This is a genomic window from Pedobacter sp., from assembly GCF_039594775.1.
Lineage (GTDB): Bacteria > Bacteroidota > Bacteroidia > Sphingobacteriales > Sphingobacteriaceae > Pedobacter.
Genome location: NZ_JBCNMT010000006.1, coordinates 173,015 through 230,685, shown reverse-complemented (window position 1 = coordinate 230,685; position 57,671 = coordinate 173,015). Strand labels below are relative to the sequence as shown.

Genomic DNA, 57,671 nt, shown 5'->3' with positions numbered 1-57,671 from the left:
GCGTTCCCAGCTCCTTTAAATCAATAAGTTTTAAGTTAAATCGTCACCATTATGTCATGAAAGATAAAAAATCTCCTTAAATTTAATTAGCTGCACGGAGTTTGTAGTTGTTTATGCAACTATTGTTATGATAACTAATTTGATTTCATTAGAAGATAAGTACAATTTGCTAGGAGGCAGGTTGTTCATGTATGCAAGCAGGGTGCTTACACAAAAGTTTAAGCTTAATAGCATATCGCTCACTAAAGAGCAATGGACCGTTCTAATGCAGCTATGGATGAAAGATGGCATTTCGCAACAAGTAATTGCCAATGCCACTGGAAAAGACAAACCTAGCATGACCAGATTGCTAGACAATCTCGAAAGGGATGGCTACATTGAAAGACGAGCCGACGCCAAAGACAGAAGGCTCAACTTGATATTCCTGACCAAAAAAGGGTTGGAAGTTGAAAAACAAGTAATGCCGGTAGCCGAGGAGGTTTTAACAGAACTTACCCGAGGGCTAACGGTACAGGAAATAGAAACAGTAAAAAATGTGTTCAACAAAATCTACAATAATATAGGCGTGTTATAATATGAGAAGAATTTTTTTAGGAATAGCGGTTTGCTTCATAGTGGGGCTGCCGCATTTACATGCCCAGCAATTTTATGTTTCCGAAACACTTAAACGTGCTATTGATGCCGCACTTATGGAAGACAAGGGGCTGGCAAATCACGATTTGGAAATACAAAAGTTGACGCTCCAACGTAAGGAAGTGCTTAATAAGTACATTCCTACCATAGACGCTATGGCCATGTATGGTTATTTTAACAATACCTTGGGTATTGACCTTCCAACATTGAATTTGCCCATTACAGGAATTTCTTTGTTTGATGGTCAGCAGAACTTTAAAAATAGGGGCAATCTTTTCTTTGGTGGGCTAACTGCAAAATCGGTGCTTTTTAGCGGCGGACAAATTATTAACGGTGCCAAAGCTATTGAAGCTAAAAAGCAGGGTACTGAATATTTGGCCTCTCCGAAAAAGGATTCGGTGATTAGGGATGTTGTTTATTCCTTTGATCAAATCCGTTTGTTGACCGAGGCGCAAAAATTGGTGGATGAAAGTGAAGTCCGTTTAAATAAAGAAAGAGAGCGGGTAGAGAAAGCTATTGCCAATGGTTTAGCCATTCCCTATGATCGAGATAAAATCAAATTAGCAGTTTTGGAATTGGCTTCAAAAAAAATAGAGCTGGAAGGTAAACGTAAAGTATTGTATCAAAAGCTGCATGTGTTGACCCACTATAGCAATGCAAAAATTGATAGCGTGGTTTATCAATTAGAGCCTATAGTGTTATTGGAGCCGCTTAATACTGATAATAGAGCAGAGATTAAAGCTCTTGAAAATTTCAAAACGGCCTATCAATTCATGTTAAAGAAAGAGAAGGGAAGCCTTTTACCTGTGGTTGGCGCTTTCGGAAGTTATAGCTATGCCTCGGTATTTGATGCAAAAACCACCTTTAGCGGTCCGGTTACCAATAATAATTATTCTTTGGGGCTTAATAGCGCCAAACTATCTCCCAATTTTATTGCAGGAGTGGCGTTGAAATGGAATATTTTTAGTGGTTTTGAACGCAAGCATAAAATTGATGAAGCTAAAATCAATATCCAACAGATAGAAAATAAACTAGCCGATTCGAGAGAGAAAGTGCAGCTACAGCTGCAAAATAATAATGTGCAATATGAAACTTTATTAAGACAGATTGATATTGCGGCACAAAGAGAGAAAATTGCTAAAAACAATCTATTAATTGCGCAAAAGCAATATAATACCGGATTGATTAACGTAACCGAACGTTTAACGGTAGAAACGGATATCTATCAAACGTCACTACAAAAAATTAACAGTATCGTAGAGCAGAGAAAACTCGCTTTAGAGACCATCTCGGCTACAGGAAACTTACAAAATTCACTTCAAGTAAAATAAGTTATGAAGAAATATACTTTTATACTATTAGGTATGCTTGCATTGATATCATGCAGACCAAAAAATAATATGGATAGCCTTATACAAGGTAAAGTGGAGCGAGATGAACTTGCTGTAGTAGGTAAAATCGCTGGACGTATTTCAAAAATATATGTAAATGAAGGTGATTTGGTGAAAAAAGGAGATACGCTTGCGGTATTGGATATTCCAGAGGTAGAAGCTAAAAAGGCACAGGCACAAGGTGCGGTTAAATCTGCAGATGCCCAATATGCCATGAGCGTGCACGGTGCTACGGCAAACCAATTAAAGCAGTTGAATGCAAAGAAATCTGCCTTAAAAGAGCAATATGAGTTTGCCAAAAAATCGTTGAAACGTATTGAGGCAATGGTGGTTGATTCATTGGTGCCACAACAGCAATATGATGAGGTATTTGCTAAATACCAAGGTGCTTTGGCACAGTACACGGCGGTAGAAGCTGAAATTGCCGATGTGAAAAATGGTGTGCGTATGGAGCAGCAAACCATGGCCTTGGGGCAAAAAGATAGAGCACTGGGTGCTTTGCAAGAAGTAAAAACGGCTGAAAAAGAAAGGTATGTAATTGCACCACAGGATATGATGCTTGAAACCATTACCCTAAAAGTGGGAGAATTGGCCTTGCCTGGTTACACCCTATTTACCGGTTCATTAAACAATACGACCTATTTCCGTTTTACAGTTCCTGAAAGCGAGTTGAGCAAATATAAAAAAGGTGAAGAAATTGAAGTGACGGTACCTTATTTGAAGGATAAAAAAGTAAGCGGCGTGATTAGGAACATTAAACAAATTGGTGCGTATGCGAATATCGCCACGGCATATCCTGATTACAATATGCAAGATGCACTTTATGAAATCAGTGTGTCGCCAAAACAGGCTACAGAAGCTGCCGAAATATTAACCAAATCTACAGTGACCATAACCAAACGATAATGAGAGTTTTTTTTGAACTATTAAAGCGTGAGTTCGCACTGTTTTGGAACAACAGTGTGTTGCGCATCCTTTTCATTGGAGCGCCCATTATGTATGGTGTATTGCTTGGCTATGTATATAACAAAGGTAAAGTAACTGATTTGCCTATTGTGGTGGTAGACAAAGACCAGAGCAAGATGAGTAAAAAAGCATTGCAAATGATGGAGGATAACGAAGTATTGACCATATCCGCATTACTGCCCAACGAGGATAATCTCACCAGAACAGCACTTGAAAATGAGGCAGTGTGTATTGTTATTATTCCCGAAGGGTTTGAAAAAGGTGTACTGACGAAGAAATATCCAGAAATAACCACCATTGTGAATACGGCAAATGTGCTTACTGCAAATTATGCTTCTACGGCATTGCAGGTATGTTTGGGAACGCTTAAGGTGGGCGTACAATTAGAAACGCTTAGAAAGCAAGGGGTACCAGAGAATTTACTGATGAGCCAATATGAGCCTTTCAAAACCACTTTCATCAAAAAGAACAACCGTTCTACAAACTACATGTACTTTTTGTGGCCTGGTATATTGGCTACTGTTTTACAACAGGTTTTAATGCTAGGCTTGGCCCTTTCTTTCGCCTCTGAGTTTGAAAACGGGACGTTTAAATTTTTGGTAAACAAAACGTCTTCTACCTTTAAGCTTATTATGGTCAAGGTAATTCCTTACCTGGTCATGAGTTTTGGTATTTGGCTCATCTATTGGTTATTTACTTGGTGGTTTAAGATTCCATTTTATGAAAATTTGGGAACGCTTACGCTCACCGCTGGATTATTTGTACTGTCGGTTTGTTTTATTGGTATTTTGGTGAGTTTATTAATCCCTAGCCAATTAAAAGCTACGGAGGTATTGATGGTCATTGCTACGCCTAGTTTTATCCTATCAGGTTTTACTTGGCCATTGAGCCAAATGCCCGAGTGGATACAGTATATTGCTTCCATCATTCCATTAACACATTTCCTGCCGATATTCAGGGTTTTGATTATTGAAAATGGTCCAACGGATTTGATTTATCCTTATGTCCAAAATTTAATCATCATTACTGCTGTTGGTTTTGTCCTTTCATATGCTGCGTTAGCGTATAAAAAAAGAAAGCTGCTAAAGGAAACCGCTGTCGTAAAGAAAAAGGAATAATCACTCATTGGGGGATAGCAAAAAATCTGTTATCCCTCGGTGAGTTTAAGTGGTAATAGCTTAAGTTCGATTATTGCCAACTTTGTTTGCTGACCCTGAAATAAATTACCTTCGGTGAACTCACCAAGGCTTGGTTTATTGCATAGCTTTCCGCTTCGCTACCTGCCTACCGCAGGCAGGCAGGTCAGGGTGACGTCAGGTGAGTGGTTCGTCATGTTGAATTTATTTTACTACGTAGCTTTCCGCTTCGCTACAGGTCAGCATCTGCTTTACGGGTTGTTTTGAAAAATTTAATAATCGAACTGAATTTAATAGTTTTTAATCATCTCGAGCAATTTCTCGTTTAAAACTGAGGTGATTTTACCTGGCTTGCCATCGCCAATAGGTTTACCGTCAAGACTAAGCACTGGTAAAATATTCTTGGTAGAACTGCTGATAAACGCTTCGTCTGCGTTAGCCAGATCATCGAGGGTAAAATCTTGTTCTTTAACCTCTATGCCATCAAGGTGTATGCCCAATATTTTACCACGAGTAATGCCACGTAAAATTCCGCTAATTGGCGTAAAAACTTGCCGGTTTTTTATCATGAAAATATTGGCCCTTGGGCATTCTCTTACGTCGCCATGGTTGTGATATAAAAGATCGTCGGCCTGTTTCAGTTTCAATAGTGGTTGAAGGCGAATGGCTTGCAGATAATCAATCGTTTTTACCGAAGATAGTTGTCTTTGATAATTGTGGGATAATAAATTTAAACCTTTATCAAAACTGGTAGGATTATATTCAAAAGGTGTTTGTACAATCACCAGGTTTGGTTTTGCAATTTGATAGCCATCCTCAGAATAACCGCCTGTTAGGATGATTTTTAGTCCTGAATTTGCAATATTGTTTTTTTCAAGAAGTGAGGTTACTGCAGTGAAGAGGTCTGTCCTGTCAAAATCAACTTCAAGGTTCATTTCACCTGCGGAGTTAAAAAAACGGTTGAAATAATCCTCGATAAAAATGGGTTTTCCATTTACGGTTTTAAGAAAGTCGAAAATACCATAGCCTCGTTGTACAGCTAAATCGGTAACTAAAAGTTTGGCCTCATTTTCGAGAAGTAATTGACCGTTAACGTAGGTATATGTATTGCCCATTTTTGTTTAATATTTTTTATCTAGAGTCTAAAAATGACGGCAAGGACCGTATCAAAACCAAAGTTTGAAATAAAAAATAAAAGAATGAAACTAGATTAGAAAAAAGAACAAAATGAATGTCGCATTCATTTTGATTATCTAACTTGCAGCAATGGTAGTAGGTGCGATTATATTTTTTGATGGTGTGTGTAATTTATGTAATGGCGCAGTGCAGTTTGTCATTAAACGGGACCGTCGTGAGGTGTTTAAGTTTGCCTCTTTGCAAAGCGATTTCGCAAAAGAAACGTTGAATGGCTCTGCTTTAAAGTTAGCTCATGGAGATAGCTTGGTATTACTGGAAAATGGAAAATTGTACGAGCAATCAACCGCCGTACTGCGTATTGCCAAAAAGCTGCCTGGTTTATGGCCATTGCTTTACGCTTTTATCATCGTGCCCCCTTTTTTGAGAAATGCCATATATAGATGGGTCGCTCGTCATCGTTACCAATGGTTCGGTAAACAAAATCAATGTTGGGTACCAACTCCGTCGCTTAAAAGTAGATTCTTGGATTAACTAGATTTCGGGATAAGCGTTCCGTGATTTTTCGACATCCCCAGCCTTCGCAAATCGTCTTTTTTCTAATAAATTGAGTTAGATTGTTGTTTGGTTGATTTTTAGTCAAATGATGCCAGCTTTGTTTTACTGACCCTGAAAAATAAATTACCTTCGGTGAACTCGCCAAGGCTCGGTTTATTGCATAGCTTTCCGCTTCGCTACAGGTCAGCATCAGCTTTAGAGAATTAAAAAAACATGTTAAAATAGAGCGTAAATATTATAAAAAGAACAAAGGTGAGTCTTCGGTTTTATCGTAAAATAGTTTTCTTGTAGATTGCCTGTGGACTAATTAAGCGCTAATTCCATCTCTTGCGATTTGAAATTTGCTTAATTATCTTTTTCTTTATAGTGACAAACGATTACGCTTTATGAAGAAAAGTACTTCCTATGATTTAACGAGTAGCGAATTTAAAAAAGCCGCTCGAAAAGCCATTCTTGCTATTATATTTTTTATGCTGTCTTATTTGCTGCTATTTGCTCTGTCCATTGGATTGGTGGTTTTGTGTGGCGCATTAGGCATTGGTTTAATAGCGCTTAAACCTAGTGTGATTACCCTTGGTTTGGGGATTGGCTTAATTGGACTGGGGGTAATTGTTTTCGTTTTTTTGGTAAAGTTTATCTTTAAAAAACACAAAATAGATAGGTCTCATTTGATTGAACTAACGGAAGAAGATGCCCCATTGCTTTACGAGGAAATAAGAGATATCGTAGATAAAGTGCAAACCACTTTTCCAAAAAAGATATACCTATCGCACGAGGTAAATGCCTGTGTATTCTATGATTCGACTTTTTTGAGTATGTTTTTGCCCGTGAAGAAGAATTTGCAGATAGGAATGGCTTTGGTGAATAGTACTTCTAGAACAGAATTAAAAGCAATTTTGGCGCATGAATTTGGTCATTTCTCTCAACGTTCCATGAAAGTAGGTAGCTATGTTTATACCGTGAACCAAATCATCTTTAACATGCTTTATGATAATGAAGGATATGGAAATGCCGTTCAGCGCTTTGCTAACGTGAGCGGCTATTTTGCCTTTTTTGTGGCTATAGGTGTTAAAATTATTGAAGGTATTCAGTGGGTGTTAAAGAAACTTTATCATGTGGTGAACATCCAACATTTGGAACTTTCAAGGGAAATGGAATTTCACGCGGATGCCATTGCGGTGACCGTAGTGGGTAGCCAGCCTTTTGTATCCTCATTAATGAGATTAGATTTGGCCAATAATGCTTTTGACAGGACGCTTAGCTACTACGAACAGAAAATCTCAGCCAATGTCAAACCTAAAAATATCTATCCCCAACATCGTCATATCATGAATGCTTTGGCGCAAGACTCGGGAATAGATTTTGTAAATGACATGCCACAGGTAACTAAGGAATACCTAAACCACTACAACAAATCAAAATTGGTAATTAAAAACCAATGGGCCAGTCATCCAAGTACCGAGGACAGGGTAGATGCCATCACCTCAGGTAGCTTTCCGCAAGGTGATGATAATGGCGAACCAGCATTGGTGTTGTTTGGTAAAGCAGATGAATTGCAAGCTACTGTAACGGAGCTGTTGTTTGCCAATGTGGAATATAAGGGCCAAATAACTTTTGACGAAATGGCAAGTTTTGTAGCCGAATACGAAGAAGATTTTAAGGCAGGTAGCTTCCCTAAAGCATTTAATGGATACTATAATAATTATAATCCTAGTAAGTTTGATTTAGAACAGTCGACACTTACGGAAACTATCTTAACGTTTGATGAGCTCTTCGGTACAGATAAGGTGGATATGATTTACAGTGCAGTATGTTTGGAAACGGATATCATGACCATCAAACAAATTCACGAAGGAGATACCGAAATTAAAACCTTTGAATACGATGGCGTTAAATATGTGAAAACAGATATTTATGAGTTGCTGCCCAAATTGGAAAAGGAACTATTGGATATCAAAGCTGCTTTAGTCATTAACGACGAAAGTATTTATCATTATTTTAAGCAAGAAGCTGCTAAAAATAGTTCGGGAGATTACTTTACCGGAAAATATCAAACCTTTTTGGAGTTTGATAAAATTTATGATGAGGCGTTAACGATTTACAACAGAGTGGCAGATGAAACGAGTTTTATACAAATCACTACGCCTTTTGCAGAAATTAGAGAAAACCTCCTGAAGTTTGCACGAACAGAAAGTCAGCTTAAAACACAGATGACTTTTTTATTAGCGCTGCCGTATGTAAATGTTGATCTGGCATTAAAGGAAAAAGTGGATGCTTATTTATCGAAACACGCCTTAATTTATTTTACAGGTAATAGTTATAATGACGATGAGTTAGAAATTCTTTTTGGTGCTGCAAATGCCTTTAAAGAAATACTGTATCAAAACTACTTTGAAGTAAAGAAAAATCTTTTAGAAGAAATGGCACGTTTGCACGCCATTAGAGTAGCAATTTAATGTAAATTGGGATATACATTTTGTGACTTTTCGGTACCTCCAGCGCTAGTAAAACCTCTTTTTTTTACTAAAAACGGCCTTGGCCCGTTCTTTAAAAGTTAGCCAATTGCAGGATAATGCCCTTATGTGTCTATGTGGTTATATGAAACACATAGGCACATCGTAATCGTAATGGCATTAACAAAATGTCGTACCCTATCCTTTATTTTTCTAAAAGAGCGACATAAAATAACCTTTCCACTTCATCACCTGCTTTGCTGGTTATTTTTTCGGTGAAAGAAGAAATATCCTTGATTTTAAAGTTTGCTGCTTCTGCTAAGGTGTTAATCCTGTCTTTGCTGTAAAGGTCAAACCCATAAGCGGTAAAAGGTAAGCTTTCCATAAAATCTTTATCAGCAAAACCAATGGCAAAAGTGCCTCCAGGTTTTAACACTCTGTAAATTTCTTTGATGAATTCTTTAGGTCTTTCCCAAAAATAAATGGTATTTACGGTGAGTATTTTGCTAAAGGTATTGTCTGAAAAAGGAATGTTGTTGCCATTATATAGGTGGAAAGAAGCTCTGTTGGCTTCAATAGCTACATTGTTGGCTTCCGAAGCTTGTTTTTGCATCAGTTCCGAAATTTCCAATCCGTAATAAGATGTATGCTCAGCTCGGTTCAAGATTTCAGGTAAGTGCTTACAATTGCCATGACCAAGCTCCAAGATTAAGTCACCTTTAGAGATATTCAGCGCCTCAATGGCCTTTCTGGTCATGCCAATATTGTTTTCGTGCATATTGTTGGCAACTTCTATGCCTTCGGTATTTGCAGGGCAGCTTAATTGCTTGGCCAGTTGTTTTAGAAAATCTTGGTCGTAGTTTTTCATTTTTCTCCTTTCGGTGTTGGGCGCCATAACCATAAACTAGCAATCACCAAAGGAATGGTGATGCTTAAACTTGCTAATTTAAGCTGACCTCTTTTAACTGCTATATCAGCATCTGAAGTGGTGAAAATAAAGATGGTTTCCTTAATAGCCCAAATAGCAATAATGGTAAGAAGTACAGCGATGATTTTGCGCAACATAATGAATAAATAGAATTGATGTCCTAATATCCGCTTTTTTGGTCGATTTACGAGGCTAAAAATGAAAAGAAGGGATTGAGATGATAATAAGCCACAGATGCACCGATAAAACAAAAATAGATAATTTAAAATCTGTGTATCTGTGGCAAAAAGAATTATTCCGCTATTTGAAGTACCATACGGCCTTCAATTTCTGCTTTCTTCATTTTGTCGAAAACGTCATTGATATCTTCTAGTTTTGCTGCGGTTACATTGGCTTTTACTTTACCTTCCACCGCAAATTCAATGGCTTCTTGTAAATCTTTACGAGTTCCTACAATGGAACCTCTAATGGTAATGCGATTCAGAACGGTATCAAATATCGATAAATCAAAGTTTCCAGGAGGTAATCCATTTAAAGCCATAGTTCCTTTGCGGCGTAGGGTTTCTAATCCTTGCTTAAAGGCAATAGGAGATACTGCTGTTATTAAAGCACCATGCATGCCTCCCGTCTCTTTTTTGAGGAACTCGCCTGGGTTTTGTTCTTTCGCATTTACTACTAAATCAGCACCTAAACGTTTGGCCAAATCCAATTTGTCGTTACCCACATCAATAGCCGCTACATGCATGCCCATGGCTTTGGCGTATTGAACTGCCACGTGACCTAAACCGCCAATACCTGAAATAGCTACCCATTCGCCAGGTTTAACTTCTGTTTCCTTTAAACCTTTATAAACCGTTACACCAGCACAAAGGATTGGCGCCATTTGTAAAAAGTTGGTATTTGCAGGGAGATGCCCTACGTAACGAGCATCAGCAATGACATATTCTGCGAAACCTCCATCCACACTATAGCCTCCATTTTGCTGGCTTTCGCAAAGGGTTTCCCATCCCGTAATGCAATGGTCACAGCATCCGCAGGCACTGTATAGCCAAGGCACACCTACAGCATCGCCTTCTTTTACATTGTTTACATCAGGGCCAACAGCCACTACATAGCCTACGCCTTCATGTCCGGGAATCAATGGCATTTTGGGTTTAACAGGCCAATCGCCTTCAACGGCATGTAGATCGGTGTGACAAACGCCGCTGGCAATCACTTTTACCAATATTTGGTTTCTGCCAGGCCTTTTTACCTCAACTTCTTCGATTTGCAGCGGTGCCCCGAACTCGCGAACAACGGCTGCTTTCATGGTGTTTGGAAGCATAATTTTAATGATTTAGTGAACAATTATTGATGAATAAAAATAGCTAGATTGGTATTTTTCAAAGCTGACGCAAATCAGTTTAAAATGAGATTTGAATAAGATTTGTTAAATTCATTGGCATAAAAAAACCAGCAAGCCAATAGGCTCACTGGCAAATCAAACCAAAATATAAACTAAGAATTTATTTTGCAGTGGTAATAGGTTCAAGGTTATTCAGTTCCTCTTCTGTGAACAGCCTGTAATGTATTTTAAAGGTTTTGCCAAGGGGAGTTTCCAACGAAAACCCACCAACGCCAAATCCATCCAACACATCTAGGGTAAAGTGCGAGTGCTTCCAGTATTCGAAAAGGTCCTTATCCACCCAAAACTCACATCCTTCTACTGTTCCAATGCATACATCGTGCATACGTACGTAAAAGCCACCTTTTTCGAAACACTGAGGCTGTGTGCCTTCGCAACAACCACCCGCCTGATAAAACATCAATTCGCCATGTTTGGCTTTCAGTTCTTGTATCAGTTCTTTAGCTTTCTCGGTACTGTCTAATCGCTTCACCATTTTTTCTCCTTTCTGTTTATGCATTTAATAGCTCCTTCGCTACGCTCTGGATGACAAAAAATGCTTATTTAAAAGAAGCCTAATTTATTTTTATTGTAAGAAATCAACATATTTTTGGTTTGGCGGTAGTGTCCCAACATCATCTTATGGTTCTCTCTACCCACCCCTGATTGCTTGTAGCCACCAAAAGGAGCGCCTGCTGGATACGAATGGTATTGGTTTACCCAAACACGGCCTGCCTGTATGGCTCTAGGCACTTGATAAAGTTCATGGGCGTCGCGGGTCCAAACGCCAGCACCTAAACCATATAAAGTGTCGTTAGCAATTTCTATAGCTTCTTCAACGGTTTTAAAAGTAGTTACTGCTAGCACTGGACCAAAAATCTCTTCTTGGAAAATACGCATTTTGTTGTGGCCTTTAAAAATGGTTGGCTTGATATAATAACCACCGCCTAATTCACCTGGAAGCTGGTTCACTTCGCCGCCAGTTAATACTTCGGCACCCTCTTGTTTTCCTAGCTCGATGTAGGTTTTAATTTTTTCAAATTGAATTTTGGAAGCTTGCGCCCCCATCATTACCGTTTTATCTAATGGACTACCTACTTTGATAGCGTTAGTACGTTCAATTACTTTGGCAATAAATCGCTCATAAATGTCCTCCTGTACCAATAACCTTGATGGGCAGGTGCAAATTTCACCTTGATTTAAGGCAAATAGAACGGCTCCTTCAATGGCCTTGTCTAAAAAAGCATCATCTTCATCCATCACAGAGTTGAAGAAAATATTCGGAGATTTTCCGCCTAATTCCAAAGTTACTGGGATAATGTTTTCGGTGGCATATTGCATCACCAAACGTCCGGTAGGTGTAGAGCCTGTAAAGGCGGCCTTGGATACTTTAGGGTTGGTCACTAAATGACGACCAAGCTCAGCGCCAAAACCATTCACCACATTCACTACCCCTGGAGGTAATAAATCGCCAATCAGCTCCATTAACACCATGATAGAAGTTGGAGTGCTTTCCGCAGGTTTCAATACCACGGTATTACCAGCGGCTAGGGCAGGGGCAAGTTTCCATATGCCCATTAATAAAGGGAAGTTCCAAGGGATAATTTGTGCCACCACACCAATAGGTTCGTGAACAATTAAGGAAACTGTATGCTCATCTAATTCAGTATGGGAACCTTCTTCAGCACGAATCACCGAAGCAAAATATCTGAAATGGTCCACACCTAAAGGTAAATCGGCATTTAATGTTTCCCTAATGGCCTTACCGTTATCAATGGTTTCCACCGTAGCTAAATATTCCAAATTGTCCTCCATGCGTTGGGCAATTTTGTTAAGGATAATGCTTCTTTCAGTGGATGAAGTTTTGCTCCATGTTTTAAAGGCTTCGGCAGCAGCGTTAACTGCTAACTCTAGGTCTTCAGGCGATGAATGAGCAGCTTTGGTGAATACTTTTCCATCAATAGGAGAAATGTTGTCGAAATATTTTCCGTTTACTGGAGCCACAAATTGGCCGTTGATATAATTGTCGTAGTGCGATTTAAACTCTGGTCTTTTTACAATTTGTTCCATGATTTTAAAATTTGGTTATTACAAACCTACGAGCATGGCCCCTTTGAGGATAGTAAAATAGTTTCAACCGATAGCACTATTGTTTCAGGTAATGTAATAGATTTGAAATAATGATATATTTACTTAACAAAAGATATACTCACTCGTTATTGGAATAAAGGGGGGACGAAAAATGAATCACAAACTTGATTTGGTAAAGTTAAGCAGCGAATCAAAGCTGCAAACACTGGTAGAAAACAGGACATCGTATAGCTTGGAAAGATGCGAGCTAAGTGTTTTTGAAACCTATACAGAGTCGTACAAAGTACCCTTAACTTTTAACGATTTTGTAATTACCAGTATGTTGCGTGGCAAAAAGGTAATGCACCTCAACGAAAAGAAGGAGTTTGAATACTTGCCGGGTGAAACGGTGATAGTGCCTCCATCTGAAACCATGCGTATCGACTTCCCAGAAGCCACTGATTTTAACCCGACACAGTGTATTGCTTTGGCTATTGATAACCATCAAATCAAGCAGACCATTCGATATTTAAACGAGTATTTCCCCAAGGAAAGTAATGGCGAGGAATGGAAGCTTAACTATGATGAGTACCATTTTTACAACAATGAAGAAATTGCTTACCTCATCAACAAAATTATCAAAGTTTGTTCTGACACTTCTAGGGAAAAAGATGTATTGGCCGATTTGACTCTGAAAGAACTTTTGGTAAGGATCATGCAGACCCAAAACCTTAATGTTTTACATGGTGAGGCCGCTAGCCATAATCCCTTAGCTTATGTGATTGGCTATATCAAATCTAACCTCAACGAAAAAATCAGCATTGAAAGCCTCAGCAATAAAGCTTGTATGAGCAAGGCGACCTTTTATAGGCTTTTCAAAAGAGAATTAGGTATAAGTCCTAACGATTTTATTTTGACCGAAAAGATGAAAAAGGCCAAGGAAATGCTGTTGAAACCAGGGATTAAAATCGCTGCAATTAGCTACGAACTAGGTTTTAGTGATGCCAATTATTTCATCAGGACATTTAAAAAAGTGGTAGGGATGACACCTGGAGCATTTCAGTCACAAAGCATGGTATCGAGATTGAGTTTTTAATAAAAAAGCGTAACATTTACTGCTACGCTCCACACAAATCATTTAGTTTTTACTAAAATTCTTTTTCTTTCTTCAGTTTTTCTTCGTTTCTATAGTAGTCATAAAGACTCCATATTAATAAAACTACACCTAAAGCTAACAATGGAAATTTTACCCAGTCGGCTCCATCGTTGAAGCAAATTACAGTAATGAACAAGGCTACTACGCTCAATCTTTCTTTGTTTTCTATCGTTGTCATAATGTTTTTGTTTTAAAGTTTATACCTCATTAGTATAAGGAAACAGAAAACGTTACAACATTTTATTTTTTTAAGAAAGCTCCTCGATTTTTGCTTTTAATCCGCTATCTGTTTTTTGAAAATACTCCTATTCATCCATTTTCCTAGAATGATAATTAGTACCCCAAAAGATTTGAGGGTATATGCTTATGGAGGAAATTGGAAATGCTAACGCAAAGATTTTTCCATTATGATGACATAATTAATTCACAACAGGACTAAGATACCTTTTGCTATAGGTAATTCCCATTAAATCATAGCGTTTAAACTGCGTTTTCAGCCTGTTTAAAAAGTCTGCATAATTCTTCTGTTCTTTTTGCGACCATTGGATTTCGCTTAGTGCATCCATTCTTGGAAACAACATATATTCAACTTTGGCTGGATTGCCAATGTATTCTGACCATAAATTGCCTTGGGCACCCCAAATATATTTGGCCTGTTCTGCATTAAGCTCTACTGGCACGGGCTCGTAGTTGTAAACGGTTTCAAGCGGTAAGAATTTATTAGCAGCTAAACTATCCTCTTTCATAAATTGCTTATGGTTAAGGTATAGCTTTTCTTCTGGGCTCATGACTACCTTTTGTTTTACTTTTGCTGCGGCTATACCACCTTTTTCGCCACGCCAGCTCATTACCACGGCATTTGGAGCTAGACCACCATCCAAAATTTCGTCCCAGCCAATAATGGTTTTGCCCTTGCTGTTCACAAATTTCTCAATACGGTGAATGAAATAGCTTTGTAAGGCCACTTCGTCTTTGATACCTTTCTCCTTCATGATTTTTTGGGTCTCGACAGATTGTTTCCACCACACTTTCGAAGCTTCGTCGCCACCAATATGGATATATTGTGAAGGGAATAGGTTCATCACTTCGGTGAGTACATCTTCTAAAAAGGAGAAAGTTTTATCATTAGGCTGAAAAACGTTGTTGTATTTGTTCATCATTCCCCAAGTTTCGGCCACTTTATAAGGCTTGTTAGGTTCAGTACCAAACTCAGGATAAGCAGCTAAGGCGGCCATGCTATGCGCTGGCATTTCAATTTCTGGAATAATGGTGATGTATCTATCGGCAGCATACTTGATCACGTCTTTAATCTCTTCTTGGGTATAATAACCGCCATGGCGAATGCCATCTGTTTTAATCACTGCATTGGCGGGAGTGATTTTAACGTCGTTAGGTAAAACCTGATACTTAATGTTTTCATTTCCCTCTCCAGGCCACAACCCGATAATGCTACCATTACGCCAAGCGCCAATTTCGGTCAATTTTGGATACTTCTTGATTTCTATGCGCCAGCCGTGGTCGTCAGTTAGATGCCAATGAAAATAGTTCATTTTACGCATGGCCAAGTAATCGATGTACTTTTTCACGAAGTTCACATCAAAAAAATGACGACTTACATCTAAGTGCATTCCGCGATAAGCGAAGCGTGGATAGTCGGTAACCGATACAGCCGGTAGGATTAAAGTAGCTGCTTTTGTAGTAGGCAATAATTGGATTAAGGTTTGAATGCCATAAAAAACGCCGGGATTCGAAGTGCCGGTAAGGGAAACATTTTCTGAAGAAACAGCCAACGTATAAGCATTATCAAATTTAGCTATGCTTGTGTTAACACTTAAGGAAATATAGTTGTCTGCAGGTTTAACCGAGGTAATGGTTAATTTAAATTGAAGGTATTTTTCAAGATAATCATTAAAGAAAACAGCTGCATTTCTAAGCGAATCGTTCTCGATAACAATTCTGGTTTGGGTGTTAATGCTAAAACCTTTTTGTTGAGATTCAACTTTTAGGGATACAGGTTTAGGAATAATGTTTACTTGTGCGGTTGATAGGAGCACATTAATCAGGATTAATCCGGTAAGTACAAATTTCTTCATATCCAAAAATAGTACTTTTTATGAGTTTTTTTAATGGAATTTGCAGGTATTTGCGGAAAACAACTGATTGCTTGATAAAATAAACCTGATTGAACGGAATAGCCCGGAATGTAGCGTAGCGAAATGAGGACTATGAGCGAAAGCGGGGCAGGAGCAACCAAAGAGCTAACAGTATTGATTTGCGACTATTAATGGCTAGAATATATCGCGTTAGTAACTAAAATGTACTAGGGTGTATAAGGTGGTTTAGAAAGAGATGCCTCGTCAGTGCGCTTCCCTCAGAATAATAAAACAACGTAACGGGATGATAACAAAAAAGCCTCGAAGTAATTCGAGGCTTTAATATTTATGGGTTGGTTAAAGAATTAGCCTTTAGCTTTTTTCTCTTCACCTTCCATTTGAGATTTCAATTGAGCCAATACATCAAGATCACCTAATGTTGATTTCTCTACTGAATCTTTCACTTTTTTCACTGCTGAGCTAGCTGCTTTAGCTTCTTTTTTCTTAGCTGCTTTCTCTTCGCTTACAGCTTCTGCTTTAGCTTCTTCCCAGATACGAGCGTGAGAAACTACGATACGTTTAGCATCTTTGTTGAATTCAATGATTTTGAAATCAGCAGTTTCTTCAGCTTTCAAAGTGGTACCATCTTCTTTAGCCATGTGTTTTGTTGGAACAAAACCTTCAACGCCATATGGTAATGCAATTACAGCACCTTTGTCGGTTACTTTAATTACAGTTCCTTGGTGAATTGAATCTAAAGTGAAGATTGTTTCGAAAGTATCCCAAGGATTTTCTTCCAATTGTTTGTGGCCTAAAGATAATTTGCGGTTGTCAACATCAAGTTCTAAAACTACCACATCTAAAGTATCACCAACTTTGGTAAACTCGTTAGGATGGTTGATTTTTTTGCTCCAAGAAAGATCAGAAATGTGGATTAATCCATCAATTCCTTCTTCAATCTCAACAAATACACCAAAGTTAGTCATGTTTTTAACAACAGCTTGGTGTTTGCTTCCAACTGGATATCTTTCAGCAACATTTTGCCAAGGATCTTGAGTTAATTGTTTAATACCCAAGCTCATTTTGCGCTCATCGCGGTCTAAAGTTAATACTTCAGCTTCGATTTCGTCACCAACTTTCAAGAACTCTTGTGGAGAACGCAAGTTTTGTGACCAGCTCATTTCTGAAACGTGGATCAAACCTTCAACACCAGGGATGATTTCTAAGAAAGCACCGTAATCTGCAACAGTTACGATTTTACCTTTTACTTTAGAACCTACTTGGATCGCAGTATCTAAATTCTCCCAAGGGTGAGCAGTTAATTGTTTCAAGCCTAAAGCGATACGTTTTTTCTCATCGTCAAAGTCTAAAACAACCACGTTGATTTTTTGGTCTAATGCCAATACTTCTTTCGGATGCTCTATGCGGCCCCAAGAAATATCAGTGATGTGCAATAAACCATCTACGCCACCAAGATCGATGAATACACCGAAGTCAGTGATATTTTTAACAGTACCTTCAAGTACTTGTCCTTTTTCTAATTTAGAAACGATTTCTGATTTTTGTGATTCTAGATCGTCCTCAATCAATACTTTGTGCGATACTACTACGTTTTTGAACTCATGGTTAATTTTAACCACTTTGAATTCCATAGTTTTACCTACGTAAACATCGTAATCGCGGATTGGTTTGATGTCGATTTGAGAACCAGGTAAGAAGGCCTCAACACCCATGATGTCAACGATAAGACCACCTTTAGTACGGCTCTTAACAAAACCGTTGATGATTGTGTCGTTATCAAGTGCTTCGTTGATAAGCTCCCAAGAACGTTGGGTTTTAGCTCTCTTGCGAGATAAGATTAATTGGCCGTTAGCATCTTCAGGTGCTTCTACAAACACGTCAACTTTATCGCCAATTTTCAAATCAGGTAGATCTCTGAACTCAGAAGCAGAAACTAAACCGTCAGATTTGAAACCTACGTTTAATACTACGTCTTTGTTGTTGATAGATACTACAGTACCAGAGATGATCTCACCTTGGTTGATTTGATTGAAAGTATCGGTATACATTGCTTCAAACTTTTTACGGTCTTCGTCATTGTAGTTACCAAAAACTTTGTCGTCTGCATCCCAGTCAAAATCTTGATCTGGAGTTGCCAATTGTGATTTGATCTGTTCGATCGATACCGAATCAGCTTCTGACTCGATAGTTTCTTTTTGGTTCAAACGGGCGTCTGCACCTTGCAATTCGGCTGTTTTAGCCTCTAGTTCTTTTTCTGCTACTTGTTTTTTAGCCATTAATTAATTATCTCCTTTTTCCCTGTTTAGGGACCGCAAAGGTACGGATAATTTTAAAAAACCAAAACTATTTTGAAATAAATATGGCTGATAGCTAACGGATTAAAATTTGCTTTGTGCGTTTTATATGCCATTGTTCGAACCGTTGATGTGTGTTGGCGTAAAGTTTTATTTTATGAAAAGGAATTTGCTGCAATATGGCAAATATACTCCCGCGATCCGCTGCAATCTTTTTGTTTTGGTACTATTGTCATCCTGAGCTTGTCGAAAGATCTGTTTCATGCGCTTCGACAAGCTCAGCGTGACACTACCAATAAAAGACAAGCAAAACAAAAAGTATTCCCTGCCTACCGCAGGCAGGCGCTGCTATCGGGTTTAAATAACCTAAGTCTGTACAAAGCACCAACTTTGCGACCTTTGTATAGCGCTTATTTTTGTAAACCGCCAAGATTTATTAAGTTTTCGCAAAGAACGCGAAAAATAGTGCATCAACTTTGTCAATTTTCTATAAAGCTGTCTAATAAAGATTGACAAAGTTTTACAATGGATTCTTCACTACGTTCAGAATGACAGGTGAAACAAAAAGTATTTTGGCTGGTTTATGGTTAATTTTTTAGTTTCTCCAAAACCTTCTCCAATTTTTTCTTGTCATTAGCGTAAGGCTGCAGATCAAATAATTTTACTGCCCTAAATTCAATAGGATGGCTTTCACTTTGTAGGGCAATATAGCCACCAGTTAAGGCCTTGCCATCTTGTTTTACCTTTGGATCGAAATTGGTCACATTACCACCACCAATTTTTGGATGGGTATAGGTTAACACCGTATCGCCATTAATAATATGTTTGATGATAGAATCTCCCAATACCAAAAACTCTGCAGTAACCCATTGGTCGCCATGATAGGTTTTTGAACTGCTGTTTAAACAATGTGGGGTAAATAAACTACCCTTGATTTCGATGGTAGTTCCGGGCGTACAAACATTGCCCGTTGGGCGTTCATCTTTACCGTTCCCACCTAAAAACTGTCCTTCTATGGAAATGGGAAAATTTTGGTCTTTAAGCATGGTCGCGGGATCTTGGCAATGCAGCATGGCACCGCTATTTCTAAAGGCCCATCCTTCACCGCCTTTGGCCTGTTCGCCAACAAATCTGTATTCTACTTTTAAAAGATAATTGGAAAAAGGCTTCTTGTAAAAGATATGCCCGTATTGCTGGTCAAAATTCTCATAACCATCATACTTCACTTTCATCATTCCATTCTCTACATAAAAAGTATTGCCAAAATTCTCATTATATTCATGTTTGGCAATTTTAATGTTCCAATCTTTAAGATCTTTTCCATTAAAAAGATTGATCCATCCTTTTTGGGCAAAACTATGAAACGAATTGGATAGTAAAATGGTGAAAATTATTAGGAATTGAGCGGGTTTAAACATCTTCATTGGAATTACATTTAAAATCAGAAGTTTCTAAGATAAGGTAACGATGTTAAACTTACAACAGCTAGTTTACCAGCTACCGCCAGCACCACCGCCACTGCTGCTTCCGCCGCCCCAACTGCCCGATGATGAGGAAGAAGATGATGATGATGACGAAGAGGACGAAGACGAGGAAGAACTGGTGCTGCGCACAAGTTTGCTTAATACCACGGTTCCAAGGAATATTTTATGCTTGCAAAATTGGCAAATCTGTACTCGTTCCGCTTCGCCGGCACTGCTATACGTAGCCGCTTTAAGGGTTTTTAGTTCGGGGTCTGCCATTGTTACAAAGTGACATTTTTCGCAACGGCTATAGTTAATGGCCTTTTCTCCTGGCCATTCTACAATCTTTACTTCACCAGCTTTGTCACCTAACCAAATTTGATAGCTTTTTACTTCTAAAAGTTCTTCTTTATATTGTCCATCACTCAAATAAGGTTTGCCATTTCTATTTTTATTACGGTCTACCCGATCATAGTCTTCAAAGCCCTCGGGAGCAATCATCTGTAATTTTAAGGCTTTGTTTTTGGCATATTGTTTTGAGAAGCCTATCAGTGAAAATGGAGCAAAAGGAAATAAAAAGCGCATTTTTTTGAGATAAGCTTGTATGGCTTCTAAATAACTGGCTACATCTACGTGCTGGCTTTTGATGACTTTTAGACCGGTGTTAAATCGCATGGTGAGTATCAATGAAGCAATTAAGGCCAATAGCCAAGGGATATATTTGAGCTTAAACAAAGCGAATATATTCAAGTCGAGAACTACAAAGAGGAAAATGCCGCCAAAAATAGCGAAGAAGATAATGAAGCAACCAGCTACAATGCTTTTAGCTTCAAAATCGTCCTTTTTAATAGGCCTCGTGGCTTTAGGTACTAAACGATTGGCGAATTTAAGTAGGCCAAAATAGGTTAGAATGACTAAAGCAATGGCGATTAAACTGGTGCTATTTCTATCCACAAAAGTTGGCGATTTCGGTAGGAGAGAATTCAGCTCGGCCACACCATCAGGGCTGCTCAATACTTGTTCGATCACTGTTGAGGCAGTTATAATCCCCTGTCCGTAATTTCCTTCCTTAAAATGTGGAACTAGTGCCCTTTCACCAATCTGTTTTAAACGGACATCGGGAAGCAAACCTTCAATACCAGAACCGGTAATGAAACGGTATCGCCTTCGGTCTTTGGCCACTAAAAGTAGTAAACCATTGTTAGCTCCTTTTTTACCAATGCCCCAAGTATTAAATAAGGTATAAGCAAAATTGAAGTCATCATCCTGTGCGGTAAAATTATTAATCACCACAATGGCATATTCTACTTTGCCTGTTGCTTCGATCCGCTTGGCAATTTGGTTCAGCTCATCAACTTCACTGTAAGTTAAAATCCCATCGGGATTACTTACATATTGATCCTGTCCTCGTTGTTTCGGATCTGGGATGCTCTCTACGGTATATTGCCTAGCCCAAGAGGTAAGTGTAAGAAAACTTAAAATTACTATCGTATAGATTTTCGTTTTAAGCATCTTAGTAGGGAATTAATGTGGTAAAAAAGGAGTTACTTTTTCAAGTGCAAAGTTCAGTTGTTCTTCCTCAGTAATGTCGGTGTTGTCGAGGATAATTGCATCTTCTGCACGGGTTAGTGGGCTTTCCTCCCGGGTGGTGTCTGCATAGTCGCGGTGTGCCAAGTTTTCGAAAACTTCTTCCAGTGTAATGGTTTGGTCACCTTTGGCTACCATTTCTTTGTATCTGCGTTCGGCTCTAATTTTAGGGTCGGCGGTCATAAAGAATTTTACCTGTGCATCTGGAAATACCGCGGTGCCAATATCACGTCCATCCATCACAATGTTTTTTGATTTGCCCATTCTCTGTTGCTGCTTTACCATTTCCTTTCGGACTTCCTTGATGGCTGATACAGGACTAACAGCTTCTGAAACCGGCATCAATCTGATTTCTTCCGAAACTTCTTCGCCATTGAGTGTAATATGAGATTCGTAATCCTTAGAATTGAAATTTAGCTCGATATGTTGTAGTGCATCTACAATCGCATCGTGGTTTTTCAAATCAACATTGTTGCGTAAAAAATATAAGGTAATGGCTCTGTACATGGCGCCACTATCAATATAAATAAAACCTAATTTCTTCGCTAAGGCCTTTGCCAATGTGCTCTTTCCACAAGATGAATAGCCATCAATGGCTATTACCAGATTTTTTCTCATACTTGGCAAAGATAACACTGTTGGGTTTAGTTAATGAAATTAAAGCTACATTTGTTGATATGTTACCGGACCAATCAGAAATATTAAAAATTGTCAGCTTTAAAACGTCAAGGAGTGGGGGAAAAGGTGGGCAGAATGTAAATAAAGTTTCCAGCAAGGTTGAATTGATTTTTAATATTGATGATGCTGATTTTTTATCTGAAGAAGACAAACAACGGTTAAAAGACAAGCTTGCCACCAGGTTAGATAGTGAAGGTTTGTTACATGTAGTTTCTCGGGAAGATAGAAGCCAGTTGTTAAATAAACAGCGGACGGTACTTAAATTGATGGCAATTTTAAAAGCCGGGTTGGAAGTTCAGAAAGCAAGGAAAGCTACTAAGATTCCAAGAGCTGTAAAAGAAAAACGCTTGGCAAATAAAGCCGCAAATGCCCAAAAGAAAGAGGGTAGAAGAAAACCTAATTTCGATTAGTCTGTTTTTAGTGTTTTTCGTCATTTCGAGCGCAGAGAGACCGCGTAACAGCTACAGCATAAAATTATAGCTTCATGATTTAAAACAGTTCGTTAGATTTCTCCTCCTTCGGTCGTCGAGATGACGAAAATAGCAATGTCTTTGCGAAGAAGCAACCCTCCGTCATTATCGAGGGAAGCGTAGCGACGAGAATTGAAAATCAACGAAGTTAAATCTAACGACATGGAATTAAAGCAACTTGCTAAATTCTCGTAAAGTAGGAAGAATAAAGCTTACAGAAAAGTCAAAAAAAGTAGCCACAGATAAATAATTATATGGATTAAAATCTGTGTATCTGTGGCTAAATAAGCTAAATAAAATACCTTTAGTTAAATCGATAATACATCGAAATACTGCCATATTGATGGGCCTTGGCACTGCTCTTAATTTCCTTGGATTGGAAAATCAGGCTATAATCTATCGTAAAACGAGGACTGCTGTAATTGAAGCCTAACTGCTGCGAAAATACCAGAGGCTTGGTGCCAAAAGTTACTGGGCTTTTATCATTGAACAAACTACCTTGGATGGTGGCATCGTAGGCAACATAGTTTAGTTGTGGCTTTGCGTAAAAGTAAAATTCTTTCTTTTTTAACTTCTCCGTTTTACTTTTATTGGCAATAGTAGCGTTATAATGTGCCGAATTGAAAAGCTGATTGATATCCCCAGCCCTAAAAAGAATGCCAACACCTGCACCATTATAAGTTGTCCCTATATTGGCATAAGTATCTAAAGTAAAATCCACAGAATTACTACTGTTGCGGTGAAGTAGTTTTGCAAATTGAACATTAGCGTTGGCGGCAAAATCATTAGCTATTTGATAGTCCCAGCCCTGTACTTCGTAAAATCCAACTATGCGGTGTAACAAATCTTGTGCTTCTTCGCCCAGAGCATCAGGACCTACTACGCCTACATTTAATCCAATCTTTAAAAGACTTTCTTTCTTGTAAAAAAGACTGGTTTGTACACCGCCATATAAATAACCAGCAAAAGGTCTGTCGTGAGTTTTTGGATCTGGACGGTAGCCTGAATATGGATTGTACATTTTCTGGCCTGCAGAAATTTCATAGGTAACTTTTTCCAAGTTGCCTTTTAATTTCTCTTGGTCAAGTGCCCTTCTAAAATAAACAAATAGACCATTGGTGTAATAACGGTCTTGACCATACCACAAATAGGCATCGTTATCACTTTTAAAACCAAACTCGTTCTTATACTCCTGCGCAAAAGAACCGTAAACAATAGCTAAAATAGCAAGAGCGATCAGAACGAGTTTTTTGTGCATTTTTAGTTGGCGCTAGTTTTAGTCTTTATACTTAAATCAATTGGATTTTTAACCTTGTCTTTGGTCAATGCTAAGTTAATAACTTCCTGCATTTCCGTTACATAATGGAATTTTAAATCTTTGATGTAATCTTCCTTGATTTCTAAAATATCCTTACGGTTAGATTTACATAAAATGATTTCTTTAATATTAGCGCGTTTGGCAGCCAATATTTTCTCCTTGATTCCTCCTACAGGTAATACCTTTCCGCGTAAAGTGATTTCACCAGTCATTGCTAAATTCTGCTTTACTTTACGTTGCGTAAATGCAGAAACTAAAGCAGTAAGCATCGTAATGCCGGCGGATGGACCATCTTTAGGAGTAGCGCCAGCAGGAACGTGAACATGGATGTCAAAATTATCAAACAGTTCGTGGTTAATGCCAAATTGCGATGCGTGTGCTCTAATATAAGCCAAAGCAATTACGGCAGATTCTTTCATCACATCGCCTAAGTTGCCGGTTAAGGTTAATTTGCCTTTACCTGGGCTTAAGCTGGCTTCGATGAAAAGAATATCTCCGCCTACTTGTGTCCATGCTAAACCTGTAACCACACCAGCGACCTCATTACCTTCGTAAGCATCTTTGTCGAAAATAGGGGCACCTAAAATTCTTTCTATATCTTCTGTATCTAAAGCTGGCTCATAAGCTTCTTCCATGGCAATTTTGGTGGCAATACCACGCACCAACGAACCAATTTTTTTCTCTAAACCACGTACACCGCTTTCTCTGGTATAATCTTCAATCACCTTTTCAATTAATGAATTTTTCAAAGTGATTTGTTTATTTTCTAAACCATGTACTTCTTTTTGTTTTGGCAATAGATATTTCTTAGCAATCTCAATCTTTTCTTCGATGGTATAGCCATTCACTTCAATAATTTCCATACGATCCAATAAAGCAGGTTGTATGGTGCTTAACGAGTTCGCTGTAGCAATAAACAATACATTGGAAAGATCATATTCTGCCTCTACATAATGATCGTTAAAGGCATTGTTTTGTTCCGGGTCAAGTACTTCCAATAAAGCTGATGAAGGGTCGCCACGGAAATCAGAACCCACTTTGTCAATTTCATCCAGTACAAACACTGGATTAGCAGCACCAGCTTTTTTAATAGACTGGATGATACGCCCAGGCATAGCGCCAATGTAAGTTTTACGATGACCGCGGATTTCTGCCTCATCTCTTACACCACCCAATGCCATACGAACATATTTACGGTTAAGCGCTTTAGCAATAGATTTACCTAACGAGGTTTTACCTACTCCCGGAGGGCCAACCAAACATAAGATTGGCGCTTTCATATCGCGTTTTAATTTTAATACCGCTAAATATTCGATGATGCGCTGTTTTACTTTTTCAAGACCAAAATGATCTTTGTCTAAAACACGTTGAGCTCTTTTTAAGTCGAAATTATCTTTAGTAAATTCATTCCAGGGAAGGTCTAATAGTAGCTCCAAATAATTCATCTGGATGGAATAATCGGGAGCTGCAGGATTCATACGACCTAATTTTTCCAATTCTTTGTTGAAATGCTGGGTAACGCTAGCATTCCATTTTTTCTTTTTACCTCTTGCCTGTAATGCTTCAAATTCCAAATCAGAAGAATTGCCCAATTCCTCTTGGATAGTTTTTAATTGCTGGTTAAGGAAGTAATCACGTTGTTGCTTGTCCAAATCAGTTCGCACCTTTGACTGAATCTGATTTTTTAGTTCAAGCATTTGTAATTCCTGCGTAAGCAATTCCATTACCATTTCGGCACGTTTGCGCAAATTGCCCATTTCAAGCATTTTCTGCTTGTCGGCCATTTCGGCATTCATGTTCGAAGAAATAAAGTTGATCAAGAATGAGGTACTTTCAATATTCTTCAAGGCAATTCCGGCCTCACTTGGAATATTGGGAGAAAGCTGTATAATTTGGCTCGACATTTCTTTAATGGCAGCTACCAAATTCTTGAATTCCTTATCGTTTTTATGCTTTGTTTCGGTGAACTTAGCTACTACCGCTTTAATAAAGGGCTCAGCTTGTACTTCCTGTACTAATTGGAAACGTTGCTTACCTTGTATAATCACCGTAGTATTCCCATCAGGCATTTGAAGCATTTTGATGATGTTGGCTATTGTACCCACACCATGAAGCTGATCAAAAGAAGGGTCTTCGATAGAAACATCTTTTTGCGCTACTACACCAATCACTCTGTCGCCTTTGTAGGCTTCCTTGATTAATTTTATTGATTTATCTCTACCAACAGTAATTGGAATAACTACCCCAGGGAATAAAACAGTGTTTCTCAGAGGTAGGATAGACAGTATTTCAGGTGTTTCTTCGCTATTCATATCGTCTTCGTCTTGCTGCGACATTAGCGGGAAAAACTCGGTATCTTCGTTTATAATAGGTAAAGTATTAAAATCAAACGGGTCTTGTTTGCTCATTCAGTTTGTATATTAAAAGTTGGGCGACATTATGACAGCATCGCCACATAAATTTATCAAATATATAGTAAGGTTGTTAGTTTCAACTCCTGTGCCAAAAATCATAATTGTGAGCCACAAAACCGTTGTCATATAAAAAACGGTAAAAAAGTCATGTAAAATAAATCTGTTTAATAAAAATCATATTTAGCATAATTGTACGTTTATTGATATTATTGCACAATAAAAGTAAATTGGTACAACATTTTTAAATTAACTATTGAGTACGTAGATTTACCTAAAACATTTTTAATGAAATTCCTTACAAAATCTTATCTATTATTATTCGCTATTTCAATTGGGCTACAAGCTAATGCTCAAAGTAATTTCGAGAAACAGGGTACACAGGCGTGGATGAAAGGCGACTTTAAAAACGCAGTTGTTTTATTAGAAAAAGCCGAAGGTAAGGACCCTGGCAATGTTAACGTGCTTAAAATGTTGGGCTATTCTTATTTCCAAAATGCGGATTTTGAAAATGCAATTGCGGCATATACTCGTTTAATCGCTGTAAAACCTACAGACTATTCTGCATATTATTATCGTGGAAAAGCTAGGTTAAATATTGCTAATGCTCCCAAAGAAGCATTGAACCAAATGCGCGAAAGTTTTTATACCGCGGCCATCAAAGATTTTTCGAAAGCGATGGAAATCAGCGGAGAAGAAGACGTGCAAATTCTGCAGAATAGGGGCGTGGCCTATAAGGATTATGGAATTTTTAAATCCTACAAGATTAAAAAATCTGCAGAGAAAGCTGCTTGTGTGGCGCTTTTCAATAATTCTATAGCCGATTTTCAAAAAATATTGACCATGCAGCCGCTTAAAAAGGATGTTATTTCATTAATTGATTACGTGAAAGCGCAAATTTCTAGTTTGAAATAGGAAAAGACTACTTGCTGAAAGTACCCGTTATACGGTAAACCTTTGGAGCCAGCAGCTTTATTTTTTGAGCGCTTTGTACCATGTAAAGACTATCTGGATAATAGATGAGCGTATCTATTGCGGTGTAAAGTCTATTCTCGGAAGATTTATATATTTTAATGCTGGTGATTTGATTGCCAGCTTTAAAAATCTCAAGTTTTTTTACAGGAATTTTTTCATTTCCTGTGGTGTAGGAAATGCCATTGCTCAGTTGCTTAATATCGAACTCGCCACGCCACGAAGCTTTGTTGATATCGGCAGCTTCAAACACGGCCAATTCGTTTTTCCAATTGGTTATTTTGATAGATTTCTGCTCGGTTTCTCCTTTGGAAAATACTTGTTTGCTTACCAAAGGTGTATTTTTTTGCAGGCGATTTGCCTCTTCTTCGAAATAACCTTTTAAATCAAAATATAAAAGTGTACCTGCGCTTTTATGCTCTCGTTTTACACAAGAGAATAAACAAAGCACAAGTACACTTAAAATGTATTTTTTCATCTATTTAACGGTGGTTTCGTTATACCAAGCAATTGCCTGTCATAATTTCAGGAGCAGGTATGCCCATGATCTTTAATACGGTTGGACCAATGTCGCCCAATTTACCATCGGCAATTGCCTTGTAATCCTTATCTATTAAAATACAAGGAACTAAATTGGTAGTGTGAGCTGTATTTACCGACCCATCTTCGTTCAGCATAAATTCAGCATTGCCATGGTCGGCTAGTATAATAAACGAATATCCGTTAGCAATACCAGTTTGTACTACTTCTTGGGTACAAGCATCTACCGTTTCTACGGCTTTAATTACGGCATCAAAAACACCAGTATGCCCCACCATGTCAGGATTGGCGAAATTTAAGCAAACAAAATCAGGCCATTTGCTTTCCAGTTCTTTGGTAATGGCTTCTGTAATTCCTGCGGCACTCATTTCTGGCTGTAAATCGTAAGTGGCCACTTTTGGAGAGGGAACCAATATTCTTTTCTCGTTCTCAAACTCTTTTTCTCTACCACCGGAAAAGAAGAAAGTTACGTGAGGATATTTTTCTGTTTCAGCAATTCTAATCTGGTTTTTACCGTTGGCCGCTAAAACCTCGCCCAAGGTGTTGGTCAAATCGTCTTTGGTAAAAACTACGTTTACATTTTCAAAACTTTCATCGTAAGTAGTCATGGTTACGTAGTACAGAGGCAATTTATGCATGCCTTGCTCCGGAAAATCTTTTTGGCAAAGTGCCTGTGTAATTTCCCTGCCTCTGTCAGTACGGTAGTTAAAACATATCACTACATCGCCCTCTTTAATGGTAGCAGTTGGGTTACCTTGCTCATCTACAATCACCATTGGCTTGGTAAACTCATCAGTAATGCCTTCGGCATATGAATGCTGAACTGCTAATTCTGGACTGGTAAATTTTTCGCCTAAGCCATTTACCATTACATCGTAAGCTAATTTTACTCTTTCCCAACGATTATCTCTATCCATGGCATAATACCTGCCCACAATGCTGGCAATTTTACCAGTTGATTTTTCTAAATGTCTATCTAGTGTGTTGATATAATTTAAGCCGCCATTAGGGTCCGTATCTCTACCGTCCAAAAAAGCATGAACAAAAACATCTTTTAAGCCATTTTCTTGCGCTGCATCGCAAAGAGCCATTAAATGGTTTATATGGGCATGTACACCGCCGTCAGAAACCAGCCCAATAAAATGAACTGCCTTATGATTGGTTTTGGCGTAATTGAAAGCATTTAATAAAGTTCCGTTACTGTTTAAGGTCCTATCGGTAATAGCTTTGTTGATACGTCCAAGTTCTTGGTAAACGACACGTCCAGCACCTAAGTTCATATGGCCTACTTCCGAATTTCCCATTTGCCCAGCAGGTAGGCCTACCGCTTCACCAGAGGCTTCAAGTTTTGAGTTTGGGTAGTTGAGCAATAGCGAATCAAAGAAAGGAGTGTTTGCGGCATAGGCGGCGTCAGATTTATCTTTACGTCCGTATCCCCATCCATCAAGAATTAACAGTACCAATTTTTTAGCTTCCATTATTATCGTTTTGTTTTATGCTATGTTTTATGTTGTTTTGCAAATATACTTGAAATTAAGCCCTAAACCCAATGTTTTATATTTAAAAACGGATTAGTGGCATAGTTTTGGCGGTACAAATGTTTTAGTTTTTAAGGATGATGTTTAAATCTATACTTGCGCTCATGGTAATGTTTTTGCATTTTCACCCTCAGGAGGCTATGCAAGGCGATATTGCTGATGAATTGGCAGCGAATTTTAAGCAGGGCAACTCGAAAGAAATTGCCAAGGGCTTTGCTTCGTCTATAGAACTCATCATTATCGATCAAGAAGATGTCTACAATAGAGCACAGGCTGAACAAATTCTTAAGGATTTTTTTCTAAAGAATCCTCCTAATAAGTCCAGTATTATTCATAAGCTCAGTAATAATCCAAATTATCGGTTAACAATTTTGTCTTTAATAACCAAAACAGACAAGTTCAGGGTTACTGTAACCATGAAAAAGTCCTCTAACGCTTTTCAAATCACCGAGTTGAGGATAGAGCCGGAGAGATAGTTCCTTATTGATGTGCTTTTTTGTTATTTTTGTAGCAAAATCACATAGCATTGGATAAGAAACTAACGGATCTATTTATAAAAAATGCGATTGCCGAAGACGTTGGAGACGGTGATCATACTTCCCTATCTACTATTCCTCAAGGTACGCAAGGTAAAGCTAAGCTAATTGTTAAGGAAGAAGGTATTTTGGCAGGTGTTGAGCTTGCGCTAGAGATCTTCAACCAAATAGATAATACCCTAAAGGTAGAGGTTAAAATGCAAGACGGCCAAGAAATAAAGCCTGGAGATATTGCTTTTACGGTAAGTGGCAATACACATTCTATCTTATTGGCAGAACGTTTGGTGCTTAATTGCATGCAACGTATGAGCGGCATTGCTACCCAAACAAATCGAATTGTAAAACGTTTAGAAGGGTATAAAACCAAAGTGTTGGATACCAGAAAAACTACACCTGGGTTGAGATATCTAGAAAAATGGGCAGTTAGAATTGGGGGCGGCGTAAATCATCGTATCGGGTTATATGATATGATTTTAATTAAGGATAACCATGTGGATTACGCTGGCGGAATTAAAAATGCCATTACGCAAGCCAACGATTATTTAAAGAGTACCGGTAAAAAGCTACAAATAGAAATAGAAGTAAGGAATTTGGAGGAGTTGCAGCAGGTGTTGAGTATTGGTGGGGTAGACAGAATTATGCTAGATAATTTTGAGCCATCTTTGCTAAAACAAGCGGTAGCGATGATTGATGGAAGGTTTTTAACAGAGGCTTCGGGAGGAATTGTAGAAGAAAATGTAGCGGATTATGCCGCTTGTGGTGTTGATTTTATCTCTATGGGTGCCTTGACACATTCGGTAAAAAGCTTGGATTTAAGTTTAAAAGCTTTTTAAATCGGTAGAGATTTGTAAACTTTCCAAAAGCAATTTTTTTAGTATCATTGTAGACAAATGATTTCAATCTATTCCATTTCTGCACTTATTGCAGCCTATCTTTTAGGGTCAATTCCTACAGCAGTATGGCTTGGGCAGGCATTTTACGGTGTAGACGTAAGGGAGTACGGAAGTGGCAACGCTGGTGCTACCAACACTTTTAGGGTTTTGGGTAAAAAACCAGGTATTGTGGTAATGACCATCGATATTTTGAAAGGTTTTACCGCTACCAAACTAGCCTATCTGATCGGTCTTTCTGTTACAGGGCCTAAATATTCAGCACAATTTGTTAATTATGAACTGGCCTTGGGCGTGATTGCCGTAATGGGGCATCTTTTCCCGATTTTTGCCGGTTTTAGAGGGGGGAAAGGCGTAGCTACGCTTTTTGGAATGGTTTTGGCCGTGAACCCCTGGGCAGCATTATTATGTGTAAGCGTGTTCGTTACGGTATTGCTAATTTCCAAATATGTTTCCCTAAGCTCAATTTGTGCTGGATTTACTTTCCCGTTGGGCACAGTTTTTGTGTTTCAATCCACGGTAAAAGCTGAAGTGCTCTATAGCATATGTGTTTGCGTATTGATATTGGTTACGCACCAAAAAAATATAGAGCGTTTACTTAAAGGGAAAGAATCAAAAGTTTATCTTTTTAAGAAAAAACAGGCTTAGCCAAATTTTAAAACAAAATCAACTATTAATAAGTTATGTTTTTGCTGCTATGCAAGTGTTGGCTATGATTGCTTCATGCCATCGAAAAATGGGTAGCACATTAATAAATATAAACAGATGAAAAAAACAATGCTTTTTGGAGTGGCAACGGCATTACTTGCCATCTCATCATGCTCTACAGTGCCTTTAACTGGCCGTAGCAGGTTAAGTTTGGTAGATGATAGCCAATTGCAGCAACAGGCCGCCATTGGTTATGCGCAATTGTTGAGTGATCCCCAAACCAAAGTGGTTGCCTCAGGTAATGCCAACGCAGCTATGGTGAAACGTGTTGGGCAAAAAATAGCAGCGGCGGTTACTCAATATATGAACCAGAATGGTTATGGAGATCAGATCAAAAATTATAAATGGGAATATAATTTGATTGATAGCAAAGAAATTAATGCTTGGTGTATGCCGGGTGGTAAAATTGCTGTTTATACAGGTATTTTGCCGGTAACAAAGGATGAAGCTGGTTTGGCTACCGTTATGGGGCATGAAGTGGCCCATGCTATTGCACAACACTCTGCTGAAAGAGCATCGCAAATGACCGTTGCGCAAGGTTTAGGTGCTGCAGTGGGGGTTGCTACTGCTAATTCTAAATATTCACAGTACATTAATGCGGCTTATGGTATAGGTGGACAGCTAACTATTTTAAGCTATGGAAGAAGTCAGGAATTGGAAGCGGATAAAATGGGCTTGTCTTTTATGGCAATGGCTGGCTACAATCCAACTAATGCAGTTGGTTTTTGGCAAAGAATGGCCCAAGCAAGTTCAGGCTCTCAAAAACCACCGGCTTTTTTAAGCACTCACCCTACTGACCAAGCCCGTATTGCACAAATTCAGAAAGATTTGCCAGAGGCGATGAAATACTATAAAGGAAAATAGAAATTAAGTATAAGATATTAGGTTTAAGGTTTAAAGTCTGAATAATTTATATTTCAGGCTTTAAACCTTTTTCTTTTGGGAAATCGGGAATTAACCACTAATTGTTAGAAAGCACACTCATCATTGCCGAAGCTTTGAGTAGGCATTCTTCATATTCTTTTTCGCTATCCGATTGATAGGTAATTGCTCCTCCCACCTGAAAAGAAAGATATTTATTGGTGGAATTGTAAAGGATGCTCCTGATCACCACATTGAAGTCAAAATCGCCGCTAGGAGTAATGTAGCCTAAAGAACCCGAATAAACGCCGCGCTTGCTTACTTCATATTGGTCAATCAGCTGCATAGCACGTAGTTTTGGTGCACCTGTCATGGAGCCCATGGGAAAAGTGTTTTTAATGGCATCTACAAAATGTACATCGGGTGATAGCTCGCAGCTAATACTCGAAATCATTTGATGTACTTGTGGAAAGCTGTAAATACCAAAAAGTTCATCAACTTTTACACTCCCTTTTACCGCGCTTTTAGTTAAGTCATTTCTAACGAGGTCTACAATCATCACATTTTCGGCTTTTTCTTTTTCGCTGTTTCTGAGTGCGGTTTTGATTTGGCTGTCCTCTTTTGGGTTTTCGCTTCTTTTAGCAGTGCCTTTAATGGGCTGCGATGTAAGTTGATTGCCGTTTTTCGCTAAAAATCTTTCTGGTGTAGCCGATAAAACAAACCTATCTTGAATCTTGAAGAAGCCAGAAAAAGGGGTAGGTGAAACCTCTTTTAGTTTATTGTATATTGATGAAGGGTTTATTTCGGCATGGTCATCAAAAAATTCTTGGCAAAAATTCATTTCATAGACGTCGCCACGTTTGATGTGCTGTTTGATACTTTCTAGCTGGTCTAGATAAGCTTGTTTGCTTAATCTACTTTTGATGTTTACAGGTACTGTCGGTGGCTCTTCTTCTATTTTAAGTTGAAGAATCTTATCTACAAGAGCTTTATCTCCTTTAAGAACATTGATCTGATTTTTACTAATTGAAATAAGGTATTGAGGGACGAAAAAATATAAATCAGGAAAGTTCAGTAAATCTGTTTTTGGAGTTTCTAATGCCTCTACTTCATTTTTAAGGTCGTAACTAAGTAAACCAAACATCCAATCTCTATGTTCATTTACAAAGGCTTTTAAGTCCGAAAAGGCCTGTCCAGTGCAAACAGACAATTCTTCTTTTGCTCCAAAAGCAATTAAGCAGTCGTGCTTGCCATATCTATCGGAGTAATTGTGCGAATCTAAATAGCTGCAAACTTCAAAATTAGCGGCGTATTGTAGTGCTTTCTGTTTAAAAACCTGAATTTGGTCTGGGCTCATCTTTATATCGCAAAGTTAAAAATGTTAAATGAAGCATGGTTAATATTTGGAATTAATATCTTGGCAAGTCAATTATTAATCCAATTTATGAGGAAAAAAATGTTAACGCTTTGTATTTTGTTTGGTACTGCGTTTATGGCCAATGCGCAAAATCCCGCTAAAGAAGGCTACCGGAATTTTACGGTCTACAGAACTGCCAAGGGCAGTGCGGAGAATATTGCAAAAATGAAGGCGCTGTTGCAACAACAAGATCAACTTAGTTCTAAACAAGTGACTAATTTACAGTATCAAAGACCAACAGTCGATCGCCGGCTTGCCTAATCGGTTGAAAACCATGGAAGGTGCTTGTGTGACCCTTTTGGATGATGAATAAACAAAAAATCCCGTTGTAATTAGCAACGGGATTTTTTATGAAAATCAACTTTTTTCTATTTTAAAGTTAACGTTTGTGTTCTGTCCGGGCCAACTGATAAGTATTTGATTGATACTTCTAGCTCTTTTTCTAAAAATTCAATATAAGATGTTAGCTGAGCGGGGATTTGATCTAATGAAGTAATCTTTGTTAGGTCAGTTTTCCAGCCTTCAATTGCTTTCAATACTGGTTTTGGTTGTACAGTGATGATGTCATACGGCATGTAGTCGATGGTTTTCTCATCGTGCTCGTAATGCGTACAAGCGTAAATGGTATCAAAACCATCTAAAACGTCTGCTTTCATCATAATTAATTCAGTCACACCATTTAACATGATGGCATATTTTAACGCAGGGATATCAATCCAACCACAACGGCGAGCCCTGCCCGTAGTTGCGCCAAATTCATGGCCTACTGCACGTAAAGTTTCTCCGGTTTCATCAAATAACTCGGTAGGGAATGGGCCGCCACCAACTCTGGTGCAATAAGCTTTAAAGATGCCATAAACATCGCCAACTTTATTAGGGGCAATACCTAAACCAGTACATGCACCAGCGGTAGTTGTGTTAGATGAGGTTACAAATGGATATGAACCAAAATCAACATCCAATAGGGTGCCTTGGGCACCTTCTGCTAATACTTTCTTGCCTTCTTTTAAGTAGCCGTTTACAAAATGTTCACTATCTACATGTGGAATAGACTTGATGAACTCAATAGCTTCAAAAAATGCTGCTTCTTTTTCTGTTAGATCGTATTCAAACTCGTAATGAGAAAGTATTTCTTTATGTTTTTGTACCAGTTTCTCATATCTTTCCTTGAAATCTGGCAAAGTCGTATCGCCAACACGGATACCATTACGGCCAGTTTTGTCCATATAAGTAGGACCAATGCCTTTTAGGGTAGAGCCAATTTTACCTGCACCCATTTTCTGCTCATTTGCAGCATCCAATAATTGGTGAGTAGGTAGAATTAAGTGAGCTTTACGGGCCAATACTAATTTTCCGGCACCTACTGGGTCGTGTCCAGCGGCTTTTAAATTGTCTAATTCTCTTTTTAAAATGATTGGGTCAATAACTACGCCATTACCAATAAGGTTCATGGTTTTTTCATTGAAAATCCCAGAAGGGATGGTATTCAGGACAAATTTTTTGCCGTCAAATTCTAGCGTATGTCCAGCGTTTGGTCCGCCTTGAAAACGGGCAATTAAATCGTATTGCGGGCTAAGAACGTCAACAATTTTTCCTTTACCTTCATCGCCCCATTGCAGGCCTAGTAGTACATCTACTTGCGTCATTATGTTAAATTAAGAGAATAAGATTGGTTATATGTGATTAATTAGTTTTGTGCTTTGTTTTTGATGGTTGCAGCAGCACTGCAATCAAAACATACTCCGTAAAGGTTTAAAGAATGGTGTTTGATGTCGAATTTTAAAAGATCGCCAACCATGCTTTGGATTTGACCAATACGTGGATCGCAAAATTCTACTACTTTACCACAATCAATACAAATCACGTGGTCATGCTGATGATAACCATACGATTTTTCAAATTGTGCCATGTTTTTACCAAATTGATGTTTGGTCACCAAATCACATGAAACCAGTAATTCCAATGTGTTGTAAACTGTTGCTCTACTTACACGGTACTTTTGGTTTTTCATGTGGATATAAAGGGTTTCCACATCAAAATGGTCGTCTCTTGAATAGATTTCTTCTAAAATAGCGAAACGCTCAGGGGTTTTTCTTAAGTTTTTATTTTCGAGATAGGCTTCGAAAATCTTTCTTACCAACTCGCTTGTGTTCTGTTCAGACATAGTTTTTAAACTCCACTCAAAGGTAACTATTTGATTTCACACATTAAACGATTTGAGGGATTTATGTTGATAAATTGCGTTATTGTTAAATTGTTTTGACGAAAAAAGACTTACGGAGTTTTTAAAACTTCGTAAGTCTCCTTTATAGTCCCTAACAACTAACTACTAGTAACTCTAGCTACTTTTTAAGCATCAAATCTGGTAACTCCCGTAACGCCTTTTACTTCCAATAGGTTTTTAATGAGGTTGTCCAAATGCTCTTTGTCGTTCACAAATACCTTGATAGAGCCATCAAAAATACCATCATTGGTATCAACCGTAATAGAGCGCATGTTTACTTTGAAATCGTTGGAAATTACTTTAGTAATGTTGTTGATCAAGCCTACATCATCAATGCCTACAATGTGTAATCCTGTTAAGAAAGTCAATTCATGCTGACGGTTCCATTTGGCTTTCACTACACGATAGCCATAATTAGCCATCAATTGAGCGGCATTTGGACAATTGGTGCGGTGTATTTTAATTCCTTCATTAACCGTTACAAATCCAAAAACATCATCACCAGGAATAGGATTACAGCAGGCGGCCAAGGTGTAATCAATTTTCTGAAGGTCCTCACCAATTAAGAGGATGTCTGATTCGGGGCCTTTTACTTTTTTCAATAAAGCGTCTATACGCTCATTGTCGCTAACTTTTTCGGTACCCCTGTTCTCAATTTCTTTTTCGCTGGCTACATATTCCCTTAGGTCTTTAAGTTCAATTTTGCCCAGTGCTACCGCAATAAACAAATCTTGAGTAGACTGTAGTTTAAAGAAATAGCTTATTTTATTCAGATTGTCAGTGTTGTAAGTGATTTTAAGAGACTTCAATTTACGTTCCAACAACTCTTTTCCTTCTTCGGCAATTTTGCGCTTCTCTTCTTTTAGGGAAGATTTGATTTTCGACTTAGCTTTTGCCGTAACTACAATGTTCAGCCAATCTTCTTTTGGCGTTTGCTTGCTCGAAGTAATGATTTCTACTTGATCGCCATTTTGTAGTTTATACGAAAGTGGAACTAATTTGTGGTTTACTTTAGCACCAATACATTTAGCGCCAATATCCGTATGGATCTCAAATGCAAAATCTAAGGCTGTAGCGCCCAATGGGAGCTGTAGCAAAGCACCTTTTGGTGTAAAAATGAAAATCTCATCAGAGAAAAGGTTCATTTTAAAGTCGTCCAAGAAATCCAATGCGTTGGATTCTGGATTGCTTAGCATTTCCCTTACCTTTTGGATCCATTGGTCGAGGCCATTGTCATTGGTGCTTTCTTTGTATTTCCAGTGGGCGGCAAAACCTTTTTCGGCAATTTCGTTCATCCGTTGCGTACGTATTTGTACCTCAACCCATTGTCCTTTAGGTCCCATTACCGTGGTGTGCAGGGATTCGTATCCATTACCTTTTGGAGAAGAAACCCAGTCTCGCAAACGATCAGGGTTAGGACGGTATAAATCGGTCACAATTGAATAAGCTTTCCAACAATCGGCTTTTTCACTTTCTGGTGGACTATCCAAGATAATTCTGATAGCAAAAAGATCATATACCTCTTCGAAAGGAATGTTCTTTTTCTTCATCTTGTTCCATATCGAATGGATAGACTTTGGACGGCCGTAAACATTAGCTACAAGCCCTTGTTCTGCCAAAATATCATTGATAGGTTCAACAAAGGCCTTAATGAATGCATTTCTTTCTGCCTTTTTCTCATTAAGTTGGGTCGCGATGTACTTATAGGTGTCGGGCTCCAAATATTTCATGGCCAGATCTTCCAGTTCTGATTTAATAGCGTAAAGGCCCAAACGGTGTGCTAATGGAGCATACAGATAAATGGTTTCGGAAGCAATTTTCAACTGCTTATGGCGAGGCATAAAATCCATCGTACGCATGTTGTGCAGCCTGTCTGCTAATTTGATCAAGATCACCCTTACATCATCTGCAAGAGTAAGTAGCATTTTTCTGAAATTCTCCGCTTGCAGAGAGCTATTGGTGTCAAAAACACCTGATATTTTGGTCAATCCATCAATGATTTTGGCCGTTTTTTTGCCAAACTCACGTTCAATATCTTCTAGGGTAATGTCGGTATCCTCTACTACATCGTGCAAAAGGGCACAAACAATTGAAGTAGTACCTAACCCAATTTCTTCTGCTGCAATTTGTGCCACTGCAATGGGATGATAGATGTATGGCTCGCCAGATTTACGACGCATGTCTTTATGGCTTTCTAAAGCCATGTCGAAAGCCTTACGGATCTCTTTTTTGTCGCCCCTCTGAAGTGTTGATTTACAGGCGCGTAGCAGTGCTCTGTACCTTTTAAGTATTTCTTTTTTCTCGGCTTCTAAGTCTATCACTAATGCGTTCTTCATTTGTATTTTCTAGGTAAAATTATACCGTAATTAAACTATAAAATGCTATATTGGGTTGTAGTTAAAGCGAATAAGTAAAAATAGCCTTAACTTTGAACAGGCATAAATTTATGAAATTTTATCGTTTTTTTGCTCTTTCAATTGTCATCATTGCTGGTTTTAGCGCAAAAGCTCAAGACAGCACGGCAAAAGCTATTTGGCCAAAGTTGGGCAAAAACGATACCATTAAGGTAGCGGCCACCAATGATGGCGGATATATGATTCCGTGGATTGGCCTAAATGAAGTAGTGATCATAGGACAACGTATCTGGAAGTCTCCACAAGAGCAGATGGCTTACAATAGATTGAGGTACAATGTGCTAAAAGTGATGCCTTATGCATTGTTTGCCAAGCGCAGATATGAAAAGTTAGAACGCGATTTGGCATTAGTTGCCGATAAAAAGGAACAAAAGCGTTTGATCAAAGAATGTGACAATGAAATAAAGAAAATGTTTAATACCGAAATCAAGGAATTAACCATTACCCAAGGACAAATATTAACTAAATTAATTGATAGAGAAGTAGGAAGAACCACTTATGATATTGTGAAGCAAACCAAAGGTAAGTTTGCCGCTTTTTCATATCAACTGGTTGCAAGAGTAGTAGGCCATAATTTAAAAAATACCTACAGCGTTCAAGAAGATAGAGATATCGAATCCATTATTAGAGGCTCCGGCTACTATCAGTAAGTTTGAGAAGATGAATTTAAAACCAACAGTGTATCCGTTTAAGGCCCGCCTTATCAATGGAACAGAAAAAAACTTGGCCGACTATAACGGCAAAGTATTGTTGATTGTGAACACTGCATCTGGTTGTGGTTTCACACCCCAATTAAAAGATCTACAGCAAATTCGAGAGGAATTTTCTGGTCAGGACTTTGAGATTTTAGGTTTCCCTTCCAATGATTTTGGTAAGCAGGAACCTTTGGACGGTAAGGCCATTAATGAGTTTTGCGAAGTGAATTACGGCGTGCAGTTCCCCATATTCGATAAAATCATGGTGCGGGGTAAGGAAGCACATCCTTTATTCAAGTTCTTGGCAGACAAGAAACTGAATGGAAATTTAACTTCTACGCCGCGTTGGAATTTCCATAAATATCTAATCAATAAAAAGGGCGAAGTAGTGGAGTATTTTTATCCTTTCACTAAGCCAACTTCTTCTAAAGTGAAGAAAAAAATTCAACGTCTTTTAAACGAGCAATGAGAAAATGATGGAGCGGGTAAGTGATAGAATTATAAAATGTCATTCACTCATTCAAAATTCACTCATTCAAAATTAATCATATGAAATTAGATTTACTGGTTTTGGCCGTACACCCCGACGATGCGGAATTGGGATGTTCTGGCTCCATTATTAAACATATTGCACAGGGAAAAAAGGTAGGGATTGTTGATTTTACACAAGGAGAACTAGGAACTAGGGGGACCATTGAAACTCGTGCTGCCGAAGCTGAAGCTTCTTCCAAGATTATGGGGCTACATGCTCGGGAAAATATTAAAATTAGAGATGGGTTCTTTAAAAATGATGAAGAGCACCAATTAGAGGTAGTGAAAATGGTGCGTAAGTACCAACCTGAAATTATTTTGACTAATGCGCTATATGATCGTCATCCAGATCATGGTAGAGCATCTGAACTGGCAAACGATGCCATTTTTCTTTCAGGTTTAAGAAGAGTGCAAACTACCGTGGATGGTGTTGAGCAACAGCCTTGGCGGCCTCGCTTGGTGCTTCAGTATATCCAAGATACCTATATTAAGCCGGATATCATTGTGGATATTTCTGAGCAAATGGAACAGAAAATTGCGGCCATTAGGGCTTTCAAAACCCAGTTTGACAGTCCAAGTGAAGATGAGCCTCAAACTTACATTTCTACCCCAGGGTTTCTACAGTCTGTAATTGCAAGGGCAAGAGAAATGGGTAAAAATATAGGTGCAGAGTATGGCGAAGGGTTTACTTCTAGAAAACTTTTGGGAGTAGATAATTTGTTTGATTTACGATAGTAATCCTACAAAAGCCAACAATTTTGGCCATTTCGTGTTTTAAATTTAGCTAACATAAGTCATTCCGTTTTTGACTTTAACTTTCTATTTTAAACCTAAAAAAATGGCCAATCTATTTTCCTCTTTAAAAAACGCCTATCAACTCTTTAAAAGTGTAGATTTCCAGAAACTGGATGCGCTTTCCAAAAAAGTGGACCTGCCCAAAATGGTAGAGACCATTTCTAGTCTCGACGATAAACAACTTCAGGGCATGATGAAAATGATGGGTGGCAATTCTCGTAAAAAGGAATTACCTCCCATAGAAGGCGATTTTTATCATTTGGGCGAGGAAGCTTTAAATGAAGAAGATAGGGCATTACAGTTAAAAGTTCGTGCTTTTCTGGAGAAAGAGGTAAAACCTATTGTCAATCATTACTGGAACCGGGCCGAATTTCCTTTCGAAATCATTCCTAAACTTGCGGAGCTTAACATTTGTGGCTTAACCTATAAAGGTTATGGCTGTCCGGGTAAATCTAATTTAATGGAAGGGATTTTAGCGATGGAAATGGCTCGAATTGATACTTCGCTTTCTACCTTTTTTGGGGTTCAAAGTGGCTTGGCCATGGGCTCTATCTATATTTGTGGTTCTGAAGAGCAAAAGCAAAAGTGGTTGCCGTTAATGCAGAAGTTTGAGGTGATTGGTGCCTTTGGTTTAACAGAACCAGAAGTAGGGTCGGCTGCGGCTGGCGGGTTAACAACTACCTGTAAAAAGATTGGCGACGAATGGGTACTAAATGGCCAAAAGAAATGGATAGGGAATGCGACATTTGCCGACATTTTGATCATCTGGGCTCGTGATGAAGATGGTGGTGAAGTAAAAGGATTTATTGTAAAAAAAGATAATCCAGGGTTTGCCGTAGAAAAAATGGAAAATAAAATGGCCCTGCGTATTGTTCAAAATGGTTTGATCACTTTAACCAATTGTAAAATTGCAGAGAGCGATCGCTTGCAAAATGCTAATTCATTTAAAGATACGGCAAAGGTATTGCAAATGACTAGGGCAGGTGTAGCCTGGCAAGCGGTAGGCTGTGCCCGCGGGGCTTATGAAAATGCGCTTGATTATACCCGAACTCGCAAGCAGTTTGGAAAGCCAATCGCATCTTTCCAATTGATACAAAATCATTTGGTAGAAATGCTGTCGAACCTAACGGCTATGCAAACACTTTGTTTCCGCCTGTCACAACTGCAAGATCAAGGTCTACTTAAAGATGAACATGCTTCTCTGGCCAAAGTATTCTGTTCGCTTCGCACCAGAGATGTGGTGAGCAAAGCAAGAGAGGTAATGGGTGGCAATGGGATTTTATTGGAGTATAATGTTGCTCGTTTTGTGGCCGATGCCGAAGCCATTTATTCTTACGAGGGTACCAAAGAAATCAATACCTTGATTGTAGGCAGAGCAATTACCGGTTTTTCAGCTTTTGTTTAGGTGTGTTACTTAGACTTACTAAGTTCCGAAAACTTCGTAAGTCTGGGTTTCCTATTTAAATGGCCATCTGACCAATCCAACATTTCCCATGGCACTTTTTTCGTAAAGTGCAAAGCAATTTTGGTTGAAACTTACATCAAAATTAACAGCGCCAGGAGAGAGCTTGGTAGGTACATTATTTCCTTCTAAAAAGTAATATACCTTGGTGTTGCCATATTTATTGTGCGGCATTAGGTTTCCATAGTCTTGCAATTGAGCACCTGTGGAGTCCTTTACAGTAACAACGTAAATGCGTTGCACCGGGCCAGTATTGTTTTCATTTCGATAGCTGGCAATTTCTTTAAATCCACCTTTCAGGTCTTCAATGCCCGATTGCGTAAAGGTATCTTTAAGCATCCAACCAACGAGGGCAATAACGAGCAATGCAATTCCGATTTTTTTCATGTTTCGAAATTAGTTCAAATAAGAACTTGTTTTGTTATGGGTAAGTCAGGAAAAATAAAAGGCTGCCTATTAAATTAGGCAGCCTTTTGCTTTTTTAAGGTTAAAGCGTTGGAAGTATTTTGCGCATTACTTCAATGCCTTCATCAATATGTTGTTTTTCAATGCAAAGTGCTGGTCTAAAGCGGATGGTTTGATTGCCGCAACCTAAAAACATTACATTATGGTCCATGCCTTTTTCGATGAATTTGTTGCGCATTTCTTTTTCTGGAAAGTCAAAAGCGCACAATAAGCCTTTGCCACGTACATTGCTTATCTTCTCGTGTTCATTGGCAAGTGTTTGTAACTGGTTTTTAAGATATTCACCTATGTTATTAGCATTGTCGCAGAGCTTGTCCTCTTCAACAATACTTAAAATTTGCGTAGAGCGTACCATGTCCACTAAGTTTCCGCCCCAAGTTGAATTGATACGAGATGGTACATTGAAAACGTTACCTTCAATTTCATCAACCTTGTTGCCAACCAAAATGCCGCAGATTTGCATTTTTTTACCAAAAGAGATAATATCTGGTCTGGCCTTTTCACTGAAATGTTGATGGCACCAAAATTTCCCTGTTAAACCTACACCGGTTTGCACTTCATCATAAATCAGGAAGGCTTCATTTTCATCTGCCAATTGGCGAAGTTGAATCAAAAACTCTTCTCTGATATGGTTGTCGCCACCTTCAGACTGAATTGGTTCAATAATGATAGCACAAATGTCATCCTTATTATCAGCGAAAGCTTGTTTGATTTGAGCAATAGAAGTAGCTTCGGTTTCCTGAGCTAACGTTAAATTATCACCAGTTAAAGGAAATTTAACTTGTGGAGTACTTACCCTTGGCCAATCAAACTTGGCAAACCATTTAGTTTTATCTGGCAAGGTATTGGTTAAGCTTAAGGTGTAGCCGCTGCGGCCATGGAAAGCTTTTTCAAAGTGGAGTACTTTGAAGCCTTTTTCTTCTTTGTACCCTTTTTTGAAATTTTTCTGAACTTTCCAGTCCATGGCTACTTTTAGGGCATTTTCTATCGCTAGCGCTCCTCCTGCAATAAAAAAAGCATGTGGCAAATAATCTGGTATTCCTACTCTGGAGAAAGTTTTTACAAATTCGGCATATTGCTGGGTGTAAACATCTGAATTAGATGGGTTTGCCAATGCAGCTAATAACAAGTTATGTTTAAAGGCTTCATCATTGATCATTTTTGGGTGGTTGTAGCCCAAGGGAACCGAAGCAAAGCAAGTAAAGAAATCTAGTAGTTTGCGATCGTATTTCGAATCGTAAATATAGGCCCCGTTACTTTTTTCCATGTCATAGGTAAGATCATAACCATCGGCAAGAATATGTTTTTTAAGAGCTTGTTTAACCTCACTAGGGGAAACACTTAGTTGATACATAAATTTAAGTTTTGGTATAAGCCAAATTTAGATAAATAGGCCAAATTATCAAATTTAGGCGGTTTTTGAACTCTGAGTTCAAAAACTAGGTTTAAACTGTTTAAACTTGGTTTTTACCTGAAACTTCAACAGAAATTAAAAAATGTGGAAAAAATATTTTTATAAAATTTAGCTAAACTGGTCAATTTTTCCCAAAATTCCGAAAATTCCGCCCGTGTGGAGCATCAGTATTTTAGCATCTTTTTTAATGATTCCCCTTTCCATTAAATCGAAAATGGCATAGCACATTTTACCTGTATAAATTGGATCTAATAAAATGCCGGTGCTGCTGGTAAAGTCTTTAATGAATGCAATAAGTTCAGGTGTTGTTTTGGCATAACCGCCAAAGTGATAATCTATATGTAGATGTAATTTGGAAAAATTACTTTCATAGATTGCCATTTCGTCCCTCATAAAATCGCCTCCCTTTAAAACCGGAACAACATGAAGTTGCGTTTGCATTTGATGTTTGTTGATGCCTTTTAGTAGCCCGGTAGCCGTAGTTCCGGTTCCCGCGGCACAAAATATATGGTCGAAACTTTCTTGCAGCTCATCAATAATTTCCTCGCAGCCTACAACAGCTTCTTTACTTGCACCACCTTCGTCTACAAAATAAGCATTGCTGTCGTTTGAGTAATGTTGTTCAAATAGGGCTTTTTTGTTCTTATAACTTTCTCTATCAACAAAATGAAGCTGCATGCCGAAAAGTTTACATAAAGCAAGCATAGGGTTGCTCACTTCTTCGCCGCGTACAAATGCGGTAGCTTTTAAATGTTTTTTAGCGGTAATGGCTGCGGTAGCTAGCAAATGATTGGAGTAAGCCCCTCCAAAAGTGACGATATGCTTTTTGTTTTTGTCAGCAGCATCTTGAAGGATGTATTTCAGCTTACGCCATTTATTGCCCGAAACGAAAGGGTCGATCAGGTCATCTCTTTTAACAAAAATAGATTTCCCTCGAAAGGAAATTTCGTGTATAGGACTTGGCAACAGCATAAAATAAAAAAGCTTCCCCAAAGAGAAGCTTTTTTATGCTTTTTTGAAAATTTTAATTTCCTATCCCAAAGCCAATACCAGCATTTACGTAGCTGTATTTAGCTTGAGTGTATGCTCCATAAAGTCTGAAGAATGCCAACTGTAATTGAAAACCTAGAGAGGCTTTTGCACCACTTACGTCAGTATTTTTGATTGCAAATGGATTGGTATAAGTTTTACTAGGGTCGGTATCATCAAAGCTGTAAGTACCTAATGCTCTAATGTGAGTATTAGATTTGTTGTAACCAAGGCTAAAGAATGGTGTAAATACCGATAGTTTTTTAGAAATGATGGCATCTACACTAACCCCTTTCAGTTTTACATCAATATTTTGGTTTGGATCAGGATTTTGGCCTACTTCCAAAGGAATATTCCATTTTAATTGGGTATAACCAAAGGCCACTGCTAAATCAAAAGGCAGTATTTTACCTGTTTTACCTAATACTAAAGGTAGTACCTCTACTTTAGCACCTACACCAAAAAGATCAACTTTGCCAAAATCACTAAGGTCAATGGTTGGGGTGTAACGTACAGAGATGTCAATGTTTTTTGGAAGACCCATAGTTAATTGCACCTGAGGGGCTGGTACTACACCAACGCCAATACCTTCAGGTAAGTTAAACTGCTTGCTAGGATCATTGCCTACCTGCATTCTGGTGCCATCTTGTTCTGGCCCGGCAATAGTAGGAGAGTTTACATTAGCGCCAGCTACTGGAGCCATGCTAGTGAGACCTAATTTAGTAACATCAAATGTTTTATCCTTTGCAGGAACGAAAGCGGCAGAAGCGGTAATCCTTAAATCAAAACGTAAGAAATTTTTAGCTTTTGCTGAACTGTACCACATTGAGTTTAACCCTAAACCAAATCCAGTAGTTGCAGGTAAGAGGTAAGCGCCAGCTAATTTACCGGCATCCGCTGGAGTTCCCTTAAAAACGCCACCAACCTCATCTTGTGCCATCAAATTAAATGGCAATAAAAAAGCGCTAAGAACAATTGTGTTTCTTAGCGCCCGAAATGTTTTTTCCATGTTTATTTGTTTGATATTCAGACACGAAAATATATTTTTCTAATTAAATATGGAAAAAAATTCATTACAATCTTAAGGTTTTGAGTAAAGCTTTTCATACGCACAATTTGAATTCTCCACCTACACTACAATAAATAAGCCAATTTGTTTTAAAGGAATGTCGATTTGATAATTTATTTTTGCAACATGGAAAATTTCGCAATAGGGCAGGAAGAGGAGGAACAGGACTTATTTGAGCATTTTAATATTGTCGTTGATAAAGGACAGTCGTTGTTGCGAATTGACAAGTTTTTAATGCACCGCATTGAAAATGCCTCTAGAAACAGGATACAAAATGCTATTGATGCGGGTAATGTGTTGGTAAACAAGCAAACCATTAAGGCTAGCTATAAGGTAAAACCTTTGGACGAAATTTCCATTGTTTATGCCCAACCACCTCGTGATACGGAGGTTTACCCAGAGAATATTCCTTTGGATATTGTTTACGAAGATGATGACCTGTTGGTTGTAAATAAACCGGCGGGTATGGTGGTGCATCCTGGCTATAATAATTATACGGGTACATTGGTGAATGCATTGGCTTATCATTTTGACCAATTGCCTACTTTGCCAGGTAACGACGGTCGGCCAGGCTTAGTGCATCGTATAGATAAAGATACTTCCGGTCTGTTACTGATCAGTAAGAACGAAATTACCATGACCAAGTTGGCGAAACAGTTTTTTGATCACAGCATTACCCGTAAATACATTGCTTTGGCTTGGGGCGATATTGAAAATGATGGTAGGATAGAAGGATACATCGGACGAAGTTTAAAAAACCGCATCATCCAAGATGTTTACGACGATGAAGAAAAAGGCAAGTGGTCGGTCACAAATTATCAAGTGCTGGAGCGTTTGAATTATGTTACTTTGGTGAGCTGCCAATTGGAAACCGGACGTACCCATCAAATTAGGGCGCACATGAAACATATAGGCCATCCACTTTTTAATGATGCGAACTATGGTGGAGATAAGATTTTAAAAGGCACTACGTTTTCTAAATACAAGCAGTTTGTGACCAATTGTTTTGATTTGATGCCGCGGCAAGCCTTACATGCAAAGACCTTGGGCTTTATACACCCAACTACACAACAATATATGGAGTTTGAGGCACCGCTGCCAGCAGATTTTGATTCTGTTTTAACCAAATGGCGTAATTACCTAGTACAACCTCAGTCTTAGATGTCGCAATATATTTTATTTAACGACCAGTTTTATGAGAGCAATGCTCCACTTTTGCAGGCCCAAAACAGGGGCTTCAAGTTTGGAGATGGTTTATTTGAATCGATGCGCATGTGTAACGGAAAATTAAAGTTCCCAGAACTTCACGCAGATAGGTTGCATGCAGGAATGAAGGCGTTAAAAATGGAAGGTTACACTTTATTGGATGACTATTTCTTAAAACAAAAGACATCAGAACTGGCCAAAAAAAATAAAATTCATGGCAATGCTCGTTTTCGTTTAACCATCTATCGTAATGGGGAAGGACTTTACACGCCGCAAAGTAATAAAGTGGGATATCTTTTGGAAGCCTCTGCTTTGTCCAATGCAGCGTATGAGCTCAATACCAAGGGCTTGATTGTTGATGTGTATGATGAAATCCCTAAGCCTATCAATAAGCTCTCAAATTGTAAAACCACCAATGCTTTATTGTATGTAATGGCAGGGCTATATCAAAAGCAGCACCGCTTGGATGAGGCTTTGCTGCTTAATCAAAATGGTTTCCTGTGCGAAAGTACCAGCTCGAATGTTTTTGTGGTATATCAAGGACAAATTTATACCCCTGCGCTTTCAGAAGGGTGCGTGGCCGGTGTAATGAGGAATGTGGTGATGCAATTGGCGAAGCAAAACCAATTGCCATTAATTGAAGCGCAAATTAACCCCCAAATATTAAATGAAGCTGAAGAGGTTTTTGTAACCAATGCCGTTAGTGGCATCAGATGGGTAATGGGCTACGGAAGAAAACGTTATTTTAATGAAGTAGCCAAAGCCTTGAGTACAAAGTTAAACTCGCTGTAATTTTCTTTGAGCATTTACTTGTATCGCTAATAAATTACATTGTCGTTTATTTTTTTATAGATTTTTCAGGATAAAATTTTTGTATCTTGTTTTACACACACAAATGTAAATCGATATGAAAAAACTACTCATGATCGTCATGGCATGCTATGCCCTGAACGCTCGTTCGCAAACGGACGAATCCAGAAATTTTATCTATCTCAATTCCGATTCTGTCATTCATGCAGATCGAATCAGGTTACGATCTGATTTTGCCGGTTCGTGGGTATTGCGGGCCGATTCTAGAAGAGTTCCCTTGGAACAGGTAAAATTCTTTAACAATGAAGATGGTTTCTTTGCCAATACCCGAAAGACCAGTCTTTTCGCTGTCAATGCTTTTTCGGAAAGAATTGTGAAAGGTAAAATCAATCTTTACCAAGAGGTTGCTTATGATCCTGTGCCGTATGAATTTAACCATTACCGATTTAGGGACAGGGGACCCCGGGCAATTTCTACCAGGTTGTTTTATAACAAAGGCTATTCAGATGTGAAAAAAGTAAGCTATGCTAGCTTGAAAATGGATTTGGCCGACAACCCCAAAAGTCTTGATTTTTTGGAAAGTTATAGGAAACGTAAGCAGGGTGGCACCGTTATGTACGTAGCTGCGGGAGCCGCTATTTTAGCAGGTCTGATTAACTTTGTAAGTACCGGGAACAAAGAAATGAATAGCGCTTCTTTTGAAAGGACGAGTGCTAATGGTTATGTAGGGAGTGTTGTATTGTTGGGAGTAGGTGGAGGTTTGGCTTTAGGAGGCTATCTAATGCAGGCATCGGGTAACAGGGATATCGAAAGGGCAATAGATGCTTATAACCTTAAATAAATGAGAATTAAACAAGTTTCCCAAATATACTTTTGGGAAACTTGTTAGCGGTTTATAGTCTAACGCCTCTTAAAAACTCGTCAACCATCATTCTTTTTTTGCCTTCGAGCTGTAGTTCCAACAATTTGATATAGCCATTGTTACTGGCAAATTTCAGGAAAGTTTTTCCATCTGTTTCAAAGGCCCCTGGATTTACCTTGGGAGAAACATTTTCTTTTTCCACCTTGAAAATCTTCAAAGTTTTATCATTTAAAAAGGTGAACGCGGTAGGGTATGGACTTAAACCCCTGATGTGGTTAAATACCGTTTGGTTATCCTGGTGCCAATTGACCTCACAAAAATCCTTGAAAATTTTTGGTGCCATTTTCAAATCTGCACTCATGGGCTGCGGTACTTCCTTATAATCGCCATTTTCGATGGCTTTAACCGTTTTCACGATCAGTTTGGCTCCAATATTCATCAGTTTATCGTGCAATGTGCCCGCGGTATCATCTTCGGTAATTGGGGTGCTCTCCGAAAAAATTACATCGCCTGTATCAATTTCCTGTTTAAGGAAAAACGTAGTTACGCCGCTTTCCTTTTCACCGTTAATGATTGCGTGGTTAATTGGCGCAGCCCCTCTATATTGAGGCAGCAAAGAACCATGTAAGTTGATGGTACCTTTGGCAGGCATTTTCCAAACAATTTCTGGGAGCATCCTAAATGCCACTACCACCTGAAGATCTGCCTTTAAAGCTTGTAGTTCTTCAATAAATGTGGGGTCTTTAAGCTTTAAAGGCTGAAGAACTTTTAATCCATGTTCAACGGCATATTTTTTAACAGCGCTTTCACTTAATTTTTGACCACGTCCAGCGGGCTTATCTGCTGCGGTAACCACGCCCACAATCTCAAACCCTGCATTCTTAAGCGCATCTAAAGACGCTACCGCAAAATCGGGCGTACCCATAAAAACTATCTTCATGTATAATAAAATTTTGAATGAGTGAGTGATTGAATTTTGAATGACTAAATGAGAAAATGAATTGGAACTACTCAAAATTTAATCATTCTCTCATTCTCTCATTTCTATTTAGAACTTCATCGCTCGGTCTAACTCCCGTTTGCTTTCCCTTTCCTTAATGGTATCACGTTTGTCGAACTCCTTTTTACCTTGGGCCAATGCTATTTCTACCTTGGCAAAACCACGTTCATTAATGAAGATCCGTAGGGGCACAATGGTGAAACCTTTTTCTTCTCCTTTTAACCTCAATTTTCTTAATTCTTTCTTTTGTAATAGCAGCACCCGGTCCCGCTTAATATCATGATGATAAAAAGAGCTGTGGCTGTATTCGGAAATGTGAAGGTTGCGAATGTAAAGGCTATTGCTGATGAACATGCAAAAGGCATCGGTTAAATTGGCCTTTCCCTGTCTGATCGATTTTATTTCGGTGCCAAGCAAAGCAATGCCCGCCACATACTTGTCTAAAATGTGGTAATCAAAAAATGCTCGCTTATTCTTTATCTGTATATCGTTAGGCATAACTGCAAATATCAACAATTGTGGGCTATAAGTAACAGCATCTTTTCATTTTTGTTTTATTGCAATGTTGTTGCATTTTATGAATGTAATTTTATATTTGCAATAATGTTGCGTTAGTATATTGGTTTAGATTTTTTTAATTTAAATATTTATGATTATTAAATTATTTTTTAGATTTGTCTAAATTTATATTTTTGTATAGCTAATCACTTTGATGATGAAGAAGACTTTACCTTTCTTGATACTTTTATTATTGTTTTTAAATGTCCATGCTCAAGATATAGTGCTGAAAGGTAAAGTGGAAAGCAACGGAATGCCTGTAGCCAAGGCCAGCCTGCGCATTATAGAGCTACAGCGCTCTGCACAGACCGACGCCGAAGGAAATTTTGGCTTTGTGGCCCTTCATGCTGGTAAATATCAAATCAGAATATCAGCTTTGGGCTATCAAACACAGCTGAATACCGTGCAAATTTCGTCAGATACGGTTTTGCATTTCGATCTGGCCGAACAAAAGGAGCGCTTGCGGGAAGTAGTGGTAACAGGAACACAAAAAGAGGTCAATCGTTTGGAAAGTCCAGTGCCTGTGGAAATTTATACGGCCAAGTTCTTCCAAAAAAATCCTACCCCAAGCATTTTTGATGCCCTGCAGAATATCAATGGCGTTAGGCCACAGCTTAACTGTAACATCTGCAACACTGGCGATATCCATATCAACGGTTTGGAAGGGCCTTACACCATGGTGATGATTGATGGGATGCCCATTGTGAGCAGTTTATCTACGGTGTATGGTTTATCGGGCATTCCCAATTCATTGGTAGATCGCATTGAGGTGGTAAAAGGCCCCGCATCATCTCTTTATGGTAGCGAAGCGGTAGGCGGGTTGATCAATATCATTACCAAAGATGTGGGCCGGGCCGCAAAGTTTACGGCCGATTTGATGACCACCAGTTATCTGGAGCACAATATTGATCTGGGGTTTAAGGCCCGTTTATCTCCCAAGGTAAGTTTTTTAACTGGGGTGAATTATTTTAAATATGGAAACAGGGTAGATGACAACCACGATGGCTTTACCGATGTGACCCTGCAGGATAGGATTTCGGTTTTTCAGAAATGGAATTTCAATAGGCGTGAAAATAGGTTGTTCTCATTAGCCGGAAGGTATTTATATGAAGACAGATGGGGCGGGCAAATGAATTGGACAAAGCAGTACAGGGGTGGTGGTGATATATATGGCGAAAGTATTTACACCAAGCGCTTTGAATTGCTGGGAAACTATCAATTGCCATTTAAGGAAAGGATGTTTTTGGCCTTTTCGCTAACGAGCCACCATCAGGATAGTAGGTACGGAGAAACCTCATACATTGCCCAACAAAATATTGCCTTTTCGCAGCTCACTTGGGACAAAAAAATGGGTAGCCACGATCTGCTGTTGGGTACGGCCTTTCGTTATACTTATTATGACGACAATACGCCAGCTACTTTCTTCGACAATGGGAACAGCCCCGAAAAGGTGTACCTGCCAGGAGCTTTTGTACAGGACGAAATTAAGTTGAACCAAAAACATTCGGTTTTATTGGGCATGCGCTATGATTACCACTCTGCACACGGCCATATTTTTACCCCTCGCTTTGCGTATAAGATCAATTTTGACGAAAGCAGCATCCTGAGGCTCAATGCCGGCACTGGATTTAGGGTAGTGAATATTTTTACCGAAGACCATGCCGCTTTAACTGGCGCTAGGGAAGTAGTGATCGAGGAGAATTTGAAGCCCGAGAAAACGTACAACGTGAACCTCAACTACCTTAAAAAAATGTACGATTTAAGCGGAAACACGTTCACTCTTGATGTTTCGGCATTTTACACCCATTTCAGTAACCGCATTGTGGCCGATTATGAAACCAACGTTAACCAGATCCGCTACAATAACCTTAGCGGCTATGCGGTAAGCAAGGGCCTGACCGGGAATTTTGATGTGACCTTAAACTTTGGACTAAAACTGAATGCGGGCATTACCTTGCAGGATGTTGGCTTGGTAGCCGATGGACAAAAAACACAGCAAATGCTTACCGAAAAATGGATGGGCACTTGGTCGGTATCGTACCTGATCAATGCGCTGAATTTGGGCATTGACTATACCGGAAATATTTACGGCCCCATGCGCCTGCCCTTGCTGGGCGATCTGGATCCCCGCCAGCCCTACTCGCCCGTGTGGAGCCTGCAGAATATCCAATTGGTGTACCGCGGCTTTAAAAACCTGGAGGTTTATGGCGGCGTAAAAAACCTGCTCAACTTTAAGCCTACCAAAAACAATCCCTTTATTATTGCCCGTAGCCACGATCCCTTTGATCGCCAGGTGCAGTTTGATCCCCAAGGCAATGCCCTGCCTACACCCAATAACCCCTATGGTTTAACTTTTGATCCCAGTTATGTATATGCACCTAATCAGGGCATCAGGGGTTTTGTGGGGTTGAGGTATAGTTTGAGGTGAGGCCAGGTGTCTGCTATTTGCATTTCACGAGCTTTGTTGATACTTTAGCAAGACCTTAATTAATTGCCAATTGTTAAACCCAGCGCTCCAAAAATACGCCAAAGCTTTTGCACGTCTTAAACGTGGCGGTACCAAATATGGTGCCGCACCGCATAAACCCATTTTGCTGCTAAGTCTTATTGAGCTGATAGAAAAAGGCGTGGTTGCCGATAACCGCGTGTTTGCAGATGCTCAATTGGTGGGTACCTTTAAAGAAAATTGGCTTTTATTGGTAACTACGCCGCACCAAGAAGATTTTACCCAACCCTTTTATTACCTGCAAAACGAAAGGGCCGAAGGCCAAGGCTATTGGTTTTTACAGCCTGTGCCCGGCTGCCAAATTAATGCCCATATCAAATCTGTAAATGTATTGGCCAGTGTTTGCCAGTATGGTTACTTAGCTGCCGATTTGTGGCTGTTGTTAAATGATGCTGTAAGCCGAAACCATTTAAAACAGGTATTGCTAAATACTTATTTCGCGGAAACTAAAAATAACCTTCTCCATGCCAAACAGCAGGGGCAAGGTTATTTGATTGAGCAAACTTTAGATTTATTGGAGGAGCCCCAAGCTAAATACAAGCACATCAGTAAATACACCGAAGAAGATGTATTTGTACGCAATGGCCTATTTAAACGCCTAGTACCAAGACTTTACCAACAGCAATGCAGCTTTACCGGTATGAGCCTAGGTAGTATCTATAGGCATAGCTTTGTTGATGCTTGCCACATTATACCTTTTAGCCATAGCCACAATGATAAGGTAACCAATGGCATTGCGCTTTGCCCTAACATGCACCGTGCTTTTGATCGCGGCCTGCTCAGCATTGATGAAAACTATCGTATTTTAGTGTCTGAGCATTTAACCGAAGACAGGAACCATCCTTATGCGCTTAGTGCATTAAAAGGAAGAAAGATACTATTACCTCAACAGCAAAACCATTATCCTGCAAAGGAAGCTTTGGAATGGCATAGGGAAAAGTTGTATAAGAGATAATTGAAATTAATAAGCAACGTTAAGACTTTTTATGAGCGGATTTATTGATTGGCTTTCCAAATACTTGGGAATTGAAAAGACCCCAACCGCAACGATTATTGTATCATTAACTGTTTTCAGTTTAGGGATTATTATTAATGAAACTATCAAAGCGATAGCAAGATTTAGAGAAAGAAAAACCATAAGAGAGATTGTTCGCAGAAATTATCTGATTTTTCAAAGCTATTTGGTTGAGCAAGCTGAAAGTTTAAGGAAGTTTGAGAGTCTGGTTACAGTTAAGGGTGGCCCAAATTTTAATGCACATGTACGTCCTTGTTCTGCCTTAGATAATTATAAGGATATCTCTTACAATAATAGTTTTAAAGCTTTTTTTGTTGGTTTAGAAAATATTAAGGGAAGAACCAAGCGAATAGAGGCTTTCGATAATTTGTACCAATCTTTATCAACCATTAGAATTGAGCAAGAAAGAATGTTTCCAATTATAGCAAGCTTTCTACCTGAGACTATCACAATCATGGATAGATTAAACATAAATTTTAACGATGCTTTCGAAGCAACAGGCGATGTAAATATGAAACTACGTAAGCAACAGCCAGTTAATCACAAACTAACGATGTGGCTTAATGTAAGGAGCGAATTTTATGAGAAATGTTTTGCAAATGGCGATTCTGAAGATTTGAACAAAATAAAGGATTATTTTCTTTCTGTAATAGATTTTGAAACTCGCAATAGAAGGCCATTAGATTTAATAATGGATGAAAAAGAGTTTTTTTACTATCATAAGAAAATCAATAGAGCTATAGGTGATGTAGATGCTTTAAATAAGCTTGTTAAGAATACTAAGGTTTACTGTATTGCTATTAGTGAAAAATTTGAATTTACTGCGCAACGGTTACGTTTAAATTATGAATTCTTGTTTAGAAAGATAAATAATGATTCTGTTTGATTAGTAGTGCTCGTATGAGTGTTGTTACTATATCATTGGCTCTTTTCTCCGAGAAGCTTATTGAAACTGATTTATTAAGTCTTTATCTTTTGATAGACTAGCTATTTGCTTAAACATCTTATTCGAATAATCACAAATGTAATTCCGCATTATTGTTAGTAAAATATTTGGAATTATACTTCTTGTCCGTAAATTTGTCCGTGTCCGTAAATTTGTTCGTAACATGGTGAGTGTAAAATTCTATTTAGACAGTAAAGCTAACAAAATGGGTTTATTCCCTATACATTTGGTAATTAGGCAAAAGGATGCCCAAATTAAAGTGTCAACTTGTGAGAAGATTGTTAAAACTGATTGGGATAGTGAAAATCAAATGGTTAAAGAAACTAATGCTGATCATTTATCCGTTAACAAGTATCTCTTATTTTTAAAGCAAGAGGTAGAAAAGCATATAGATAATACACCGCATTCCCAATTAACAGAGACAAATATTAAAGAGAAGATTAAATCATTGGTTGATAGTCGGAAGTCAAATCAAGATGTAAAGATAATTTGTGAACAACAGGCTTATTTAGAGGATAAACAGAAAATTACATTGGTTGATCTTTTTGCTGGAGCTGGTGGTTTTAGTGAAGGCTTTTTGCAGGCAGAACATGATAACAAATTATATGATTTTTTATTAGGTAGTGATATAAACGAGAATTGTGAACTTACTCATATAGCCAGATATAATTATCAACTAGGTCTTGATGCGCAATTTTTAAGGCAAGATATTACTGAACCGGACTTCTTGGATAATTTGGTAAAGAGAATACAAGATAAAGAGGTTGATGTTGTATGCGGAGGACCTCCTTGTCAAAGTTTTAGTTTAGCAGGAAAGCGTAAGAAATTTGATAAAAAAGATGATCTTTTTGCTCATTATCTTAATGTGATTAAGCAATTAAGGCCGAAGTATTTTGTGATGGAAAATGTTAAGGGGATACTTACTAAAGAAGGAGGGCGAATTCGTGAAATGATATTGCAAGAGATTAGGTCTATAGTTGATTTAGAGGAGTATCATCTTCTAATCAATTTTATAGCTTCTCTAAAAAAAACGGATAAGGATAATGGTTTTATTTTAGAGTGTTTTAATCAACGCCTTTTGTTCGAACAAGCGCTAGATCAGGAGCTCGAACAGTTGAAGGAGAAGTATATTCAAAATTTAGAAAGCAAATTTAAGAATATAACCCCTAAAATATGTGATTTAAAAGCTAGTAAAAATAATCCAAATATTAGCACCATTAGACATGGTTTTAGTTTGTTGAAGAGGTCAAACGAACTTATTTACATCCGTAAAAAAGTAATTGCTGAAAAGGCTTATTGTAATTTAGATAATGATGCGTTTGCTTCACATTTCGATGATTTCCTTACTTCTATAGAACCTGAAACCATTATAGAAAAAATAGAAACTGCATTTAGACAGTTAAATCCGCCTTTTGATTATGTGGAACAGGTTAATCAGATTATTAAAGCTATTGAGGTATACAACTATTCATTTGATGAATGTGTGGAGGAGTTGAATAAGTTTGCCAAAAATGTTGAAAAGGAGGATGAGCTTTTGCGTATCCTAAATCAGATACGTTTATACAATATTAAGGCCCCTTTTGTAGCGTTAGCATCGGATTATGGAGTTCCGCAAAATAGAGAGCGTGTACTTTTTATAGGTTGTAGAAAAGATCAAAAGCTAATAACAGATATACCTGCTACTGTTGGTCAAGATGAGAAAGTAACCGTGTTTGAGGCCCTATATGATTTAGATTTTATAGGTAATGATCAGGAAAAATTTGACTACGAGCAGATTGATTTAAATCAAAAATATAATGGAAGCACAAAAGCAATGAAAGCATTGCTTAAAAAACGTGCTATTAATGGAGAAGCAAATAAAAGTGGCTTTACATATGCTGAATGGTCCAGAAAGGGGCGTCTAAATGGACGTTTTTCTAATGCAAAAAGTCCATTTTATGTTAGATATGCACATGAACTTAACGATGCTAAAACACAGCTAGCTGCGCCGCTCCACAATCATAAAACTAGCAAACAAAACAAGGAGGTGGTAGAAAGGCTTAAATCTATATTGGAATTAGGTAATTATGATATTGCTAAACAAGTATTGAAAGATAAGGGGATAGATTCTGATAAAAGAAATTATAATGTTCTTAAGGCTTCGGAGCAAAGCCCTACTGTGCTAACTATCCCCGATGACTATATACATTTCTCTAGCCCTCGTTCTTTAACGGTAAGAGAAATGGCCCGTCTTCAATCTTTTGATGACTCCTTTGTTTTTCAAGGGAAAAGGTCTACAGGTGGTGATAAGAGGAAAAGTGAAGTTCCGCAATATACATTGGTTGGTAATGCTGTGCCACCATTAATGGCTAGGGCAGTAGCTATGGAAATATTAAAAAATATTGAATAAATTGCCTAAAATGTCAAAGATAGAAAAAGAAGATACATTACATTTTCAAGTTAGTTCCGGCCTAAAAGATATTTTAGGAAGGGAACTAATTACTGATGACGAAATTGCAATTTTTGAATTAGTCAAAAATGCTTATGACGCTCATGCTAAGAGGGTTGATGTAATTTTTGAAAATTTATTTGATAAAGAGCATTCAAGGATTATTATTAAAGATGACGGTAAAGGAATGAGCTTATCGGATATCGAAAATAAATGGTTGTTTGTTGCCTATTCAGCAAAAAAAGAAGGGACTGAAGATGAAGATTATCGAGATAAAATTTATCAACATAGAGCCTTTGCAGGAGCCAAAGGAATAGGTCGTTTTTCATGTGATAGACTTGGCAGAAAGCTTAGACTTTATACATCTAAGGAAGAATCTCAGTTTGTTGAAATAATAGATACAGATTGGGAAGAATTTGAAAGAAACTTACGCCATCAATTCGTAACTATAGAAATACCCCATAAATCTATTAGCAAACTTGAAAGTAATTTAAGACATGGCACTATTTTAGAAATTACAGAATTAAGGAGCTTTTGGCATGATAAAAAAATAGAGCGATTATATAATTCTTTAGCTAAACTTATTCACCCAGGAGATAAAATTAAAGATTTTGAAATATTCTTGACGTGTAAAGA

General features: G+C 38.4%; 52 protein-coding genes (1 of these 52 cut by a window edge). 26 read left to right on the top strand and 26 right to left on the bottom strand.

All coding sequences use genetic code 11. The annotated features are described in order from the left end of the window. Window positions 1-127: 127 nt before the first annotated feature. Genes ABDV71_RS15500 through ABDV71_RS15485 form a run of 4 tightly spaced genes read left to right on the top strand, consistent with a single transcriptional unit; the run spans window position 128 to window position 4,108 of the window. Entirely contained in the window at window positions 128-574 is a 447-nt protein-coding gene (locus ABDV71_RS15500) for a MarR family transcriptional regulator (RefSeq protein ID WP_343534127.1), read from the top strand. A gap of 1 nt (window position 575) precedes the next feature. After that, window positions 576-1,964: a TolC family protein gene (locus tag ABDV71_RS15495; RefSeq protein WP_343534126.1), complete on the top strand. Its 1,389-nt coding sequence runs from the start codon at window positions 576-578 to the stop codon at window positions 1,962-1,964. Between the two features lie 3 nt (window positions 1,965-1,967). After that, window positions 1,968-2,930 carry an efflux RND transporter periplasmic adaptor subunit gene (locus ABDV71_RS15490; protein WP_343534125.1) on the top strand — a complete coding sequence of 321 codons (963 nt, stop codon included), beginning with the start codon at window positions 1,968-1,970 and terminating at the stop codon, window positions 2,928-2,930. Beyond that, window positions 2,930-4,108, top strand: a complete 1,179-nt coding sequence (locus ABDV71_RS15485; protein WP_343534124.1) for an ABC transporter permease — start codon at window positions 2,930-2,932, stop codon at window positions 4,106-4,108. Before ABDV71_RS15490 ends, ABDV71_RS15485 begins: the two co-directional genes overlap by 1 nt. A 308-nt stretch (window positions 4,109-4,416) precedes the next feature. Here ABDV71_RS15485 and ABDV71_RS15480 read toward each other — a convergent pair whose 3' ends face one another. After that, a complete protein-coding gene (locus tag ABDV71_RS15480; RefSeq protein ID WP_343534123.1) occupies window positions 4,417-5,241 on the bottom strand; it encodes an aminotransferase class IV in 825 nt (274 codons plus the stop codon). Window positions 5,242-5,392: 151 nt separating this feature from the next. Between ABDV71_RS15480 and ABDV71_RS15475 the strand changes: the two genes are divergently transcribed. Continuing rightward, window positions 5,393-5,794, top strand: coding sequence for a DCC1-like thiol-disulfide oxidoreductase family protein (locus ABDV71_RS15475; RefSeq protein WP_343534122.1), 402 nt, complete (start codon window positions 5,393-5,395; stop codon window positions 5,792-5,794). Window positions 5,795-6,204: 410 nt separating this feature from the next. Next, window positions 6,205-8,274 (top strand): M48 family metallopeptidase, encoded by a 2,070-nt coding sequence (locus ABDV71_RS15470; RefSeq protein WP_343534121.1) that lies wholly within the window; start codon window positions 6,205-6,207, stop codon window positions 8,272-8,274. A 202-nt stretch (window positions 8,275-8,476) separates the two neighbouring features. Here the strand turns inward: ABDV71_RS15470 and ABDV71_RS15465 are convergent, their stop codons facing one another. From ABDV71_RS15465 to ABDV71_RS15445, 5 genes are all read right to left on the bottom strand, one after another. Then, window positions 8,477-9,139: a class I SAM-dependent methyltransferase gene (locus tag ABDV71_RS15465; protein ID WP_343534120.1), complete on the bottom strand. Its 663-nt coding sequence runs from the start codon at window positions 9,137-9,139 to the stop codon at window positions 8,477-8,479. Continuing rightward, window positions 9,136-9,336 carry a hypothetical protein gene (locus ABDV71_RS15460; RefSeq protein ID WP_343534119.1) on the bottom strand — a complete coding sequence of 67 codons (201 nt, stop codon included), beginning with the start codon at window positions 9,334-9,336 and terminating at the stop codon, window positions 9,136-9,138. The genes ABDV71_RS15465 and ABDV71_RS15460 overlap by 4 nt, the downstream gene beginning before the upstream one ends. Window positions 9,337-9,491: 155 nt before the next feature. Next, window positions 9,492-10,523 carry an alcohol dehydrogenase AdhP gene (gene adhP, locus ABDV71_RS15455; RefSeq protein WP_113664252.1) on the bottom strand — a complete coding sequence of 344 codons (1,032 nt, stop codon included), beginning with the start codon at window positions 10,521-10,523 and terminating at the stop codon, window positions 9,492-9,494. 181 nt (window positions 10,524-10,704) lie between these two features. Further along, a complete protein-coding gene (locus ABDV71_RS15450; RefSeq protein WP_343534117.1) occupies window positions 10,705-11,103 on the bottom strand; it encodes a DUF779 domain-containing protein in 399 nt (132 codons plus the stop codon). A gap of 44 nt (window positions 11,104-11,147) precedes the next feature. Continuing rightward, the gene (locus ABDV71_RS15445) at window positions 11,148-12,653 is read right to left on the bottom strand and encodes an aldehyde dehydrogenase family protein (protein ID WP_343534115.1); all 1,506 of its coding nucleotides are present in this window, start codon (window positions 12,651-12,653) and stop codon (window positions 11,148-11,150) included. A 172-nt stretch (window positions 12,654-12,825) separates the two neighbouring features. Here ABDV71_RS15445 and ABDV71_RS15440 point away from each other — a divergent pair, with 172 nt between their 5' ends. Further along, window positions 12,826-13,749, top strand: coding sequence for an AraC family transcriptional regulator (locus ABDV71_RS15440; protein WP_343534113.1), 924 nt, complete (start codon window positions 12,826-12,828; stop codon window positions 13,747-13,749). A gap of 52 nt (window positions 13,750-13,801) precedes the next feature. Here ABDV71_RS15440 and ABDV71_RS15435 read toward each other — a convergent pair whose 3' ends face one another. The 6 genes from ABDV71_RS15435 to cmk form a co-directional block, all read right to left on the bottom strand. Continuing rightward, the gene (locus ABDV71_RS15435) at window positions 13,802-13,987 is read right to left on the bottom strand and encodes a hypothetical protein (RefSeq protein ID WP_343534111.1); all 186 of its coding nucleotides are present in this window, start codon (window positions 13,985-13,987) and stop codon (window positions 13,802-13,804) included. Window positions 13,988-14,228: 241 nt separating this feature from the next. Beyond that, the gene (locus ABDV71_RS15430; RefSeq protein WP_343534109.1) at window positions 14,229-15,902 is read right to left on the bottom strand and encodes a beta-N-acetylhexosaminidase; all 1,674 of its coding nucleotides are present in this window, start codon (window positions 15,900-15,902) and stop codon (window positions 14,229-14,231) included. Between the two features lie 365 nt (window positions 15,903-16,267). Continuing rightward, window positions 16,268-18,199 (bottom strand): 30S ribosomal protein S1, encoded by a 1,932-nt coding sequence (gene rpsA / locus ABDV71_RS15425; RefSeq protein WP_113664259.1) that lies wholly within the window; start codon window positions 18,197-18,199, stop codon window positions 16,268-16,270. A gap of 605 nt (window positions 18,200-18,804) precedes the next feature. Beyond that, window positions 18,805-19,641, bottom strand: coding sequence for a DUF1080 domain-containing protein (locus tag ABDV71_RS15420; protein WP_343534106.1), 837 nt, complete (start codon window positions 19,639-19,641; stop codon window positions 18,805-18,807). A gap of 66 nt (window positions 19,642-19,707) precedes the next feature. Next, complete coding sequence (locus tag ABDV71_RS15415; protein WP_343534104.1) at window positions 19,708-21,192, bottom strand: TPM domain-containing protein; 1,485 nt, start codon at window positions 21,190-21,192, stop codon at window positions 19,708-19,710. 12 nt (window positions 21,193-21,204) lie between these two features. After that, on the bottom strand, window positions 21,205-21,885 hold the full coding sequence (cmk, locus tag ABDV71_RS15410; RefSeq protein ID WP_343534102.1) for a (d)CMP kinase: 681 nt from the start codon (window positions 21,883-21,885) through the stop codon (window positions 21,205-21,207). A gap of 2 nt (window positions 21,886-21,887) precedes the next feature. On the opposite strand from cmk, the gene arfB reads away from it, so the two are divergent. Next, window positions 21,888-22,355, top strand: coding sequence for an alternative ribosome rescue aminoacyl-tRNA hydrolase ArfB (gene arfB / locus ABDV71_RS15405; RefSeq protein WP_343534100.1), 468 nt, complete (start codon window positions 21,888-21,890; stop codon window positions 22,353-22,355). A gap of 364 nt (window positions 22,356-22,719) precedes the next feature. Here the strand turns inward: arfB and ABDV71_RS15400 are convergent, their stop codons facing one another. Then, a complete protein-coding gene (locus ABDV71_RS15400; RefSeq protein ID WP_343534098.1) occupies window positions 22,720-23,673 on the bottom strand; it encodes a lipid A deacylase LpxR family protein in 954 nt (317 codons plus the stop codon). A 2-nt stretch (window positions 23,674-23,675) separates the two neighbouring features. Further along, window positions 23,676-26,141 carry an endopeptidase La gene (gene lon, locus ABDV71_RS15395; RefSeq protein WP_343534096.1) on the bottom strand — a complete coding sequence of 822 codons (2,466 nt, stop codon included), beginning with the start codon at window positions 26,139-26,141 and terminating at the stop codon, window positions 23,676-23,678. Between the two features lie 291 nt (window positions 26,142-26,432). Between lon and ABDV71_RS15390 the strand changes: the two genes are divergently transcribed. Then, the gene (locus ABDV71_RS15390) at window positions 26,433-27,059 is read left to right on the top strand and encodes a tetratricopeptide repeat protein (RefSeq protein WP_343534093.1); all 627 of its coding nucleotides are present in this window, start codon (window positions 26,433-26,435) and stop codon (window positions 27,057-27,059) included. A gap of 7 nt (window positions 27,060-27,066) precedes the next feature. Here ABDV71_RS15390 and ABDV71_RS15385 read toward each other — a convergent pair whose 3' ends face one another. Both ABDV71_RS15385 and gpmI read right to left on the bottom strand, forming a co-directional pair. Then, window positions 27,067-27,594: a hypothetical protein gene (locus tag ABDV71_RS15385; RefSeq protein ID WP_343534092.1), complete on the bottom strand. Its 528-nt coding sequence runs from the start codon at window positions 27,592-27,594 to the stop codon at window positions 27,067-27,069. A 19-nt stretch (window positions 27,595-27,613) separates the two neighbouring features. Next, on the bottom strand, window positions 27,614-29,134 hold the full coding sequence (gene gpmI / locus ABDV71_RS15380) for a 2,3-bisphosphoglycerate-independent phosphoglycerate mutase (protein WP_343534090.1): 1,521 nt from the start codon (window positions 29,132-29,134) through the stop codon (window positions 27,614-27,616). Window positions 29,135-29,271: 137 nt separating this feature from the next. Here gpmI and ABDV71_RS15375 point away from each other — a divergent pair, with 137 nt between their 5' ends. From ABDV71_RS15375 to ABDV71_RS15360, 4 genes are all read left to right on the top strand, one after another. Beyond that, entirely contained in the window at window positions 29,272-29,670 is a 399-nt protein-coding gene (locus ABDV71_RS15375; protein WP_343534088.1) for a DUF4783 domain-containing protein, read from the top strand. 50 nt (window positions 29,671-29,720) lie between these two features. After that, window positions 29,721-30,563, top strand: a complete 843-nt coding sequence (gene nadC / locus ABDV71_RS15370; RefSeq protein ID WP_343534086.1) for a carboxylating nicotinate-nucleotide diphosphorylase — start codon at window positions 29,721-29,723, stop codon at window positions 30,561-30,563. Window positions 30,564-30,620: 57 nt separating this feature from the next. Then, window positions 30,621-31,268: a glycerol-3-phosphate 1-O-acyltransferase PlsY gene (gene plsY, locus ABDV71_RS15365; RefSeq protein ID WP_343534084.1), complete on the top strand. Its 648-nt coding sequence runs from the start codon at window positions 30,621-30,623 to the stop codon at window positions 31,266-31,268. Between the two features lie 117 nt (window positions 31,269-31,385). Then, on the top strand, window positions 31,386-32,192 hold the full coding sequence (locus tag ABDV71_RS15360; protein ID WP_343534082.1) for a M48 family metallopeptidase: 807 nt from the start codon (window positions 31,386-31,388) through the stop codon (window positions 32,190-32,192). A 97-nt stretch (window positions 32,193-32,289) separates the two neighbouring features. On the opposite strand, the gene ABDV71_RS15355 is transcribed toward ABDV71_RS15360, so the two are convergent. Next, window positions 32,290-33,546 carry an anthranilate synthase component I family protein gene (locus ABDV71_RS15355; protein WP_343534080.1) on the bottom strand — a complete coding sequence of 419 codons (1,257 nt, stop codon included), beginning with the start codon at window positions 33,544-33,546 and terminating at the stop codon, window positions 32,290-32,292. 21 nt (window positions 33,547-33,567) lie between these two features. On the opposite strand from ABDV71_RS15355, the gene ABDV71_RS15350 reads away from it, so the two are divergent. After that, complete coding sequence (locus tag ABDV71_RS15350; RefSeq protein ID WP_343534078.1) at window positions 33,568-33,867, top strand: hypothetical protein; 300 nt, start codon at window positions 33,568-33,570, stop codon at window positions 33,865-33,867. Window positions 33,868-33,974: 107 nt separating this feature from the next. On the opposite strand, the gene ABDV71_RS15345 is transcribed toward ABDV71_RS15350, so the two are convergent. The 3 genes from ABDV71_RS15345 to ABDV71_RS15335 all read right to left on the bottom strand — a co-directional run bounded on the left by ABDV71_RS15345 (window position 33,975) and on the right by ABDV71_RS15335 (window position 38,166). Then, window positions 33,975-35,252 carry an adenylosuccinate synthase gene (locus ABDV71_RS15345; RefSeq protein WP_343534076.1) on the bottom strand — a complete coding sequence of 426 codons (1,278 nt, stop codon included), beginning with the start codon at window positions 35,250-35,252 and terminating at the stop codon, window positions 33,975-33,977. 41 nt (window positions 35,253-35,293) lie between these two features. After that, window positions 35,294-35,770 carry a transcriptional repressor gene (locus ABDV71_RS15340; protein ID WP_343534074.1) on the bottom strand — a complete coding sequence of 159 codons (477 nt, stop codon included), beginning with the start codon at window positions 35,768-35,770 and terminating at the stop codon, window positions 35,294-35,296. 185 nt (window positions 35,771-35,955) lie between these two features. Beyond that, window positions 35,956-38,166 carry a bifunctional (p)ppGpp synthetase/guanosine-3',5'-bis(diphosphate) 3'-pyrophosphohydrolase gene (locus ABDV71_RS15335; RefSeq protein WP_343534072.1) on the bottom strand — a complete coding sequence of 737 codons (2,211 nt, stop codon included), beginning with the start codon at window positions 38,164-38,166 and terminating at the stop codon, window positions 35,956-35,958. A gap of 110 nt (window positions 38,167-38,276) precedes the next feature. On the opposite strand from ABDV71_RS15335, the gene ABDV71_RS15330 reads away from it, so the two are divergent. The 4 genes from ABDV71_RS15330 to ABDV71_RS15315 all read left to right on the top strand — a co-directional run bounded on the left by ABDV71_RS15330 (window position 38,277) and on the right by ABDV71_RS15315 (window position 41,670). Further along, window positions 38,277-38,894, top strand: coding sequence for a DUF4294 domain-containing protein (locus ABDV71_RS15330; RefSeq protein WP_343534070.1), 618 nt, complete (start codon window positions 38,277-38,279; stop codon window positions 38,892-38,894). 10 nt (window positions 38,895-38,904) lie between these two features. Beyond that, window positions 38,905-39,408, top strand: coding sequence for a glutathione peroxidase (locus ABDV71_RS15325; protein WP_343534068.1), 504 nt, complete (start codon window positions 38,905-38,907; stop codon window positions 39,406-39,408). A gap of 80 nt (window positions 39,409-39,488) precedes the next feature. Continuing rightward, window positions 39,489-40,205, top strand: coding sequence for a bacillithiol biosynthesis deacetylase BshB1 (gene bshB1, locus ABDV71_RS15320; RefSeq protein ID WP_343534066.1), 717 nt, complete (start codon window positions 39,489-39,491; stop codon window positions 40,203-40,205). Window positions 40,206-40,308: 103 nt separating this feature from the next. Then, window positions 40,309-41,670, top strand: a complete 1,362-nt coding sequence (locus tag ABDV71_RS15315) for an acyl-CoA dehydrogenase family protein (protein ID WP_343534064.1) — start codon at window positions 40,309-40,311, stop codon at window positions 41,668-41,670. 51 nt (window positions 41,671-41,721) lie between these two features. On the opposite strand, the gene ABDV71_RS15310 is transcribed toward ABDV71_RS15315, so the two are convergent. The 4 genes from ABDV71_RS15310 to ABDV71_RS15295 form a co-directional block, all read right to left on the bottom strand. Continuing rightward, complete coding sequence (locus ABDV71_RS15310; protein WP_343534062.1) at window positions 41,722-42,114, bottom strand: hypothetical protein; 393 nt, start codon at window positions 42,112-42,114, stop codon at window positions 41,722-41,724. A gap of 100 nt (window positions 42,115-42,214) precedes the next feature. Next, window positions 42,215-43,546: an L-lysine 6-transaminase gene (gene lat, locus ABDV71_RS15305; protein WP_343534060.1), complete on the bottom strand. Its 1,332-nt coding sequence runs from the start codon at window positions 43,544-43,546 to the stop codon at window positions 42,215-42,217. Between the two features lie 168 nt (window positions 43,547-43,714). After that, window positions 43,715-44,578 (bottom strand): pyridoxal-phosphate dependent enzyme, encoded by an 864-nt coding sequence (locus ABDV71_RS15300; RefSeq protein ID WP_343534058.1) that lies wholly within the window; start codon window positions 44,576-44,578, stop codon window positions 43,715-43,717. A gap of 52 nt (window positions 44,579-44,630) precedes the next feature. Further along, complete coding sequence (locus ABDV71_RS15295) at window positions 44,631-45,644, bottom strand: DUF6588 family protein (protein ID WP_343534056.1); 1,014 nt, start codon at window positions 45,642-45,644, stop codon at window positions 44,631-44,633. Between the two features lie 186 nt (window positions 45,645-45,830). On the opposite strand from ABDV71_RS15295, the gene ABDV71_RS15290 reads away from it, so the two are divergent. The 3 genes from ABDV71_RS15290 to ABDV71_RS15280 all read left to right on the top strand — a co-directional run bounded on the left by ABDV71_RS15290 (window position 45,831) and on the right by ABDV71_RS15280 (window position 48,561). Further along, window positions 45,831-46,865 (top strand): RluA family pseudouridine synthase, encoded by a 1,035-nt coding sequence (locus tag ABDV71_RS15290; protein WP_343534054.1) that lies wholly within the window; start codon window positions 45,831-45,833, stop codon window positions 46,863-46,865. Next, window positions 46,866-47,702 (top strand): aminotransferase class IV, encoded by an 837-nt coding sequence (locus tag ABDV71_RS15285; protein ID WP_343534052.1) that lies wholly within the window; start codon window positions 46,866-46,868, stop codon window positions 47,700-47,702. Between the two features lie 115 nt (window positions 47,703-47,817). After that, a complete protein-coding gene (locus ABDV71_RS15280; RefSeq protein ID WP_343534050.1) occupies window positions 47,818-48,561 on the top strand; it encodes a hypothetical protein in 744 nt (247 codons plus the stop codon). A gap of 52 nt (window positions 48,562-48,613) precedes the next feature. Here ABDV71_RS15280 and fmt read toward each other — a convergent pair whose 3' ends face one another. Beyond that, entirely contained in the window at window positions 48,614-49,522 is a 909-nt protein-coding gene (gene fmt, locus ABDV71_RS15275; protein WP_343534048.1) for a methionyl-tRNA formyltransferase, read from the bottom strand. 108 nt (window positions 49,523-49,630) lie between these two features. After that, complete coding sequence (gene smpB, locus ABDV71_RS15270; RefSeq protein ID WP_343534046.1) at window positions 49,631-50,080, bottom strand: SsrA-binding protein SmpB; 450 nt, start codon at window positions 50,078-50,080, stop codon at window positions 49,631-49,633. Window positions 50,081-50,297: 217 nt separating this feature from the next. Between smpB and ABDV71_RS15265 the strand changes: the two genes are divergently transcribed. From ABDV71_RS15265 to ABDV71_RS15245, 5 genes are all read left to right on the top strand, one after another. Then, complete coding sequence (locus ABDV71_RS15265) at window positions 50,298-52,568, top strand: TonB-dependent receptor (RefSeq protein ID WP_343534044.1); 2,271 nt, start codon at window positions 50,298-50,300, stop codon at window positions 52,566-52,568. A gap of 70 nt (window positions 52,569-52,638) precedes the next feature. After that, window positions 52,639-53,601, top strand: a complete 963-nt coding sequence (locus ABDV71_RS15260) for an HNH endonuclease (protein WP_343534042.1) — start codon at window positions 52,639-52,641, stop codon at window positions 53,599-53,601. A 31-nt stretch (window positions 53,602-53,632) separates the two neighbouring features. Then, entirely contained in the window at window positions 53,633-54,547 is a 915-nt protein-coding gene (locus tag ABDV71_RS15255; protein WP_343534040.1) for a hypothetical protein, read from the top strand. A gap of 223 nt (window positions 54,548-54,770) precedes the next feature. Beyond that, a complete protein-coding gene (locus ABDV71_RS15250) occupies window positions 54,771-56,996 on the top strand; it encodes a DNA cytosine methyltransferase (protein WP_343534038.1) in 2,226 nt (741 codons plus the stop codon). A 10-nt stretch (window positions 56,997-57,006) separates the two neighbouring features. Next, window positions 57,007-57,671: the 5' end (the start) of a sensor histidine kinase gene (locus ABDV71_RS15245; RefSeq protein WP_343534036.1), read on the top strand. 1,567 nt of this gene lie beyond the right edge of the window; the window shows 665 of its 2,232 coding nt (coding positions 1-665); its start codon is at window positions 57,007-57,009; its stop codon lies off the right edge, out of view.

Coding starts and splice junctions, on each gene's coding strand:
- ABDV71_RS15500 (WP_343534127.1), top strand. CDS start 128: ATGATAACTAATTTGATTTCATTAGAAGATAAGTACAATTTGCTAGGA.
- ABDV71_RS15495 (WP_343534126.1), top strand. CDS start 576: ATGAGAAGAATTTTTTTAGGAATAGCGGTTTGCTTCATAGTGGGGCTG.
- ABDV71_RS15490 (WP_343534125.1), top strand. CDS start 1,968: ATGAAGAAATATACTTTTATACTATTAGGTATGCTTGCATTGATATCA.
- ABDV71_RS15485 (WP_343534124.1), top strand. CDS start 2,930: ATGAGAGTTTTTTTTGAACTATTAAAGCGTGAGTTCGCACTGTTTTGG.
- ABDV71_RS15480 (WP_343534123.1), bottom strand. CDS start 5,241: ATGGGCAATACATATACCTACGTTAACGGTCAATTACTTCTCGAAAAT.
- ABDV71_RS15475 (WP_343534122.1), top strand. CDS start 5,393: ATGGTAGTAGGTGCGATTATATTTTTTGATGGTGTGTGTAATTTATGT.
- ABDV71_RS15470 (WP_343534121.1), top strand. CDS start 6,205: ATGAAGAAAAGTACTTCCTATGATTTAACGAGTAGCGAATTTAAAAAA.
- ABDV71_RS15465 (WP_343534120.1), bottom strand. CDS start 9,139: ATGAAAAACTACGACCAAGATTTTCTAAAACAACTGGCCAAGCAATTA.
- ABDV71_RS15460 (WP_343534119.1), bottom strand. CDS start 9,336: ATGTTGCGCAAAATCATCGCTGTACTTCTTACCATTATTGCTATTTGG.
- adhP (WP_113664252.1), bottom strand. CDS start 10,523: ATGCTTCCAAACACCATGAAAGCAGCCGTTGTTCGCGAGTTCGGGGCA.
- ABDV71_RS15450 (WP_343534117.1), bottom strand. CDS start 11,103: ATGCATAAACAGAAAGGAGAAAAAATGGTGAAGCGATTAGACAGTACC.
- ABDV71_RS15445 (WP_343534115.1), bottom strand. CDS start 12,653: ATGGAACAAATTGTAAAAAGACCAGAGTTTAAATCGCACTACGACAAT.
- ABDV71_RS15440 (WP_343534113.1), top strand. CDS start 12,826: ATGAATCACAAACTTGATTTGGTAAAGTTAAGCAGCGAATCAAAGCTG.
- ABDV71_RS15435 (WP_343534111.1), bottom strand. CDS start 13,987: ATGACAACGATAGAAAACAAAGAAAGATTGAGCGTAGTAGCCTTGTTC.
- ABDV71_RS15430 (WP_343534109.1), bottom strand. CDS start 15,902: ATGAAGAAATTTGTACTTACCGGATTAATCCTGATTAATGTGCTCCTA.
- rpsA (WP_113664259.1), bottom strand. CDS start 18,199: ATGGCTAAAAAACAAGTAGCAGAAAAAGAACTAGAGGCTAAAACAGCC.
- ABDV71_RS15420 (WP_343534106.1), bottom strand. CDS start 19,641: ATGAAGATGTTTAAACCCGCTCAATTCCTAATAATTTTCACCATTTTA.
- ABDV71_RS15415 (WP_343534104.1), bottom strand. CDS start 21,192: ATGCTTAAAACGAAAATCTATACGATAGTAATTTTAAGTTTTCTTACA.
- cmk (WP_343534102.1), bottom strand. CDS start 21,885: ATGAGAAAAAATCTGGTAATAGCCATTGATGGCTATTCATCTTGTGGA.
- ABDV71_RS15400 (WP_343534098.1), bottom strand. CDS start 23,673: ATGCACAAAAAACTCGTTCTGATCGCTCTTGCTATTTTAGCTATTGTT.
- lon (WP_343534096.1), bottom strand. CDS start 26,141: ATGAGCAAACAAGACCCGTTTGATTTTAATACTTTACCTATTATAAAC.
- ABDV71_RS15390 (WP_343534093.1), top strand. CDS start 26,433: ATGAAATTCCTTACAAAATCTTATCTATTATTATTCGCTATTTCAATT.
- ABDV71_RS15385 (WP_343534092.1), bottom strand. CDS start 27,594: ATGAAAAAATACATTTTAAGTGTACTTGTGCTTTGTTTATTCTCTTGT.
- gpmI (WP_343534090.1), bottom strand. CDS start 29,134: ATGGAAGCTAAAAAATTGGTACTGTTAATTCTTGATGGATGGGGATAC.
- ABDV71_RS15375 (WP_343534088.1), top strand. CDS start 29,272: ATGATGTTTAAATCTATACTTGCGCTCATGGTAATGTTTTTGCATTTT.
- plsY (WP_343534084.1), top strand. CDS start 30,621: ATGATTTCAATCTATTCCATTTCTGCACTTATTGCAGCCTATCTTTTA.
- ABDV71_RS15360 (WP_343534082.1), top strand. CDS start 31,386: ATGAAAAAAACAATGCTTTTTGGAGTGGCAACGGCATTACTTGCCATC.
- ABDV71_RS15355 (WP_343534080.1), bottom strand. CDS start 33,546: ATGAGCCCAGACCAAATTCAGGTTTTTAAACAGAAAGCACTACAATAC.
- ABDV71_RS15350 (WP_343534078.1), top strand. CDS start 33,568: ATGTTAAATGAAGCATGGTTAATATTTGGAATTAATATCTTGGCAAGT.
- ABDV71_RS15345 (WP_343534076.1), bottom strand. CDS start 35,252: ATGACGCAAGTAGATGTACTACTAGGCCTGCAATGGGGCGATGAAGGT.
- ABDV71_RS15340 (WP_343534074.1), bottom strand. CDS start 35,770: ATGTCTGAACAGAACACAAGCGAGTTGGTAAGAAAGATTTTCGAAGCC.
- ABDV71_RS15335 (WP_343534072.1), bottom strand. CDS start 38,166: ATGAAGAACGCATTAGTGATAGACTTAGAAGCCGAGAAAAAAGAAATA.
- ABDV71_RS15330 (WP_343534070.1), top strand. CDS start 38,277: ATGAAATTTTATCGTTTTTTTGCTCTTTCAATTGTCATCATTGCTGGT.
- ABDV71_RS15325 (WP_343534068.1), top strand. CDS start 38,905: ATGAATTTAAAACCAACAGTGTATCCGTTTAAGGCCCGCCTTATCAAT.
- bshB1 (WP_343534066.1), top strand. CDS start 39,489: ATGAAATTAGATTTACTGGTTTTGGCCGTACACCCCGACGATGCGGAA.
- ABDV71_RS15315 (WP_343534064.1), top strand. CDS start 40,309: ATGGCCAATCTATTTTCCTCTTTAAAAAACGCCTATCAACTCTTTAAA.
- ABDV71_RS15310 (WP_343534062.1), bottom strand. CDS start 42,114: ATGAAAAAAATCGGAATTGCATTGCTCGTTATTGCCCTCGTTGGTTGG.
- lat (WP_343534060.1), bottom strand. CDS start 43,546: ATGTATCAACTAAGTGTTTCCCCTAGTGAGGTTAAACAAGCTCTTAAA.
- ABDV71_RS15300 (WP_343534058.1), bottom strand. CDS start 44,578: ATGCTGTTGCCAAGTCCTATACACGAAATTTCCTTTCGAGGGAAATCT.
- ABDV71_RS15295 (WP_343534056.1), bottom strand. CDS start 45,644: ATGGAAAAAACATTTCGGGCGCTAAGAAACACAATTGTTCTTAGCGCT.
- ABDV71_RS15290 (WP_343534054.1), top strand. CDS start 45,831: ATGGAAAATTTCGCAATAGGGCAGGAAGAGGAGGAACAGGACTTATTT.
- ABDV71_RS15285 (WP_343534052.1), top strand. CDS start 46,866: ATGTCGCAATATATTTTATTTAACGACCAGTTTTATGAGAGCAATGCT.
- ABDV71_RS15280 (WP_343534050.1), top strand. CDS start 47,818: ATGAAAAAACTACTCATGATCGTCATGGCATGCTATGCCCTGAACGCT.
- fmt (WP_343534048.1), bottom strand. CDS start 49,522: ATGAAGATAGTTTTTATGGGTACGCCCGATTTTGCGGTAGCGTCTTTA.
- smpB (WP_343534046.1), bottom strand. CDS start 50,080: ATGCCTAACGATATACAGATAAAGAATAAGCGAGCATTTTTTGATTAC.
- ABDV71_RS15265 (WP_343534044.1), top strand. CDS start 50,298: ATGAAGAAGACTTTACCTTTCTTGATACTTTTATTATTGTTTTTAAAT.
- ABDV71_RS15255 (WP_343534040.1), top strand. CDS start 53,633: ATGAGCGGATTTATTGATTGGCTTTCCAAATACTTGGGAATTGAAAAG.
- ABDV71_RS15250 (WP_343534038.1), top strand. CDS start 54,771: ATGGTGAGTGTAAAATTCTATTTAGACAGTAAAGCTAACAAAATGGGT.